The 57,671-nt window shown below is 51.6% G+C and carries 55 protein-coding genes and 1 CRISPR repeat array (1 of these 56 running past the window's edge); of the genes, 9 read left to right on the top strand and 46 right to left on the bottom strand.

Annotated elements, in window-relative coordinates:
• Together B5D58_RS00250 and B5D58_RS00245 are read left to right on the top strand one after the other, a co-directional pair.
• Positions 1-85 carry the end of a glycine zipper family protein gene (locus B5D58_RS00250; protein WP_011110735.1) on the top strand. Its footprint begins 461 nt before the window's first position, so only the last 85 of its 546 coding nucleotides appear in the window; the start codon falls outside the window, past its left edge; it ends in the stop codon at positions 83-85.
• Positions 86-251: 166 nt separating this feature from the next.
• Positions 252-488, top strand: coding sequence for a thioredoxin family protein (locus B5D58_RS00245; protein ID WP_011110736.1), 237 nt, complete (start codon positions 252-254; stop codon positions 486-488).
• 100 nt (positions 489-588) lie between these two features.
• Here B5D58_RS00245 and B5D58_RS00240 read toward each other — a convergent pair whose 3' ends face one another.
• Genes B5D58_RS00240 through purM form a run of 4 tightly spaced genes read right to left on the bottom strand, consistent with a single transcriptional unit; the run spans position 589 to position 4,286 of the window.
• Positions 589-1,848: an RsmB/NOP family class I SAM-dependent RNA methyltransferase gene (locus B5D58_RS00240; protein WP_011110737.1), complete on the bottom strand. Its 1,260-nt coding sequence runs from the start codon at positions 1,846-1,848 to the stop codon at positions 589-591.
• A gap of 13 nt (positions 1,849-1,861) precedes the next feature.
• Entirely contained in the window at positions 1,862-2,587 is a 726-nt protein-coding gene (locus B5D58_RS00235; RefSeq protein WP_011110738.1) for a DUF3108 domain-containing protein, read from the bottom strand.
• Positions 2,584-3,216: a phosphoribosylglycinamide formyltransferase gene (gene purN / locus B5D58_RS00230; protein WP_011110739.1), complete on the bottom strand. Its 633-nt coding sequence runs from the start codon at positions 3,214-3,216 to the stop codon at positions 2,584-2,586. Before purN ends, B5D58_RS00235 begins: the two co-directional genes overlap by 4 nt.
• Positions 3,217-3,227: 11 nt before the next feature.
• Positions 3,228-4,286, bottom strand: a complete 1,059-nt coding sequence (purM, locus tag B5D58_RS00225) for a phosphoribosylformylglycinamidine cyclo-ligase (protein WP_011110740.1) — start codon at positions 4,284-4,286, stop codon at positions 3,228-3,230.
• Between the two features lie 59 nt (positions 4,287-4,345).
• Here purM and B5D58_RS00220 point away from each other — a divergent pair, with 59 nt between their 5' ends.
• Positions 4,346-5,404: an AI-2E family transporter gene (locus B5D58_RS00220; RefSeq protein WP_011110741.1), complete on the top strand. Its 1,059-nt coding sequence runs from the start codon at positions 4,346-4,348 to the stop codon at positions 5,402-5,404.
• 132 nt (positions 5,405-5,536) lie between these two features.
• Here B5D58_RS00220 and B5D58_RS00215 read toward each other — a convergent pair whose 3' ends face one another.
• The 3 genes from B5D58_RS00215 to B5D58_RS00205 all read right to left on the bottom strand — a co-directional run bounded on the left by B5D58_RS00215 (position 5,537) and on the right by B5D58_RS00205 (position 12,329).
• Positions 5,537-8,932, bottom strand: coding sequence for an ATP-binding protein (locus tag B5D58_RS00215; RefSeq protein ID WP_011110742.1), 3,396 nt, complete (start codon positions 8,930-8,932; stop codon positions 5,537-5,539).
• Positions 8,933-9,224: 292 nt separating this feature from the next.
• Positions 9,225-11,309 (bottom strand): AarF/UbiB family protein, encoded by a 2,085-nt coding sequence (locus B5D58_RS00210; protein WP_011110743.1) that lies wholly within the window; start codon positions 11,307-11,309, stop codon positions 9,225-9,227.
• A gap of 204 nt (positions 11,310-11,513) precedes the next feature.
• Positions 11,514-12,329, bottom strand: a complete 816-nt coding sequence (locus tag B5D58_RS00205; protein WP_074671108.1) for a DUF262 domain-containing protein — start codon at positions 12,327-12,329, stop codon at positions 11,514-11,516.
• Between B5D58_RS00205 and B5D58_RS13810 the strand changes: the two genes are divergently transcribed.
• The gene (locus tag B5D58_RS13810) at positions 12,310-12,468 is read left to right on the top strand and encodes a hypothetical protein (RefSeq protein ID WP_158297449.1); all 159 of its coding nucleotides are present in this window, start codon (positions 12,310-12,312) and stop codon (positions 12,466-12,468) included. The genes B5D58_RS00205 and B5D58_RS13810 overlap by 20 nt on opposite strands.
• Positions 12,469-12,708: 240 nt before the next feature.
• On the opposite strand, the gene B5D58_RS00200 is transcribed toward B5D58_RS13810, so the two are convergent.
• From B5D58_RS00200 to ilvD, 13 genes are all read right to left on the bottom strand, one after another.
• On the bottom strand, positions 12,709-17,214 hold the full coding sequence (locus B5D58_RS00200) for a RecQ family ATP-dependent DNA helicase (protein ID WP_200809266.1): 4,506 nt from the start codon (positions 17,212-17,214) through the stop codon (positions 12,709-12,711).
• A 1,116-nt stretch (positions 17,215-18,330) separates the two neighbouring features.
• Positions 18,331-18,483, bottom strand: a complete 153-nt coding sequence (locus B5D58_RS13805; RefSeq protein ID WP_159445004.1) for a hypothetical protein — start codon at positions 18,481-18,483, stop codon at positions 18,331-18,333.
• 47 nt (positions 18,484-18,530) lie between these two features.
• Positions 18,531-20,090, bottom strand: coding sequence for a glutamine-hydrolyzing GMP synthase (gene guaA, locus B5D58_RS00195; protein WP_011110746.1), 1,560 nt, complete (start codon positions 20,088-20,090; stop codon positions 18,531-18,533).
• An 11-nt stretch (positions 20,091-20,101) separates the two neighbouring features.
• On the bottom strand, positions 20,102-21,565 hold the full coding sequence (guaB, locus tag B5D58_RS00190; RefSeq protein WP_011110747.1) for an IMP dehydrogenase: 1,464 nt from the start codon (positions 21,563-21,565) through the stop codon (positions 20,102-20,104).
• Positions 21,566-21,678: 113 nt separating this feature from the next.
• Entirely contained in the window at positions 21,679-22,041 is a 363-nt protein-coding gene (locus tag B5D58_RS00185) for an exosortase system-associated protein, TIGR04073 family (protein WP_011110748.1), read from the bottom strand.
• A gap of 45 nt (positions 22,042-22,086) precedes the next feature.
• The gene (locus tag B5D58_RS00180) at positions 22,087-22,752 is read right to left on the bottom strand and encodes a histidinol-phosphatase (RefSeq protein WP_011110749.1); all 666 of its coding nucleotides are present in this window, start codon (positions 22,750-22,752) and stop codon (positions 22,087-22,089) included.
• A 133-nt stretch (positions 22,753-22,885) separates the two neighbouring features.
• Positions 22,886-23,548, bottom strand: a complete 663-nt coding sequence (hda, locus tag B5D58_RS00175; RefSeq protein ID WP_011110750.1) for a DnaA regulatory inactivator Hda — start codon at positions 23,546-23,548, stop codon at positions 22,886-22,888.
• A 138-nt stretch (positions 23,549-23,686) separates the two neighbouring features.
• Positions 23,687-24,760, bottom strand: coding sequence for a GNAT family N-acetyltransferase (locus B5D58_RS00170; RefSeq protein ID WP_041356278.1), 1,074 nt, complete (start codon positions 24,758-24,760; stop codon positions 23,687-23,689).
• A gap of 133 nt (positions 24,761-24,893) precedes the next feature.
• Positions 24,894-26,168: an MFS transporter gene (locus B5D58_RS00165; protein WP_011110752.1), complete on the bottom strand. Its 1,275-nt coding sequence runs from the start codon at positions 26,166-26,168 to the stop codon at positions 24,894-24,896.
• A gap of 166 nt (positions 26,169-26,334) precedes the next feature.
• Entirely contained in the window at positions 26,335-27,303 is a 969-nt protein-coding gene (locus tag B5D58_RS00160) for a 2-hydroxyacid dehydrogenase (RefSeq protein ID WP_011110753.1), read from the bottom strand.
• Positions 27,304-27,518: 215 nt separating this feature from the next.
• Positions 27,519-27,830 (bottom strand): c-type cytochrome, encoded by a 312-nt coding sequence (locus B5D58_RS00155; RefSeq protein WP_041356284.1) that lies wholly within the window; start codon positions 27,828-27,830, stop codon positions 27,519-27,521.
• 23 nt (positions 27,831-27,853) lie between these two features.
• Complete coding sequence (locus B5D58_RS00150; RefSeq protein WP_011110755.1) at positions 27,854-29,923, bottom strand: thioredoxin domain-containing protein; 2,070 nt, start codon at positions 29,921-29,923, stop codon at positions 27,854-27,856.
• A 21-nt stretch (positions 29,924-29,944) separates the two neighbouring features.
• On the bottom strand, positions 29,945-31,618 hold the full coding sequence (ilvD, locus tag B5D58_RS00145) for a dihydroxy-acid dehydratase (protein ID WP_011110756.1): 1,674 nt from the start codon (positions 31,616-31,618) through the stop codon (positions 29,945-29,947).
• Between the two features lie 126 nt (positions 31,619-31,744).
• Here ilvD and lgt point away from each other — a divergent pair, with 126 nt between their 5' ends.
• From lgt to dapE, 4 genes are read left to right on the top strand one after another with little or no spacing between them, the layout of a single operon-like run.
• A complete protein-coding gene (lgt, locus tag B5D58_RS00140; protein WP_011110757.1) occupies positions 31,745-32,581 on the top strand; it encodes a prolipoprotein diacylglyceryl transferase in 837 nt (278 codons plus the stop codon).
• Positions 32,582-32,600: 19 nt separating this feature from the next.
• Positions 32,601-33,761, top strand: coding sequence for an MlaE family ABC transporter permease (locus tag B5D58_RS00135; RefSeq protein WP_011110758.1), 1,161 nt, complete (start codon positions 32,601-32,603; stop codon positions 33,759-33,761).
• A complete protein-coding gene (locus B5D58_RS00130) occupies positions 33,761-34,540 on the top strand; it encodes an ABC transporter ATP-binding protein (protein ID WP_011110759.1) in 780 nt (259 codons plus the stop codon). The genes B5D58_RS00135 and B5D58_RS00130 overlap by 1 nt, the downstream gene beginning before the upstream one ends.
• Positions 34,541-34,590: 50 nt before the next feature.
• Entirely contained in the window at positions 34,591-35,721 is a 1,131-nt protein-coding gene (dapE, locus tag B5D58_RS00125) for a succinyl-diaminopimelate desuccinylase (RefSeq protein WP_011110760.1), read from the top strand.
• Positions 35,722-35,759: 38 nt separating this feature from the next.
• Here dapE and B5D58_RS00120 read toward each other — a convergent pair whose 3' ends face one another.
• The 25 genes from B5D58_RS00120 to B5D58_RS14280 all read right to left on the bottom strand — a co-directional run bounded on the left by B5D58_RS00120 (position 35,760) and on the right by B5D58_RS14280 (position 56,242).
• Entirely contained in the window at positions 35,760-36,203 is a 444-nt protein-coding gene (locus B5D58_RS00120) for a hypothetical protein (protein WP_011110761.1), read from the bottom strand.
• A 229-nt stretch (positions 36,204-36,432) separates the two neighbouring features.
• Positions 36,433-36,893: direct repeats of the CRISPR family, unit length 36 nt; unit sequence GTCTCAATCCCTTTGAAATCAGGGCATCGGTGTTTC.
• Positions 36,894-37,011: 118 nt separating this feature from the next.
• Positions 37,012-37,296, bottom strand: a complete 285-nt coding sequence (gene cas2, locus B5D58_RS00115) for a CRISPR-associated endonuclease Cas2 (protein WP_041356917.1) — start codon at positions 37,294-37,296, stop codon at positions 37,012-37,014.
• Positions 37,297-37,362: 66 nt separating this feature from the next.
• A complete protein-coding gene (gene cas1, locus B5D58_RS00110) occupies positions 37,363-38,346 on the bottom strand; it encodes a CRISPR-associated endonuclease Cas1 (RefSeq protein WP_011110763.1) in 984 nt (327 codons plus the stop codon).
• A 21-nt stretch (positions 38,347-38,367) separates the two neighbouring features.
• A complete protein-coding gene (gene cas2 / locus B5D58_RS00105; protein ID WP_041356287.1) occupies positions 38,368-38,646 on the bottom strand; it encodes a CRISPR-associated endonuclease Cas2 in 279 nt (92 codons plus the stop codon).
• A 97-nt stretch (positions 38,647-38,743) separates the two neighbouring features.
• Positions 38,744-39,868: a CRISPR-associated ring nuclease Csm6 gene (gene csm6, locus B5D58_RS00100; protein ID WP_011110765.1), complete on the bottom strand. Its 1,125-nt coding sequence runs from the start codon at positions 39,866-39,868 to the stop codon at positions 38,744-38,746.
• A 182-nt stretch (positions 39,869-40,050) separates the two neighbouring features.
• Positions 40,051-40,209: a hypothetical protein gene (locus B5D58_RS13800; protein WP_158297450.1), complete on the bottom strand. Its 159-nt coding sequence runs from the start codon at positions 40,207-40,209 to the stop codon at positions 40,051-40,053.
• 156 nt (positions 40,210-40,365) lie between these two features.
• Positions 40,366-41,532, bottom strand: coding sequence for a TIGR02221 family CRISPR-associated protein (gene csx2 / locus B5D58_RS00095; protein ID WP_011110767.1), 1,167 nt, complete (start codon positions 41,530-41,532; stop codon positions 40,366-40,368).
• The gene (csx16, locus tag B5D58_RS00090) at positions 41,529-41,825 is read right to left on the bottom strand and encodes a CRISPR-associated protein Csx16 (protein WP_011110768.1); all 297 of its coding nucleotides are present in this window, start codon (positions 41,823-41,825) and stop codon (positions 41,529-41,531) included. The genes csx2 and csx16 overlap by 4 nt, the downstream gene beginning before the upstream one ends.
• Positions 41,822-42,778, bottom strand: coding sequence for a CRISPR system precrRNA processing endoribonuclease RAMP protein Cas6 (gene cas6, locus B5D58_RS00085; protein WP_011110769.1), 957 nt, complete (start codon positions 42,776-42,778; stop codon positions 41,822-41,824). The genes csx16 and cas6 overlap by 4 nt, the downstream gene beginning before the upstream one ends.
• Positions 42,756-43,019, bottom strand: coding sequence for an AbrB/MazE/SpoVT family DNA-binding domain-containing protein (locus B5D58_RS00080; RefSeq protein WP_011110770.1), 264 nt, complete (start codon positions 43,017-43,019; stop codon positions 42,756-42,758). Before B5D58_RS00080 ends, cas6 begins: the two co-directional genes overlap by 23 nt.
• 27 nt (positions 43,020-43,046) lie before the next feature.
• Positions 43,047-44,789, bottom strand: coding sequence for a type III-A CRISPR-associated RAMP protein Csm5 (gene csm5 / locus B5D58_RS00075; protein ID WP_011110771.1), 1,743 nt, complete (start codon positions 44,787-44,789; stop codon positions 43,047-43,049).
• Positions 44,789-45,739, bottom strand: a complete 951-nt coding sequence (gene csm4 / locus B5D58_RS00070) for a type III-A CRISPR-associated RAMP protein Csm4 (RefSeq protein ID WP_011110772.1) — start codon at positions 45,737-45,739, stop codon at positions 44,789-44,791. The genes csm5 and csm4 overlap by 1 nt, the downstream gene beginning before the upstream one ends.
• Positions 45,740-45,743: 4 nt before the next feature.
• Entirely contained in the window at positions 45,744-46,460 is a 717-nt protein-coding gene (csm3, locus tag B5D58_RS00065) for a type III-A CRISPR-associated RAMP protein Csm3 (RefSeq protein ID WP_011110773.1), read from the bottom strand.
• Positions 46,461-46,523: 63 nt separating this feature from the next.
• A complete protein-coding gene (gene csm2, locus B5D58_RS00060; RefSeq protein WP_011110774.1) occupies positions 46,524-46,910 on the bottom strand; it encodes a type III-A CRISPR-associated protein Csm2 in 387 nt (128 codons plus the stop codon).
• Positions 46,911-46,992: 82 nt separating this feature from the next.
• Positions 46,993-49,545, bottom strand: coding sequence for a type III-A CRISPR-associated protein Cas10/Csm1 (gene cas10, locus B5D58_RS00055; protein WP_011110775.1), 2,553 nt, complete (start codon positions 49,543-49,545; stop codon positions 46,993-46,995).
• Positions 49,546-49,962: 417 nt separating this feature from the next.
• Positions 49,963-50,751: a TonB-dependent receptor gene (locus B5D58_RS00050; RefSeq protein WP_158297451.1), complete on the bottom strand. Its 789-nt coding sequence runs from the start codon at positions 50,749-50,751 to the stop codon at positions 49,963-49,965.
• Positions 50,738-51,877, bottom strand: a complete 1,140-nt coding sequence (locus B5D58_RS00045; RefSeq protein WP_050731218.1) for a TonB-dependent receptor — start codon at positions 51,875-51,877, stop codon at positions 50,738-50,740. The genes B5D58_RS00050 and B5D58_RS00045 overlap by 14 nt, the downstream gene beginning before the upstream one ends.
• Before the next feature lie 14 nt (positions 51,878-51,891).
• Positions 51,892-52,425 (bottom strand): STN domain-containing protein, encoded by a 534-nt coding sequence (locus tag B5D58_RS00040; protein ID WP_050731219.1) that lies wholly within the window; start codon positions 52,423-52,425, stop codon positions 51,892-51,894.
• 130 nt (positions 52,426-52,555) lie between these two features.
• Positions 52,556-53,605 (bottom strand): FecR domain-containing protein, encoded by a 1,050-nt coding sequence (locus B5D58_RS00035; RefSeq protein WP_011110776.1) that lies wholly within the window; start codon positions 53,603-53,605, stop codon positions 52,556-52,558.
• A complete protein-coding gene (locus B5D58_RS00030) occupies positions 53,606-54,115 on the bottom strand; it encodes a sigma-70 family RNA polymerase sigma factor (RefSeq protein WP_041356291.1) in 510 nt (169 codons plus the stop codon).
• A gap of 549 nt (positions 54,116-54,664) precedes the next feature.
• Positions 54,665-54,985: a BON domain-containing protein gene (locus tag B5D58_RS00025; protein ID WP_011110778.1), complete on the bottom strand. Its 321-nt coding sequence runs from the start codon at positions 54,983-54,985 to the stop codon at positions 54,665-54,667.
• Between the two features lie 114 nt (positions 54,986-55,099).
• The gene (locus B5D58_RS00020) at positions 55,100-55,273 is read right to left on the bottom strand and encodes a DUF1328 family protein (protein ID WP_041356921.1); all 174 of its coding nucleotides are present in this window, start codon (positions 55,271-55,273) and stop codon (positions 55,100-55,102) included.
• 250 nt (positions 55,274-55,523) lie between these two features.
• Complete coding sequence (locus B5D58_RS14535) at positions 55,524-55,643, bottom strand: CsbD family protein (protein ID WP_459543571.1); 120 nt, start codon at positions 55,641-55,643, stop codon at positions 55,524-55,526.
• A gap of 51 nt (positions 55,644-55,694) precedes the next feature.
• Entirely contained in the window at positions 55,695-56,051 is a 357-nt protein-coding gene (locus B5D58_RS00015; protein ID WP_011110781.1) for a BON domain-containing protein, read from the bottom strand.
• A 68-nt stretch (positions 56,052-56,119) separates the two neighbouring features.
• A complete protein-coding gene (locus B5D58_RS14280) occupies positions 56,120-56,242 on the bottom strand; it encodes a hypothetical protein (protein ID WP_256335796.1) in 123 nt (40 codons plus the stop codon).
• A gap of 147 nt (positions 56,243-56,389) precedes the next feature.
• On the opposite strand from B5D58_RS14280, the gene B5D58_RS00010 reads away from it, so the two are divergent.
• Positions 56,390-57,364: a PAS domain-containing protein gene (locus B5D58_RS00010; protein ID WP_050731220.1), complete on the top strand. Its 975-nt coding sequence runs from the start codon at positions 56,390-56,392 to the stop codon at positions 57,362-57,364.
• Here B5D58_RS00010 and B5D58_RS00005 read toward each other — a convergent pair.
• The coding region (locus B5D58_RS00005; RefSeq protein WP_143779538.1) for an IS1595 family transposase at positions 57,343-57,671 on the bottom strand (329 nt) is incomplete at its 5' end. The genes B5D58_RS00010 and B5D58_RS00005 overlap by 22 nt on opposite strands.

The raw sequence follows: 57,671 nt of genomic DNA, 5'->3' as shown, positions 1-57,671 counted from the left end.
GGGGGTGACTTCCAATCCATCTTCTTCGGGCAGATATATCCCACCTCCACCCCCGGGCCATCCTCCTCCGCCCCCTCCTTACTGAGGCATGACATCTGCAAACCCTTGAATATAATTACGTTGATTTAATGTGTTAAAATCAGGCTGCGGGTTTCCTGGAAAAGGTCGGAGTCTACTGGGCTTCGAATGGCGACAGGAAGCTTTCGCTTCAGAGAATGTCGTTTTAATTATTTTTAGTCAAGGAGAAAAACGTGGCATCAAAAGCTATTTTTTATCACGCGGGTTGTCCTGTATGTGTATCTGCTGAACAGGCCGTCGCCAACGCTATTGATCCTTCAAAATATACGGTCGAAATTGTTCATCTGGGCACGGATAAAGCACGTATTGCTGAAGCTGAGAAAGCAGGTGTGAAATCGGTTCCGGCACTCGTCATCGACGGTGCGGCATTCCATATCAATTTCGGTGCCGGTATCGATGATCTGAAATAACAAGAAAATAATTTACTTTGCAAGCGGCTGCGTTACGTTATCGCTTGCGTCTAGAAGGGGCCTTAAAAAGAAAAGGCCCCTTTTTGGTTTTTAGGCCTGGTTATACCGAGCGTTCCAATACGGCGGCAAAAAAGCTGTCGGTATTGTGGTAAAGCGGTGAAAGTTGTAAAAACTTTCCGGTATCAGGCAGGTGGATTTTCTGTTGTGCAAGCAGCTCATCGCAGTGGAGAATGGAGAATTGCGGATGATTTGCCAGAAAATGCTCGACAATTTGTTGATTTTCTTCCGGTAACAGGCTGCAGGTGGCGTAAACCAGACGGCCTCCCGGTTTGAGCAGGTTGGCTGCTGCCGTGAGAATGGCCATTTGCTTCTTTTGCAACTCATCGATACTTTCCGGGCTTTGTCGCCATTTCAAATCAGGGTTACGGCGCAAAGTACCAAGCCCGCTGCATGGTGCATCGACCATTACCCGGTCAATTTTTCCTGCCAGCCGTTTCAGTTTGGCATCTCGTTCACTGTCAATGCGCTGCGGATGGATATTGGATAATCCTGAGCGTTTGAGACGTGGTTTGAGATTGTTGAGTCGTTTTTCAGAAACATCAAAAGCATACAAGCGGCCACGAGAATGCATCAGCGCACCAAGCAGCAATGTCTTGCCGCCTGCACCTGCACAAAAATCCACTACCATTTCACCTCGTTTGGGCGCGAGCAGAAAACCCAGAAGCTGGCTGCCTTCGTCCTGTACTTCAATTTTTCCGGAGAGGAACAGCGCATTCCGGTTGATTGCCGGCTTCCCGGTAATACGAATCCCGACGGGAGAAAAAGGGGTAGGTTGTGCTTCAATTTCCTGCTGTTCCAGTGCAGCCAGTACTTCTTCACGTTTGGCAAGCAGGCTGTTGACACGGATATCCAGCGGTGCGGGCTGCTGCAGCGTCTGGCCAAGGCGCAAAATTTCTTCATCCGAGTGGTATTTCTGCAGTTTTTCCACCAGCCATTCCGGGAACTCTGCCCGGATGGAGAGTGGTTGTTCTTCCAGTTTGACTGCCTTGATTTGCTGGATCCATTTGATTTCGGTTTCCCGAATGAGCGGGGCCAGTTCCCGCAGATTCATGCCCTGAAATCTGGTCAGATAAGCCAATACCAGTTCACGGGCAGTTGCTTTCCCTGCCAGTTTTTCCAGAAAAAAACGGCGCCGTAGTATCCCGAATACGGCTTCCGCAATTGTGCCCCGGTCATTTTGTCCCAGTTTGTGATGATCCTGAAAGAATTGCCGCAGCAGTACATCTGCCGGGGCTTGCAGAGGCAGTATCTTGCGCACGGCAGCAATCAGCAGATCCAGTCGTTCGGGTGTCAGTCGCATAAGTTTGGAGGGGTCACCGGGCAGAATTTACCAGCGGTGAGTAGTTGATTTTTGTGACGATCTGATCGACTTCCAGTCCGTGTTTTTCGGTAGAAATAATGCGTACCGGCAGCAGGTGATGATCCGTTGCGAGCCAGATTTTCTTTTTGAACGGATCATTCTGTTCTCGTTGCTTTGTAAGTACGATCGTGGCAAGTTTGCCTATCGGTGTATCCAGCATTTCCCGGGTAACGGTGTAACGGGTTGTTTGCAGAGTGTGGTAATCGGTCTCATGCACAACCAGTGTTTGCCTGGGAGGGGCAGTGAACATGAAGTGATAGGCCAGGCTTAATTCATCGAGTGTTCCACTCGGCAGATTTTCCGTCATCTCCTGGCCTTTGCGGCGATAAATGATGCGCTGCTCGCTCCAGTCGAATTCGACTTCACGTGCCGGTTTTTCACCACGCTGATCTGTAAACCGAAACGGTTTCATTCCCGTGTGCGGAATGATTGTACCCTCGCTGTGGCGATGAATACTGCCACGTTTGATCAATTTTAGAATGCCGCTGGCTGAAGCTTCGCTATCGATGGTGTAATGCTGGACACCATTTTCCTGCCGTACGCGCAGTATTTCGTGTGCTTTCCCCTGCCCGATACTGCCATTGAGGACATATTCGATATCAATGCGTTCAGGTAAATTTTCTGCGTGGGCGACCATGCCCACCCAGAAAAACAGAGCGATGGATAACAGCAGTTTCATGGCTCGATCCCGGGTGAATATAAAACCTCCTGACTGTCACTGGTTGTTTTGATTTCGACACGGTTTTCCACCAGAGTCAATTGCCCTTGCAGAAACCAGCGCACGGCCTGCGGGTAAATACGATGTTCCTGAGCGAGTACTCTCGTGGCAAGCATTGTCGGGGTGTCATCAGTCAACACCGGTATGGCAGCCTGGGCGATGATGGGGCCGTGATCCAGTTGCGATGTAACGAAATGAACCGTGCAGCCGTGGATTTTGACTCCTTCCTGCAATGCGCGTGTATGCGTATCAAGCCCGGGAAATGCCGGCAACAGGGAAGGGTGGATATTGACCAGCCTGCCCTGGTAATGATCTACGAATGCTTCCGATAGAATACGCATGAAACCGGCCAGGACGACCAGATCAGGCTGATAGGTATCGATGGTTTCTGCCAGCGCAGCATCAAACGCTTTCCGGTCTGGAAACGTACGATGATCGATTACCTGAGTCGGGATACCACGGGTCTGAGCAAACATCAATCCTTCTGCCGCTGGATTGTTGCTGATCACCGCGGCGACCGGCAATCCGGCTTCCAGTATTGCCTGCATGTTGCTGCCGCGACCGGAAATAAGGATGACTACTGATTTCATGGCGCCTTCTTTCAGGCAATGACGATGGGGAGTGTTTCGGATTGACGAGGTCTGATTTCGCCGATCTGCCACACAGTTTCACCCGCGTTGTGCAAAATTTCGATGGCAGTTTGAGCGTGTTCCGGAGCAATGACCACAACCATACCGATGCCGCAATTGAAAACACGCAGCATTTCTTCCCTGGCCACATTGCCATGTTGTTGCAACCAGTCGAACAGGGAAGGGCGTACCCAGGTGCTGCTGTCGATATGGGCCATGACGCCGTCGGGCAGAACACGCGGAATGTTCTCCAGTAATCCGCCACCGGTAATATGTGCCAATCCCTTGACGGGCAATTCTGCCATCAACGTCAACAGGGATTTCACATAAATACGGGTCGGTGTCAGAAGCGCATCGATAAGACTGGTTTCACCAAGACGAGTGTCAGATTGCACTGTATTCAGATCAAGAATTTTACGGATTAGTGAGAATCCATTGGAATGCGGACCGCTCGAGGCGATTCCCAGTACGATATCGTTCTCTCTGATGCCGGAACCATCGATGATCCGATCTTTTTCCACCACGCCGACAGCAAAGCCTGCAAGATCATATTCTCCTTCGGGATACATACCAGGCATCTCTGCCGTTTCACCTCCAATCAGCGCACAACCGGCATCTTCACAGCCGTGTGCAATTCCCTGAACCACCTGGGTGGCAATTTCCACATCCAATTTTCCACAGGCGAAATAGTCCAGAAAAAACAGTGGCTCAGCACCCTGTACCAGAATATCGTTCACGCTCATCGCAACCAGATCGATACCAATGGTTGCATGTCGCGCATACTGGAAAGCCAGCTTGAGTTTGGTGCCTACGCCATCCGTGCCTGATACCAGCACCGGCTGCCGGTATTTTCCAGGTACTTCGAATAATGCCCCGAATCCGCCGATACCCCCCAGTGCCTCCGGGCGCATAGTGCGCCGTGCAAATGGTTTGATCCTTTCCACCAGACGATTTCCGGCATCGATATCAACACCGGATGAACGGTAGGAAATCGGGTTTTTATCAGGGTTTGCAGGGTTGGACGCAGTCAAGTTGAGTTCTCACAGTGTTAAGGCTAGAGTGCAGCTTTTGAGGCATGATTTTACCGTAAATGAACGACAAATATTCCCCGGATTCCCGTCTCTTCTGGTACTTGACAGTCATTGGTGTGGTCAGTGCGCTGATCTATCTGCTCAGTCCCATTCTGACTCCTTTTTTATTGGCGGCCGTCATTGCCTATATCTGTAATCCGTTGGTTACCTGGCTCGAAGCCAGAAAAATTCCCAGAACCCTGAGCACGATCTTCGTGATGCTCATGACCATGGGAATATTCATCGCCATGGCGCTGATTCTGTTTCCATTGTTCGAAAAAGAAGTTTCACGATTGGTTGAGCGAATCCCGTCTTTTCTCGATCTGGTGAAGAGCCAGTTTATTCCCTGGCTGGAAGATAATTTTAATGTCGAGCTTCAGATCGATATTGCCTCGCTCAAACAGATGCTGACAGAGCACTGGAAAAGTGCCGGGGGCGTGGCTGCGCAAATGCTGCCTTCGCTGAAAAGCGGTGGCCTGATCCTCCTCACGTTCCTGATGAATCTGGTGCTGGTGCCGGTTGTATTGTTTTACTTGTTGCGCGACTGGAATAACCTGATCAGGCAAGTGGGAGAACTGATTCCACCTGTCTGGCAAAAACAGATTTTTACGTTGGCAAGGGAAACCGATGACGTACTGGCCGAATTCATGCGCGGGGAAACAGCGGTCATCACCATCATGAGCATCTACTATGTGACAGGGCTATGGCTGGTCAAACTGGAATTTGCCTTGCCGATCGGATTGATATCCGGGATTCTGGTATTTGTACCTTACTTAGGAACTATCACCGGGCTTGCACTGGCAACCTTTGCTGCCATTACGCAATTTCAGGAATGGAGTGGCGTAATCGCAGTCTGGGTGGTGGTGGGATCAGGACAACTGCTGGAAAGCATGCTGATTACCCCCCGTCTGGTGGGGGAGCGTATCGGCCTGCATCCGGTAGCGGTAATTTTTGCATTACTCGCTTTCGGCCAGCTGTTTGGCTTTATCGGAATTTTGCTGGCACTGCCGGTCAGCGCAGTTTTGCTCGTTTTGCTCCGGCATCTGCACACACAATATATGGAAACGATGAGGGAATGAATGATAGATGTGTATAGAGCCTGTTGTTGTGGTTTTTTAGGCATGTTTTATTTTATTATTAACTGATTTTCAGTTTTGTTGCAGACCAACCGGGTAGGAATTTTTCTTGGTGCTCCAGCTCCAGCAGCGATTTCATACACCAAGTTGTTCAAGAACTGTTTTCGCTTCAATCAAGTCGAGGTTGTCGGTGCATTCGCTGAATCTGAAGTACACATCATTTAAGATGTATTTGGCATTATCTATTTTATTGAGTTTTCTCCAAAGTTTAGCCAGGCTCGTGGCAGCTCGAAGTTCAAGCATTGTTGCATGCTGATCCTGCGCAATCTTTAAGGCTTCACACAAACACTCTTCTGCTTCCTGGACTGATTCGCCGGACTGTTCCTGCAGCAGTTCGCCTTTCAGTCGAAACAATTCCGCTTGCCAGAATAATGCTCCCCCAGTGACAGCAAGCTTCTGCGCTTCCTCAATGGCAGCCAGGCCTTCGTCAATTCTATTTCTACGCAAATAAACTTCCGCCAGCAACGCCAAGGTACAAGAGTCGTGGATACGCGCTCCTGTGGCCCGGGTGGCGGAAAGCCCGTCAATTAACTTGGCGATACCTTCCTCTTGCCCGGTGTCGGCCAACGCCCAGCCTTGCGAGGCGGTCGCCCACGCCAACCCCAATTCAAATGAGTATTGTGTTGAAATTGCGATCGCTTCATTGGTGATTTCCAGCGTTTTCTCCGCATTGTGGGCACCGGAATAGATCCAGGCAAGGAAAATGAGAGTAAAAACACGAGTGAATGGGTGCTCCAACTCTCTCGCCATGCCCATCGTCTCCAACGCCAGCGTCTCAGCTTGATCGACTTCACCCAATATCCATAATGTCCTGGCCAGCAGAATCCGCGCGGTTATTCCGGAATCCTGGCCGTAGAAGAAAACCTGTGAGTCATGTTGATTCGAGTCATCGAGAGATTTTGCGGCGAACAAATGGGTTCTGGCTTCGTCAAACTGGCCAAGGTAGAAGCAGGTCGCGCCCAAAGCATGGTGAGCTTCAATCAGTAGCTCCGGGCTTTGCTCGCGGCGAGCCAGCGCGAGGAGATCTTCGGCCAGGCCGCGCGCATTGGCGAGTTGCCCTCTGACCAGATGAAAGACCCATAATCCCCGAATGGCTCGGAACTGATGTACGAAACTGCTGTGCTCCTGTAACAAATCCTTCGCTCTTCGATAATTATGTTCCATTTCGTCAGATGCATACCCTTTGACGGACAGCAACGGGACTCCGCGTGCAATCAGGAGCTCCAGCTCCAGGGTATCTCGCTCCGGGCCTTGCGGCAGTTCCTTTAGCAACTCGAGCGCCCGATTAAAATGATTGAGTGCTTCGATACTGGCTGATCGTTCCACATCGCAACGAGCCGCACGATGGTAATATTCAACGGCCGGACCGGCTAATCCTGCCTGCTCATAGTGATAAGCCAGGAGTTCCGGTTCCATGCTTACCCGTTCGGAGAACCGGCTCTCCAGGGCCTTGGCAATGCGGGCATGAAGTGCTCGCCGGAGTTTCCTGGGCAGCATGCTGTAGGCAGCTTCCTGGACCAGTGCATGCTTAAAGTAGTATGTCGCAAGAGGGATCTCGCCCTCTTGCAGAACGAGTCCGGAAGCAACAAACAGATCAAGTGCATCCTTCAACTCGCTGTCCGGCACTTCAACAGTGGCCTGCAGCAGCTCGTAGGTGAATTCACGCCCTATTGCTGCACCGGCCTGGACAATTTCCCTGGCTGATCCTAACCGATCCACCCGTTCCATGAGCAAGGCTTGCAGACTGTCCGGAATGGGCAATTTCTTTACTGGACCCTGCAAGGTAAATGAATCGTTTCCCTCAGTCAGCAGCCCTGATCCAAGCACATTTTCCGTCAACGTTTCGATATAAAGAGGTATGCCATCAGCCTTGGCCAGAATTGCCTGCTGTACTTCGGGTGGAAGCACTTTTCCTCCTGCCATCGTCGTAATGAGCTCAGCACTATGTCGGCGTGGAAGCCGACTGAGCGTCAGGGATGTCACATAACTATATTCCGCCCATACCGGTTTGAAGCCGGGTCGAGATGTGATTAGCAGCAACATGCGCATCTGCCGGATATGGCCAATGATTCGTGTTATGAGTTCCAGCGTGGTCGGATCAAGCCAATGGGCATCTTCCACAATGAACAACAGGGGGCAATGACCAGCCAGCTTTTGCAGATGCTGCACGAGCGCTTCCAGCGTCATGTCCTTGCGTTTTTCGGATGACACATTGAGCGGCGGGTAGCGATGATCTCCCCGGATCAAGAGCAGATCGGCCAGCAATGAAACCGTCTTCGGATCATCAATCCCGCTTTTGGCGGCCATGGCATCGAGCTTGTTCAGTTGTGTCTCGGCACTGTCCTGATTTGCGAATCCTGCTGCCTGTCGCAAAAAATTGATCACCGGATAGAGCGCTGTATTAATGTGGTACGGTGAACATTGAAATTGAATTACCTGGTGTCGTTCATCTGCAAGGTGGTCACGCAAGCTACAGGCGATTCTCGATTTTCCGATACCGGCTTCACCGCTTAGGAGCACGACCTGTCCTTCACCGCTGACGGCCTCATGCCAACGGCCCAACAGGAGTGAAATCTCCTGTTCTCTGCCTACGAATTTGGTTAACTGGCCGGATCGATAGGATTCAAATCGGCTGGCTGATGGCTTGATACTCAGAACTTGCCAGGCGTGGACAGGTGTATCGAATCCTTTCAGCGAGGAAGCACCAAGATCCGAGAACTCGAATTCATTTCCGACAAGCCGTTTTGTCGCCAGATCGATGATCAATTGACCGGGTTTAGCCAGTGCCTGGAGGCGGGCGGCAAGATTCGGCGTTTCACCGAACACTGACCGTTCCGTGGCAGTGTCCTGCCCCATTAGTTCACCGACTACGACTTGACCGGTAGCGATCCCGATTCGAGCAGCAATACTAAGCTGTGGATGGGGATTGTTCAGATTAAATACCTTCACTGTATCCAGAATAGCGAGGCCGGCATGTACGGCTCGTTCCGCATCATTTTCGTGAGCATGAGGGTACCCAAAATAAGCCAGTATTCCATCTCCCATATATTTTGCGACATAGCCATTGAGTCGGCCAATCGCCTGGCTGCAGGCAACTAAAAATTGCCGGATCACATCCTGGAGGTCTTCAGGGTCCAGCCGGCAGGATAGTGCCGTCGAATCCACAAGATCGCAAAACATTACCGTTAACTGGCGACGTTCTGCCTGATTTCGTTCGAGAGGGAATGATTGTTCTTCCGGAATAACGCCAGCGAGTATAGATCCCGGGCCTGGACTTGCAGTGTTCTGTGACAATTGCGCGATTGCACGCAAGAGTATTTTCCGATGCCCCAGTAAGACACCCAGCGCCTCCAGATCGTCTTCATTCAGCTCGGGCAGGACATCCCAAGTGATCGCATTGTGCTCAAACGACTCGTGATATACAGTGAGACCAAGGCTATCCAGCCATGCTGATACACGATCATTCATCATGGCAACGCTGATGGTGAGTATCCGGCCGGCCTGTTATGCATAGCGTTAAGCGCAGAGAGTTACTCATTGCGGATCGTAATTCTTCAATTGATAATAGATTTATGATGAATAATGTTTCCATGAGAACGATTTCTAAAGGGTCTTTGACTCGAAAAATGGAACGCTGGCTATTAGGTATGGTAATGATGATCATCGCCTATCTGATCGAGAGGGTTGTATTACGTTCGATCAAGCGCAGTGGCACAAAATTTTCGGCGCGGAACAACTCTGCATCGTAAAACTGTTTTTATCTTTAACGTCCTCGCAGCAGATCGATAACCAGGCCAAGAGTCAGCAGACCTGCAACAGCCCCGAATGTTACTGGTACCCACTCGGCAACAGCCGTAGACATGGTCGTGAGTCCGCTGGTCAGAATACTTGCCGCAGCGGTCAGGCCGAGCGCCAGCCGTCGTCCTGTGTGACGCACGATATTCTCCAGCGAATTAGCCTTGAAGTTCACTACAAGTTTTGGACCGCCAGGGCGGACACCGACGAGGTTTTCGAGTGCTTCGATCACGCGCAGAGTCCGTACTTTCAACTTCTGCGACTGATACACGAATGTTTTTGGATTGAGCGCGGCGCCGATGCGTTTGACCATCAAACGCATCAGATACTTGCCTGCCACGTCGTAAGGATCGAGCGTCGGATCAAGCTCAGCAGTCGCCAGCTGTACCTGCGCAAGTGCTTTGGTGGCAAGCGTGAGCGAAGCCGGCAGCGGCACCCCGTGTCGTAACGAGACGGTGCTCATTTCTTGCAGAAGCGGCCCGATCTGCATCTCAGCAAGCGAGGCGGCCCGATATTTTGCCATCACCTCCCCGATCTCGCTCTGGAATTGAGCCACATCGAAATCGTTGCTATTGACAGCGTTCGTCATCATCAATGTGACATCGGTGAGAAACCCGGCATCTTCCTGCCACAGAGCCATCAGCATTAACAAAAGATGCTCGCGAAGATCGGCTCCTACCGCGCCAACCATTCCGAAATCGAGAAAATAAATGCAGTCCTTCCACCACATCAGGTTGCCTGGGTGAGGGTCGGCATGGAAGAAACCATCGACGATGATCTGTTTGTAGTAGCTCTCCAACAGTTGGCGAGCGGCCTGGATACGCTCTGGACCGGCTGGCGCCTGCTTGATCGGAATGCCCTGGATTTCTTCCATCACCAGTAATCGGGATGTGGACAGATCCCAGTGTATGCTGGGGACGGCAAGACGATCATAGTCTGCGAGCACTGTCCGCATCCGCTCAATATTGTTGGCCTCCTGGCGAAAGTCGAGTTCACGATGGAGCGAGGTGGAAAGGTGCTTGAACACATCCTCCATATTGATCACCTGATTGAGCGCAGGACGCTTCCCGACTTTCTCCGCAAACATCTCGAACAGAGCGAGATCCTGTTCGATATCAGCACGAGCAGTGGGTCGCTGAACTTTGACAACGACCCGGTCACCGGTTTCGAGCGTCGCACGATGGACCTGCGCGATTGTGCCGGCGGCGAGAGGGTTCGGGTCAAATGACTTGAATACATCCTCCCACGGGACACCCAGTTCCTGTTCAGAGACCCGGACGACCTCGCTCTCAGTCATTGGCGGCACGCGAGACTGCAACAGTACAAGTTCTTCGATGTATTCGATTGGAAGGAGATCCGGACGGGTTGATAACACTTGCCCGAGTTTCGAGAATATCGGGCCCAGCTCTTCCAGGGCGCCACGTAAGCGCCTGGCCTGCTGGCGGCGGATGGATATATCTGGGTCGGATTGGCTGAACAGCTCTGTGAGCCCATGTTTTGCCATCACGGCTGCGATATGCGTAGCGCGTGCTACCAGTCGAGGCTTAAAAGACGGGATTTCATCATTAGACAGGGAAGCTCGCACCGAGTGCGGTGCACGCTCATCGGCAGAGTGCGCAGCATTTACAATAATTACAGTACAGTGAGCATTGTGACTGATGCGGTTCGGTATGTTACCGAGCAAAAATTCTTTTCGACCTGCCATGCCAAGATTGCCAACCACCAGGACATCGATTGCTTCCTGCTCAGCGGCATGGACGATCGCCAATGCCGGATCAGCATTAATGACGACCAGGGCATGGCCACGTTCTCCGGCAATCTGCCGCGCAAAGTGTGCCAGGTCGTTGTTGGCAGCCACAGCACTTGTTTGTTCGGATTCACCGAATTCTGTGGCGGATGGATATTTCGGTACTATTACCTGTACTATGAATAGCTCTGCGTCGTAGCGGTCCGCTAGTCCGGCAGCCCACTGAACAGTCTGGTCGGCAGTTTCGGAGCGATCGGTGCCTACCATCACGCGCCGTATGACACTACCCTCCAGAGGATTTTTCATAAACGTAATGAACCGTTAGTAAGGTGGTACCGTTATCAAGATCAATTATTGTAGCTGTATAAGACTGTCGTGGTCTAATTTCTTCTGGATCCACTCGGTCATCAATAATCAGTAAAAATCCTTTTGAATCAGTCTATTGATCATAGACCGACCGCTCGAACCACGAAAAATACCATATAGAGCCAAGATTGCCCTTTCCATAGATCAGGAGTCAATACCTTGCCATTGGTTGTGGCACCTACATTCGGCAGCGTCAGCGATCGCGCGCAGTTCATTGGCCCATTGGGAAAAGCTGCGCTCCATATCTCTGGTCGGCGTCTTGGTGAAGATGTAGTAGAAGAGAAAGTTCTCCAACTGCATCACGAAATGGTCGAACAGCGGCTTTTCCTTCCCTTTCTCCAATGGCCTGGTGATTTTTTTCCATTCATCCTTGAGCTGGGTGAATTGCGCTTGCCCCACCTGCGTGAACAGCAGGTTCTTCAGCAAATCCATCGGGTTGAGGCCGACGCCGCGCTCGTTGATCGTCTCGAAGATTTTTAGGGCGCTGCTCACGTCCGTGGAAATCTGGATGAATACTACGTCGTTCGCCAGGTAGCCCCAATATTTCTTCAGCTTGGCCGGGCTGTCGTAGTTGTCCTTCAGGTATCGGTACAGCGTGCCGTAGGCATTGACCAGGTTTTCCAGCGACCCGAAGCTGGCGATGCTCGATGACTGAATGCCTACGCGCACAACCTGCGGGTCGGCGTCGAGTTCCACCAGCTTGGTGATGACTTCGCCCGCGTTCTCGTAGCGCGGCTCCAGCTTCAGGCTGATCCGCGTTTCCCCATCGTTGTCCGTGTAGCTGGTCGAGATCAAGCCACTGACGGCTTGCTGCTGCGGCTCACCCTGAAACAGATGCTTGAGAGCGCACAGCAACAGGAAGAACGTAGTCAGGCGCTGCTGGCCATCTATGACTTCATAATGGTTTTTCTGATCAGTCGGCGACACCAGCACGGTACCGATGAAGTATTCTCGCGTCATTCCCGCATTGATCTGCTCGTCGATGTCTTCGAGTTTGTCTCGTTATGCGTGGGGCGCAGCCTCAGTCGAGGTGCTGGTTGAAAATCGCGTATTGCGTGAGATCAAACGCCGGATCAAGCTCCATCGCTCTGGCATGTAGTAGCTGATGATCGCCACGGGCGCGCCAGCGCTCCCATGTCTGATCGTTGTCTTGAATCCTCTTGATGTGGTTTCATTAAACCACGTCAATCCGGCAGATAAATTGGGCTTACCTCTACTTCTGCGCTTCCTTGCCATTTTCAATCCACTCTCCATTCAGTGCAGGTCGATTGCCGTATGAAAGATTTTGCCTTATAGCCAACTCCCAAAAAATCCGCATGCGATCTATCCAGCGTTGCTCCTACCCTCTCCCTCGCGGCACAACCACCTCCCAGCGCTCACACTTATTCAAATCCCTATATTGCTCCTCACTATCCTCGGCAAAACGCACTATGACTACCGCAACTTCACAGTGAGCGAAGCCAATCTGTGGCTGGAACGACTTGGCGGTTCGCCCTACTACGTTGCCTTGCCTGTCGAGCAGTTGATAGCGGCCAGCCTCTTCCTTCAACGTCAGCGGATCTCCCTCGCGAAGCGCCTCAATCGCCTTGTGTATCCGGGCATGCGGTAATTGACGACCGGCAAAACTAATGTCGATCTCCTTCAGCGTAAGCTGCTGAAAACGCAGCTCCAGCTCAGGAAGAGGTTGTCCCTGGAACGCGTGTTGCTGAACCCCCTTCATCAGGCTGCGGCTAAATGGGTTGCCGTCAGCAAACTCGCACAACGCCAGAGTCTGTTCGGCTCGTGTCATACCTACGTAGTACAAACGTCGCTCATCGGCCAGGGTATCGACCTGCGTGCTCCAGCCACCATCCAGCAGAACGACATGGCGGAACTCCAGCCCTTTGGCCGAATGCACGGTGCCAAGATAGAGACCTTCCTTCGGCTGTTGGCGCAATTCACGGGCGTAGTCGTACAGCCAGTCGATCAAGGCACCACTGCCAAGTTGGCAGTCGCCCAACTCTCCTCGCATTTGCTCAAAGGCCGTCTGGAAAAAACTCTTCCACTCGGCTTCCACCAGTTGATTGCTACCCGACAAACGCAGCCATGCGTCAGCCGCGCACAAAGCGCTTTCGATTTCTCGCAGAGAGTCGATTGCAGCCACAAAACTGCGCTGCCGAGTAATGGGTAACGCCGTTTCCTTGTCTGCTGCCAGGAAATAAGGAATATCGTGCTGCTCACACCAGGCCTGGATTGGCCACAGATAGCGGTGCGTCCGAGCCAGAACCGCACAGCCGTTCCAACTCCCTTGCTCGAGCACCAGCAACCGCTCCAACTCCAGCATGGCCGCCTGAGCCTGCAGATTGCCGCGCTCACGGTCGCTCGGGTCGATCAGCAATCTCAGTACCCGGCCTTTCCGCTGTTTATCCTGCTCTTCCCATAGCCCACCGGCAGGCAGCTCTTGCCGTGCTCTGTCGATCCGGATGGGATTGGCCTCTTTCAGACGAGCCGAATTCTGGCCAATGAGTTGGTTGGCCGCTTCAATGATACGCAGGGAAGAACGGTAGTTATCGACCAGGAAGCTGATCGACGCCTCATAGTCCTCGCGGAAACGCTCAATATAACGGTTGTTGGTATCGCGCCAGGCATAGATGTTCTGGTCATCGTCACCTACTGCCATGATGCACAACCGGCCATCCTCTTCCGCGTGCCGTCCGGCCAGAGCACTGACCAGGCGGTATTGCAGATCGTCGATGTCCTGGTATTCGTCAACCAGGATGTAACGGTATCCGCGCAGTAACTGCTCGCGTAGGTTGTCCTCGCCCTCAACATTGCGCTTGCCTTCCAGCAACTCGACAGCATCGCTCAGTACCCGCTTGAGGGCTCGTTCGTCAACCGTATCACCTCGCTCAAAGCGGGTGCCGGTCAAACGCATGGCCATGCTGTGATAGGTCAGAACGCTGACACCGTAAGCATCGGCCCCGACCAGGGCCAACAGCCGTTTACGGATCTCGTTCGCTGCATGGCGGTTGAAGGTCAGCGCCACGATGCTAGTCGCCGGCACTCGCCGCACCCGCAGCAGGTAAGCAATGCGGTGCACGATCACACGTGTCTTGCCGGAGCCCGGCCCGGCCAGCACCAGCCGGTTGATGTCATCATCGTCGGCGACGATCAGTTTCTGAGTAGTGCTCAGCGACTCGATGATCGACTTCCATGACGCCTCGCTGGTCGCCAGCTTGAGCACATCTTCCCTCCCGGCAAAATGGCGCTTGATGAATGCCTGCTTGGAGTCAGTGAAGTAATCCAGTACCAAGCGCAACGCTTCGGCCATCTCCTTCAGCGCCACTTCGGCATACTCATGTATCACATGAACCTGGATACGCTTCTCACGGTAGTGCTCGTCGAGTCGCAGGTAATCCTCCTTGAGGAAGGTCTTGCGCTTGTCTTCCTTTTTGACCTCGATGGTCATGGCTCGACGCATGACCGTCATGCCGTGGTTGAGGGTCAAAATGTCCTGCCGATGCAGATAGAGCAGCACATGCTCAACTGCTTTGCGGCGCTGATCCGGAGCGATGAGATGGGGCAGCTCAAGATCAGACTCCAATGCCTTGACCAACTCGCCAAAACTCGTCTCAACCAGCAGATCCTTGTTGCGCGAGCCGGGGGGCAGCTTACCGATCAGGAACTCCATCAATACGCCAGCCAGAGCGCGGCGCTTTTCACCGAAACGTTCGATCTGCCGCCAGGAATGTCCGCCTTTGATACGCAACTTGAGGTAATCACGGTTGAGCTGCCGTAACTCGAAGCTGCTGCGCTGCTGGCTATTGGCATCATGATCGTCGGCCAGGCTGCGCAACAAGCGCAGCACCTGGAGCGGCAGGAGATCTCCCTGCCTGGTGTCCGCCTTGAGCTCAGCGGCCAGTGCCGGCAGATTCAGATCTTGCCACTCCCCCTGCCCGGCGTCAGACGCCAGCTCTGGCAAGCGCTGCAGCAAAGCCCTTTCCAACTCCAGGGAGCTTTGCAGGCGTTGACTGGAAGCCCCGGTCACACCGTGGCGCACATACAGCGTGATCTGCGAGTCGTTGACCAGCAGCCCCATTTCCTCCAATTGTTTGAGTGCGCTGGCAACCTCCTCCGACTCCAGACTGGTCAACTGCATCAACTGGTCGGTGTTCACCCGCTCATCAGCATCGGCGCCGTAGAGAAAGCGCAAAATAGCCCTGAACTCCTCCAATCGACGCTGCGGCAGCTTGGCTTTCAGCAAGCGCTTCTCGGCCTCTTTCTCACTCATATCCAGTCGTGCTGGGAAAATCTGTGTATGGTTTTCCTCACGTTTGAGGTAATCGCCACGCTCCAGCCAGGCAACCGCCGTAACGACCTTGGTTTCTGCATCGCGCTCGTCCGCGGAAAAACTGGTATCGACATCATCATCCAACAGGATTTCACCCGCTGTGATGACCAACTTGCCCCCCTTTCGCCGATTGCTCTCGTTACGCAACTTGCGCAAGATCTGCTGAATGTCGCGAATACTGAGCTTCGAGCGCTCGCTTATGCCGAACTGGGTTTCGATGTCCTGCGGGTCGTACAACAGCACGCAGCGCGCATCGCCCTGATCACGTCCAGCTCTGCCCGCCTCCTGCAGGTAATTCTCCAGCGATCCCGGTATGTCGGCATGTATGACGAGACGGATATCAGCCTTGTCCACGCCCATTCCGAAGGCGTTGGTGGCAACGATGATTCTCAGTTGTCCTGCTTTGAAGTCGTCCTGGATATCCGTTTTGGTGTTGGGCTCCAGACCGGCATGGAAGTGCTTGCAAGGCCAGCCTTGACCTATCAGGAAGTCTGACAGCTCCTCAGCACTCTTACGGCTGGAAACGAAGACGACTGCACCGCCCTCCTGGCTGTCAAGATGCTCGTGCAGCAAGCGATCGGTACGCGACCACTTCTCTGCCTTGGTGCAGGGCAGCACGTCAAAATGCAGATTGGTTCGCTCGTGCCCTCCGGGGAACACCTTGAATTCAATGCCCAGGCTTTCCCTGAAGTGGCTCTGAATATCCGCGAGCACATCGGGCTTGGCCGTCGCGGTAAAACAGCCGATCTGCGCCAGCGGTTGGTCACCGGTGTACTCCCGGATGAAGCGGGACACATAAAGGTAGTCTGGCCGAAAGTCGCTGCCCCATTTCGACAGGCAGTGCGCCTCATCGAAAATCCAGGCACCAACCTGACGCTGACGGATCGCTCGCCGGAAAGCCTTGTTGCGGAACTGCTCGGGCGACACAAGCAAAATGCCGACATCGCCCATCTGGATCTTCTCCAGTACCTCGGCGCGCTCCGGCATGGTAAGCAGGCCATTCAGCGCTGCGGCGCACTGGACGTTGCGCTCCAGCAGTCCGTCGACCTGATCCTTCATCAGTGACTGCAACGGCGAAACGATGACGGTAAGACTGCCGTTACGATGGAACCGGTTCAACGCCGGCAATTGATAACATAGCGACTTGCCCCCGCCGGTCGCCAGGATGGCCAGTACATGCTGGCCACGCATGCCGGCCAGCACGATATCGTGCTGAAGACTTTCCCCTGGCTGCTCGTAGCGAAAATCAGGGAAGCCGAAGTAACGCTTTAGCTCGTGGCGTGGGTCATGCGTCGTCTGACAATACTGGCAATCCTCTCGCTCACACGGTGCATCACGCAGTTCGGAAATTAGTCGGCCAACCTCCGGAAACTGATGCCGCACCCAGGGTGCCAACACCGAGTTGCCACCAGATACCCGGAGCCAGGCTAACGCATAGGCCAACGGCCAGTGTAGATCCTCCTGTTGCAGATCTTCTTCGAGTAATTGCTCCAATCGTGCTCGACATACCTTCAAATCCCGCGGTTGCGACGGATCCGTCTCTTGCAGCAATTGCGGAACCAGCGTTCTGAGCTCGGGTACAGATACCGGAGACTGCCCAGTTAAGGACGCGAAGAAGGCGCCTAGATTCCCCTTCATACTCGGCGCCAGCAACGTCTGGTAGCAGAGAAGCTCCGCCTGGTTGCTCTCGTTCAACTGTGTGAAAGCCTGGCGTTGATCCTGAAAAAGAACCAGAGTCGAGCGGCAGTCGGACAGGGGTGAGTTGAGGCTGTCGCGGATGAGTTTGTAATCCTTGACCAGCCGGTGATACGGATTCTGCGGAAACGCCAACGGAGATAAACGCAACGTATCTATGACTGGCAGAGTATGCAGGGCCATATTGGGAGAATGTTCGCGCAAGATGGGTAAGTCATGTGCGATGACATTGTGCCCAAGCACGAAACTCGCCCCCTCAGACAGCGCATCCAGTTGCTGCAGAGCCGAGGACGGGTCTCCAGTCACCTTCAACTCCAGCTCAGCACTGGAATCTGGCCGCAAGGCACCCACCATCACAATACAGGCAGGCTGTTTGCCCTTGGGCGGCACCACCTCCAGGTCGAATACTAAGCCCTTGGGTTGGGAAAGAGACGACATCACACGGGTATTCTTTGCTTGACTATTGCAGCAATCATGATTCCCGATGACGGTGACATGACCGGCCCCCGGGATTAGAGCATTCTGTACTTAGATAGAGTCGATGTAGGATACTCAAGTCTGAATGTAGAAATTACTTCCTCAATTCCGGATATGCACGGGCACGGACTTAAATGCAGAATGCTCTAGTACGGCGCTGACACGGAGTCCATGGGTTAAAAATGGGTTTTTCTGATGTTGCTGAGCGAACCGCTCTGACGTCAGATCAGGTCAACGACCTCTTGCCCCAAGTCTGAAACCAAAACTGTTGACGTGTCAGTGCCTGCCGCGGCTGTTCCACGGTTTGTTCCAGTTCTCCAGTCCTTTCTGAGCCAAGCGGTCTTCGTTCAGGCTGTAACTTGGCATAGCTCCCTATACTCAGGAAATTACCAAACCCTACCAGAGAACGAAAAGCAGAACAGGCATGGGTTATCCTCTATCTAAAAACGGATTTGCTGTTTACGCCGCACACCGGACTCCAAGTGCTGTAACCTCGGCATCGGGCTCAAGATCATGCGGAATGGAGAACTTGATCATGATATCGGAGACTCTTGCCATAGCACGCTCTCCACCTACCATAACAAGCACCATTGATGATGTAATAAATATCATTTATTGATTGCTAATTTTACATAAATCAATAATTTAAAAGAACAATCCTACTCCCACTCGATCGTTGCCGGGGGTTTGCCTGATATATCGTAGACCACACGGTTGATACCGCGGATTTCATTGATGATGCGATTTGAGATTCTGGAGAGGAGGGTGTAGGGCAGTTCTGCCCAGTGTGCGGTCATGAAATCTTCGGTCTGAACAGCGCGTAAGGCGACTACATATTCATAACTGCGATTGTCTCCCATGACGCCAACTGATTTTATCGGCAGGAAAACGGCAAATGCCTGAGAGGTTTTTTCGTACCAGCCGGCATTTCTCAGTTCTTCGATGAAAATGGCATCAGCCTGACGCAGTAACTCGGTGTATTCGTATTTGACTTCTCCCAGAATACGGACACCCAGTCCCGGGCCGGGGAATGGATGGCGGAACACCAGATCATGCGGCAATCCCAGTGCCAGGCCAAGTTCACGTACTTCATCCTTGAACAGTTCGCGCAGTGGCTCCAGCAGTTTGAGATGAAGTGTTTCCGGTAAACCGCCCACGTTATGGTGGGATTTGATAACGCCTGCTTTCTTGGTGTGGCTGCCAGCGGATTCAATGACATCAGGATAGATGGTGCCCTGTGCCAGCCATTTTGCATTTTCGATCTTTTCAGCTTCCTGCTGGAAGATTTCCACGAACTCACGGCCGATGGTGCGACGTTTCTGTTCAGGGTCGGTGATTCCTTTCAGTTGTTCCAGAAACTGCCTGCCGGCATCGATGTAAATGACATTGACCGCAAGGTTCCGGCTGAAGGTTTCCATGATCTGCTTGGCTTCGTTCAGGCGAAGCAGGCCGTTGTCCACGAATACGCATACCAGTTGATCGCCAATGGCACGATGAATGAGTGCAGCGGCTACGGATGAATCCACCCCTCCAGATAGCCCCAGGACGACTTTATCATTCCCGACACGGGCACGAATCCGGCCAATGGCTTCTTCCACGTAATCAGGCATGTTCCAGTCATAGCCTGCACTGCAGATATCGTGCACGAAGTGATCGAGAATTGCCTTGCCCTGTCGTGTGTGGGTGACTTCAGGGTGAAACTGTACTCCGTAAAAGTTGCGCGTTTCATCCGCCATGGCAGCGAAGGGAGTCGCTGCATTGGAGGCAATGGCAGTGAAACCCGGTGGCAGTTTGTTGACACGGTCGCCATGGCTCATCCAGACGTCAAGAGCCGGTTTGCCATCGGAGTTAATGCGGTCCTGTATGCCATGGAACAGCTTGCACGGCGCAGTCAGCAGTTCTGCGTAACCGAATTCACGCGTCTGTGCATCTTCCACTTCTCCACCGAGCTGAGCTGCCATGGCTTGCATTCCATAACAAATACCGAGGACGGGAACCCCCAGCTCGAACACGATTTGCGGCACACGTGGCGCATCCTCAGTGAAAGTCGAAGCTGGCCCGCCGGAGAGAATAATACCGATAGGTGCAAATTCCCGGATGAATTGCGGGCTGACATCAAAGGGATGGAGTTCACAGTAAACATTGGTCTCGCGAATGCGCCGGGCAATCAGCCGGGTGTATTGCGAGCCAAAATCCAGGATGAGAATGGCTGAATGCATATCAGAAAAACTTATTCGACGTGATAGTTTGGAGCTTCTTTGGTGATCTGGACATCATGCACATGAGATTCACGGATTCCAGAGGATGTGATTTCGATGAATTCAGCTTTGGTATGCATGTCGCTGATGGTGCGGCATCCCAGATAACCCATGCTGGATCGGACACCTCCAGTCAGCTGGTGAATGACATTGGCGAGATAGCCTTTATAAGGGACGCGTCCTTCCACACCTTCCGGTACCAGTTTATCTGCCTCATGGCGTTCGGCTTCCTGGAAATAGCGGTCGCTCGATCCTTGTTGCATGGCAGATAAAGAGCCCATGCCCCGATAGCTTTTATAGGATCTTCCCTTGAGCAGCTCGATTTCACCCGGAGATTCTTCGGTTCCGGCCAGCAAGCCTCCCAGCATGACTGAACTTGCGCCTGCAGCCAGTGCCTTGGCAATATCACCAGAATAGCGGATACCCCCATCGGCGATGAGGGGTACACCTGTGCCCAGCAGCGCAGTAGCGACATTATCGATGGCTGAAATTTGTGGCACACCGACACCCGCGACGACGCGAGTGGTACAGATCGAGCCGGGGCCGATCCCGACTTTTACGGCATCAGCGCCATGATCTACCAATGCCTTTGCTGCCGTAGCAGTGGCTACATTGCCAGCGATTACCTGAATTTCAGGGAATTTTTTCTTGACCCAGCGCACACGATCCAGCACACCCTGTGAATGTCCATGTGCCGTATCCACGACGATTACATCTGCGCCGGCTTCCACCAGGGCAGCAGCGCGTTCATCGCTGCCTTCTCCCACGCCAATGGCAGCACCTACGTACAAACGTTCCTGATTATCCTTACTGGCATAGGGATGTTCGGTGGTTCGGGTGATATCCTTGACAGTGATCATTCCGCGCAATTCGAAGTTTTCACTGACGATCAGCGCTTTTTCAAGCCTATGTTTGTGCAGCAGGGCCAGTGCATCTTCTTTTGAAACGCCTTCCCGAACAGTAACCAGGTGTTTCTTCGGCGTCATGATATTTTTGACCGGTTGATCGAGGTTGGTTTCAAAACGCAGATCACGGTTGGTAACGATGCCGACAACCTTTTTGCTTTTTACTACGGGCAGTCCGGATATGTTGTGCTGCCTGATCAGTTCCAGAACCTTGCGAACGGTCATGTCCGGAGAGACGATGATCGGATCGGTGACAACACCGCTTTCAAAGCGTTTTACCTGGGCAACTTGTGCGGCCTGAGCCTTGATAGGCATGTTTTTGTGGATGATGCCGATCCCGCCTTCCTGTGCAATGGCAATGGCAAGCCGCGCTTCGGTAACGGTATCCATTGCCGCGGAAACGATCGGTATCTTTATGCGGAGCGTGCGGGTCAGTTGTGTAGCCAGATCGACATCTTTGGGTAAGACCTCGGAATAAGCGGGAACCAGGAGAATATCGTCGAAGGTGAGTGCTTTTTGTATTAATCTCATGCGATCAATCCCTTACAAAACCCTATTATACCGAACCTTTTTGTATTTTCTGATTTGGCTTGGCACGTTTTGATGAAGCGCGTGGATAAAGACAGCTGCCAGATTCTGGATTATTAACGCATACGCCAGGTGGTGTAGGTTGTTTCCCGATCAAAATCATCCCAGATATAGGTTGGTTTGATGATAGGCGTGGTGGGTACTACAAAGGTAACGATATCAACTGCACCACTCAGTGTCCGGCCGACTGTATGGACGAGCCCGACGAAGAAACCTGCTGTCACGCCATAGATGGTTCCTTTTTTATGGCTGGTAATCATCATGTTCTTGGGAATTTCGGCAACGCCGGTAATGACATTGGCTACACCGGTAGCCAGTTTTTCTCCCGCTTTCTCGGGGTAGGTATCAGCCTGAGCATTGAAGGAAAGTGAGAGGCACAGAATTGCTGGTGCCAGAAGTGAGATGGAAGTACGTTTCATTGTGTTTTTCCTCGCTAGAAATTGTAAATCGCTTGGTTGAAAGGATTACTGGCGCAGACTGATAATGGGCCATCCACTTTTTTTCGCATGTTCATGGAGTGTGGCATCAGGATCGACTGCAACAGGATGAGTTACTCTTTTGAGTAGCGGTAGATCATTGAGTGAATCACTATAAAACCAGCTCTGCAGGAAAGAAAGCCAAGTGAGATTGTGCGCATCCAGCCATTGCTCCAGCCGGGTTATTTTACCTGCCTGGAACGAGGGTATGCCGGTTACGCGGCCGGTAAATTCACCATTTTTCTGTTCCGGTTCAGTGGCGATCAGGTGATCGATACCCAGCATGCGGGCAATGGGTGCGGTTACAAAACTGTTGGTGGCAGTAATGATGATGCACAAATCTTTTTCGGCCTGATGTCTTGCAATCAACTCACGTGCGCCTGGAGCGATCAAGGGTGCGATTTTTCGTTCGATGAAATCGCTGCGCCATGTGTTTAACTGTTCACGAGGATGGCGGGATAGAGGTTTGAGCTGAAAATCCAGGAATTCGTGGATATCGAGTGTGCCCGCTTTATATTGTTCATAAAATTCGATGTTGCGGGCTTCATAGACTTCCCGATCCAGAACTTGTTGTTCAATGAGAAATTGGGCCCATTGAAAATCGCTGTCACCAGCCAGAAGCGTGTTATCCAGGTCAAATAATGCCAGTTTCATGATACTGAACTTTGATATTGGAAAATATGGATGCGGTAAAGCCGGGTAAATTCAGACAAAAAGTACGTTTTAGGGTCGTTTCATGCCATTGTGATCTGCTGAAGTCGATAATCACCCGCAAGTTGGTACGTGATTATAGCAGCTCGCGCAACAAGGGAAGGGTGATGGGGCGTTGCCTGGTCAGCGAAAGCTGATCCAGTGCGTGAACAAGCCTGATGAGGGAAGATAAATTCCGCTGTTCATATTTCAGTAAATAATGGCAAATTTCCAGCGGCAGCTCAAACCCGCAACGGATTGCGTAATCTTGCATGACCTCGATTTTTTTTTCATCCGTCAATTCATGCACCTGGTATACCAGCCCCCAACCCAGGCGGGTAGTCAGATCCTGGCGTAAATCCAGTTGGGCAGGTGGTTTGGTACCACTGGCCAGAAATATGCCATGTTTGTTGTCACGCAAGTGGTTGTAAAGATTGAACAACCTGATCTGGGCCGCATCATCCAATCGTTCGACATTATCAATCACTATACAGTCTGTACCGGGATTGAAGTTTGGCTCATCCTGATTGCAGTCGATGTAGCGTGAGTTGCATTGCTGTTCTGAAAAAGCATCCGCCACTGCCTGCAACAAATGGCTTTTACCACTACCCGTTTTCCCCCACAGATAATAAAAACGATCCTGCTGATTGCCCGCAACCAGATTTCTCAATGTATAAAGTACCTCTTCATTCCCTGAGGAAATAAAGTTATCCAGTGATGGCGGGCCAATTTCAGTGATATCGAGAAGCTGTTGTCTCATCAATGGACTCTGGAGTTTTTCTCTACAGGGGCGTTAAAAAGACTAATGTGTAGATGATTGAGTAAAAAGGTTTCTGTGTTTATGGTATGTACTTATGAAGATAGACAAATAAAAAGAATACTTAGTAGTTAGAAGGAGTTATTTCAAAGATTTTAAGATTTTTTTTCTGATTTTTCCCGCAATATGCTTAGATATACCAATTAACCCCCAAAAAGATCTGAGGTTATAGGCAACTAATCCAAGACGCTCACGCCGGTGGCTCATCCAATCTTTCTTGTAAGCATCATCTCCGGTGAGATAGTCAACTTCATGTACCTTGTCCACGTCAATTGCATGTTGCATCAGGTGTGCAGTCAGAATTGTCCCCGGTGACAAATGAGCAAATTTTTCGTCATACGCCAATTTATAAATTGCTGCTCGACCTTGATTTACTATCCAGAGCTGCGCCGCAATTGGTTCTTCGTCATAGTATGCGATTCCCAGTCTTAGCCAGCCTTTGGCTGCACAGAGACTGATTAAAGAAGGCATGAATTCGGGGTAGGGTTCCGGTATTTTCCAACTTGCGTTGTAAATTTTTTCCCAAGCCTGGATTGCGATTGGAAGCTTATCGTGAGTTGTCAAAATTTCCAGTTTTCCGTGTCCTCCAGCCAGAAATTTTTTCTTGCGCCGCTCCAGTGTGTTTCTTACTCGGGAGGAAAGATTCTGTAAATAAACGGAGAATGGTTGATTATTTACAGGTAAATACCAATTTCCCCAGCAGAAAAATCGATCGGTTTTAAAACCGATTTTCTTTAAGGCTTGCTCATGAAGATTAAAACTTGACTGAGATGGATCCATGATATCAAAGCGCAGTACATCAGTCCGGGTATCCGATAAAATCCATCTCAAGCAGTCAGCCAATTTGTCAACTGTCAGGCTGGAAGAAATTAAAGGCTGATAAAGTGAAGAATAAAAACAGGTAAAACTGCTGATTTGCCTCAGACTGAGCTTTCCTTTTTTTTGTAATAGTGTTGGCCAGATACCTTGTGTGACACCCTCTATTTCCAGAGTGAAAATACAGATTTCTTTTGTTTGGCGAATAACTGTAGTCTCCAATAGAAGAAACCAGTCTCTGGATAAGTCAAAACTGTCTTTTTCGCCTGAATCGAAAAGTTTCTTGCAGTCGGCAGGCAAGTCGTTGAAGCTTTCGTATTTCCTGATTTGTTGTTCCATAAGTTTATTTATAGCCAGCACATATATGTTTCGTTTTGTAGTTGCACACGATCCATATAGTATAAAAATGAAAAAGACTGGCAGTTGTTGAATTCGTGCACACATGTGCGTTATTTTAGTGGTGAAGTTCTTGTCATTCTGTTTTGTCCGGCATCAACTTTCCTACCAGCTTCAGCCCCGCCAGACTGAATATCCCTGCCATTGTCAGGTACAGGCCAACGAGTGATGTACCACCGGCATCAGTCAGTGCTTGTGCGATGATCGGAGCGAGTGCTCCGCCCAGAATGCCTCCTGCATTAAACGCAACGGATACACCTGTGTAGCGTATTCGTGGGGGGAAAAGCGATGGCAGCCATACACCAAGAGGGCCGTATACAAAACCCATGATGAACAGCGCAAGCGAGAGCATTCCCCAGACCAGCCATAGCGATCCTGCTCCCAGAGCTGGGCCAAATGTCAGCCCCAGACCAATCGTTGCAGCGCAGCCCCAGCTCAGTACCTGATTGGCACTGGCCTTGTCGGCACGTATTCCTGCAATGATGATCCCGGCAGCGAGAAATGCTATGGCAGCGAGCTGGGTGATGAGAAACTGTTCGCGATCGTATCCCAGTGTGGTGGTGCCATGGGCGAGTGCAAACGCGGTTGAAAGGTAAAAAATGGCGAAGCAGGCTACCACCGTAAAAGTTCCGGCAAATGTGATGAGTGCGTGCTTGCGTATCAATTCCCAGAAGGGGATCGAAACAGGAGGATTTTGTGCCAGTGCCTGGGTAAATTCCGGTGTTTCATTGATTTTCAGGCGTACCCACAGGCCAAGTACAATCAGGATACTGCTGGCGAGGAAGGGGATTCTCCATCCCCATGCTGCAAAATCTGCGTCACTCAACTGCAGGCCGATCAGCAGAAACAGCCCGTTTGCTGCAAGGAATCCAATCGGAGCGCCCAACTGAGGCACCATTCCGAACCGGCCACGCCATCCCGGAGGAGCATTTTCAACAGCCAGCAACGCTGCGCCTCCCCATTCGCCGCCCAGACCCAGTCCCTGGCCAAAACGCAGAATGCACAATAACAGCGGGGCTATCCAGCCAGCTGTCGAATAGGTGGGCAGGAACGCAATTAGCAGGGTCGATATCCCCATCAGCAATAATGAGGCAACCAACGTTGATTTTCTGCCGATTCGGTCTCCGAAGTGACCAAACAAAACTGCACCGAAAGGACGCGCAATGAAGGCGAGGCTGAAGCTCAGGAATGACAGCATCAATTGTGCAGATGGAGATTCTGCAGGAAAGAACAACGGCCCGAATACCAGTGCTGCCGCGGTGGCGTAGATATAAAAATCATAAAATTCGATGGTGGTTCCAACCAGACTGGCCACAAGGATACGGCGGTGCTGGCGAAAAGGGCTGACCATAATCAGTTTTCCTTCAAGGCTTTCGGATGACCAGGCTGATCCTGGACTTACGGAACGCGAAAGTAATGAGGATCAGGTGGTTTGTCAAATTGAATACAGAAACAGCCTGGAACAGAAAGGAGTTCCAGAGCCCGGCAGATTCTCTTTCTGGAGAAATAACGGGTTATCAGGCCAACGCATCTTTGATCTGGTTGAAAGGCTTGTTGTGCAGGAAATTGCGTATGTTATCTGCCAGCAGATTGAGCATGCGTTGTCGGGATTCCACACTGGCCCAGGCAGAGTGGGGTGTGATGATGAGATTCGGATGAGGGTAATCCAGCAGTGGATTACCACTGACTGGCGGTTCTTCTTTCAGGACATCGATGGCTGCACCGGCAATATGTTTTGAGTAAAGGCTTTTCAGCAGATCGGTTTCATCGATCAGGCCACTGCGGGCGGTATTGATCAGGTATGCCGAAGGCTTCATCAGGTTCAGCTCCCGGTTGCTGATCAGGTGGCGGGTATCTTCCGACAAAGGGCAGTGCAGGGTAATGAAATCCGTCTGACGGATGACCTCATCGAATGCTGTTCGTCCAGGCCGGATGGTTGAAGCAGATTTGTGTTCGGCGATCAGCAATTTCATCCCGAATGCTTTGGCAATGTTTGCCACCGCATTGCCCAGTTCTCCGTATCCGACAATACCGAGTGTTTTTCCGGCCAGTTCTGTGATTCCGAAATCAAGCGGACAGAAATAGGAACTCGCCTGCCAGCCACCTCGTTTTATCAGTTGCTGATATTCCACGAAACGGCAGGCAAAGTTCAGCATGAACATGAAAACATGCTGAGCGACGGAGCCGGTGGCATAGTTGCGCACATTGCATACCGGAATGTTGCGCTCGGCAGCCGCGATCAGATCGACGTTGTTATAACCGGTTGCCGCCACACATATCAGTTTCAGCTTGTTTGCAGCATCCAGGGCTGAACGGTCCAGCAGCGTTTTATTGCTGACGACGATTTCTGCTTCCCTGATTCGTTCTGCTACCTGCTCCCGGGAAGTGTTGTCATGATAAACCCAGGGGGATACGACTTGCTCCAGCACCGTTCTATCGATATCACCGCGGGTAACAGAACCGAAATCGAGAAAAACCGTAAGCATGATTGTCTGATAGATGGAATTGGAAAGGGTATTCCAAAAGAATGTAGTGAAAGCGCAAGGTATTGTCAAACGGGCCGACTGGCACGGCTTGGAATGTATTTCGTGAGTATCTGCAAACGGACAGGCATCACAGAGGTATCACAGAAGGATGTTGCAGAAACAAAAAAGCCGATACAGTTTCCGGTATCGGCCCGCATTCAAACTTAAACGTCAGGTCATTTGAGCGTCAGGATCCAGTCTGCCAGTGCTTTGGCATCTGCATCGCTCACGTTGACGTTTGGCGGCATTGGAATCTGTCCCCATACACCGCTGCTGCCGCCTTTGATTTTACCTGCCAGATATGTGGCTGCATCGTCTTTATCAGCATATTTGGCTGCGATGTCTTTAAGTGCAGGGCCAACGACTTTTGTTTCGACCTGATGGCAGGCGATACAGTTGTTCTTTTTGGCTAAATCGGCATCTGCCTGAGCATAACCGGCTACTAATAATGCTGAAGCAGCAAATGTACCTAACCAAGCTGTTTTCATCATATTTTTCCTTTTATGAATGATTAAGGGAGTGCCATTCTACCGTGAAGCTTACACATTTGCAGTAGTTCATTCAGCGAGTGGATCTCCGGAAGACAACGCCTGCCCTCACACACCCGGGCACTGATTTTTCCATCCGGGGTAGAGCGCATTTTAAGACTGTCGGGTAATTCGGAAAGTTCCAGAGGCAAGGCGATCACTATTTTGTCAAGCGAATAAGGAAGCAGTGCTTTCAGCCAAATTTGCAGTTCTGGCCGGTTACCATGAAGAATTACTGTTTTTGTCGGCTCGAGGAATTCCTCCAGCGTGATCAGCAGACTGCAATGCGAGCTGGCATGCAGTGACAATCCGCTGGAAAAAACATTCAGCGTGCGTTCGGCTGCTTCAAGATAACGCTGTTCATTCAACAGATGGCCCAGTCGTTGCAAAGTAGTGGCGGCAATGCCGTTTCCGGCTGGAATTGCGCCATCATGGCCCGTTTTGGGTCGATGGATGAGTGTTTCGTGGTCATGGCTGGTAAAAAAGAATCCGCCGGATGTTTTGTCCTCAAACCGGGTAAGCAGTACATCGGCCAGGGTAATGGCAAAATCGAGATCCGTCTGCCGGAAATCGGCCTGCAGCAGTGTCAGCAGGCTGTCCAGCAGGAATGCATGATCGTCGAGATAAGCATTCAGATGTGCTTTATCGTCTTTGAAAGTTGCCAGCAGGCGGTCATTCTGCCACAGTCTGCTGCGGATGAAATCCAGCGCCCGCACGGCTGAACTAATCCATTCCTCGCGCTCGAAAATCTGTCCTGCGCGTGTCATGCCCTTGATCATCAGCGCATTCCAGCTCGTCAGGATTTTTTCGTCACGCCCCGGGCGAATACGCTGTTCGCGTTCGTTCAGCAATTTTCTGCGGGCACTGTCGATGAGTTGCTGTACAGCTTCCTGGCTGATTTGATGGCGTGCTGCGACTGTCTCGATCGATTCCGTGACTGCAAGATGCCAGTGGTGATTCTCGAAGTTGGGTGAGCGGTCGAGACCATAATAAGCCGCTGTCACCCGATATTCTTCCGGTGTCAGAATTGCCGAAACCGCCTGACGATCCCAGACGTAGAATTTTCCTTCTTCATGCTCAGAGTCAGCATCGAGCGAGGAAAAATAGCCACCTTCCCCGTCTATCCCGGATTGCATTTCCCGTATGACCCAGGCAGCCGTTTCCTCGACTACCTGTTTGAACAGTGGATTGCCGGTCACAAGCCAGGTTTCCGCGTAGAGGGGCAGCATCAGTGCATTGTCGTACAGCATTTTCTCGAAATGCGGAATCTGCCAGGAATGATCGGTGCTGTAACGGCAGAATCCTCCCCCCAGTTGGTCGTACAAGCCGCCTTGTGCCATTTTTTCCAGCGTGTGGGTTACGACATGCAGTGCCCGCGTGTCATTGTCGGTGACATAACGCCGCAGGCAAAACTGTAACTCTGCCGGATGGAGAAATTTGGGTGCATCTCCGAAACCGCCGTCGGTTTCATCGAACAGGCGATTCAATTGCTCCCAGGCACGGTCGATTGGTTGCCGGGAAAGTGCGGAAGCACGGGTATCCGGTGCCGGGAGCGATTGAGCCAGCAATTTCAGCAATACCGCATTCTGCTTCTCGATATCGGTTTTACGCGTGCGATAGAGCTCGGCTACTTTTGGCAGCAGTTCCAGAAACCCTGGCATGCTGTAGCGTGCCTCTTTCGGAAAGTAAGTCCCGCCAAAAAAAGGTTTTTGCTCGGGCGTCAGGAACATGGTCAGCGGCCATCCTCCTGAACGATGGTTCAATGTGTAATGCGCGCTCTGATAAATCTGGTCGATATCAGGGCGTTCTTCACGGTCGACCTTGATGTTGACGAAATGCTCATTCATGGCCGTGGCGACCTGAGCATCCTCGAACGATTCATGCGCCATCACATGGCACCAGTGACATGCGGAATAACCAATGGAGAGCAGTATCGGCTTATCCAGCATCCGTGCGATTTCCAATGCCTCTTCTCCCCACGGGTACCAGTCCACGGGGTTTTCCGCATGTTGCAGCAGGTAAGGGCTGGTTTCTCCGGCAAGATGGTTAGGCATTGGATTTTTGCTGAAAATAGATTAATCGGTGACTGCACCACGGCTGGCAGTGGATACCAGCTTGGCGTATTTCGCCAGTACGCCGCGTGTGTAGCGTGGTGCAGGTGGATGCCAGGCTGCCCGGCGGCGTTCCAGCTCGGCTTCAGGAACATTCAGTTGCAGCAGGCGACGGTGTGCATCGATCGTAATCGAATCTCCCTCTTGTACCAGGGCGATCGTTCCGCCGGCGAATGCTTCCGGTGCCACATGGCCCACCACCATTCCGTAGGTACCACCGGAGAAACGCCCATCGGTAATCAACCCGACCGAATCACCCAGCCCTTCACCGATCAGTGCTGAAGTGGGAGAAAGCATTTCGCGCATGCCGGGTCCGCCCTGTGGGCCTTCGTAGCGGATGACCACCACATCACCTGGCTGGATTTTGCGTTCAAGAATGGCAGCCATGCAGGTTTCTTCAGAATCGAACACTCTGGCGGGACCGGTAATACTGGGATTTTTGATGCCGGAAATCTTGGCAACCGCACCTTCTGATGAAAGATTACCTTTCAGGATCGCCAGGTGCCCCTGTTCATATACCGGATTGTCCCAGGGTTGAATCACATCCTGATCGGCACGCGGCTGTTCGGGAATGTCTTTCAGCACTTCCGCGATGGTTTGTCCGCTGATGGTCAGACAGTCGCCGTGCAGCAGGTCGTGTACCAGCAACATTTTCATCACTTGCGGAATACCGCCCGCTTTGTGCAGATCCGTGGCTACATAGCGTCCGGAAGGTTTCAGATCGCACAATACCGGTACGCGTGCACGAATGGCTTCGAAATCATCGATGCTGAATTCCACTTCGGCTGCATGGGCGATGGCCAGCAGGTGCAGCACGGCATTGGTCGAACCTCCCACCGCCATGACGACAGATACCGCATTTTCGATGGATTTGCGGGTGATCAGGCTGCGCGGCAGAATCTGCTTTTTGACCGCGTCCACCAGTACTTCGGCGGAGCGTATGGCGCTGATCCGTTTTTCCTCATCTTCTGCTGCCATGGTGGAAGAGTAAGGCAGGCTCATTCCCATTGCCTCGATGGCAGATGACATGGTGTTGGCTGTGTACATACCACCGCACGAACCGGCGCCGGGACAGGCATGGCGTTCGACTTCCAGCAGTTCATGATCGTCTATCTTGTGCGCGGTATGCTGTCCGACAGCTTCGAAAGCGCTTACGATGGTCAGATCACGGCCCTGGTAATGGCCAGGTTTGATGGTACCGCCATAGACGAAGATGGACGGTACGTTCAGTCTGGCCAGCGCGATCATGGCGCCAGGCATGTTTTTATCGCAACCACCGATGGCGATGACGCCATCCATACTTTCCGCCTGTACGCAGGTTTCGATCGAATCGGCGATCACTTCGCGCGAAACCAGAGAATACTTCATGCCTTCGGTACCCATGGAGATCCCGTCGGATACGGTGATGGTGCCAAACATCTGCGGCATGGCACCGGCGGTTTTCAGCGCATGTTCGGCGCATTTGGCAAGGGTATCCAGCCCCATGTTGCAGGGTGTGATGGTGGAAAAACCGTTGGCAACCCCGACGATAGGTTTATCGAAGTCTCCGTCACCGAAACCGACTGCGCGTAACATGGCGCGGTTGGGGGTGCGTTGTGCACCTTGGGTAATGGTTTGGCTGCGTCGATTATCTGGCATATTGTTTCCTCATGGACAGGTGAATGAATTACGGGCCCGATAAGGGGATGATCGCGGGTGATGTCTGCTGCGATCAGTGGGCATTGCCGTATAATGAATATTTTACCGTAAGTCAGGCTGCTGCCCATGCTCGTTCACCCACAATTCGATCCGGTTGCAATTTCCATCGGTCCGCTTGCTGTTCGCTGGTACGGGTTGATGTACCTGCTCGGATTTTCACTGTTCATTCTGCTGGGGCGTTATCGCATCCGACAACAGCCCAATGGCGTGTTTACCCGGGAAATGCTGGATGATGCATTGTTCTACGGAGTGCTGGGTGTGATTCTGGGTGGGCGTCTGGGTCATGTCCTGTTTTATGAACCGGGTTACTATCTGCAGCATCCGCTGGAGATATTGGCCATCTGGCAAGGTGGCATGTCCTTCCACGGCGGGTTTCTCGGTGTTGCCATCGCCATGCTGTGTCTGGCGCGTAAGTACCAGCTTTCATGGCTGGCCGTCACGGATTTCATCGCACCGTTGGTGCCGCTTGGATTGGGAGCAGGGCGTATCGGTAATTTCATCAATGGTGAATTGTGGGGGCGCCCCACCGATGTGCCGTGGGGGATGATTTTTCCGTATGCGGATAATTTGCCGCGCCATCCCTCACAACTTTACGAGTTCGCATTGGAAGGACTGGTGCTTTTCGCGCTGATCTGGCTTTATTCTGCCAAGCCAAGGCCGCTGGGTGCCGTTACCGGAATGTTCATGATCGGTTATGGTGCATTCCGCTCGTTCTGTGAGTTTTTCCGTGAGCCGGATGACGGTTTTCTCGGCATCATGACGCTGGGTATCAGTATGGGGCAGTGGTTGTCCCTGCCGATGATTGCAGCCGGTATCGCGCTTTTATACTGGGCATACCGATATGACGGCAAACCGGAAAAAGCGGCCCGGAAACTGCCGCGCGAGCGTAAAAATCGGGATTGACCGGCGGAATCGATCGGATATGGCTATGCCCTCTGATTTGGCGGCCGGGAATAATTCCCGGTATCGGCTTGTTACCACGGCAGCAGGTGATACCCTTCTACAGCTTACTGGCAGCTTTACGCTCACCTCACTTGATCGATCATTTCCCACAGTAACAAAAGAACTGGCAAAACTGGCCAGCCAATCTGACGCCAGTAGCCTGCACTGGGATCTGACTGATGTCAGCCAACTGGATTATGCGGGAGCAGTCATGTTGTGGCGGATATGGGGTGAACAACGGCCTGCACATCTGCTGTTGCGACCCGAGCAGGAGAGAATGTTTTTGCGGCTGGAAAAGTCGGTATCGTTACCCGAGCAGCCACGACGCATATTGTTTTTGCCCATCTCTATGTTGGGAAAACAGTTGCTCCGCTTTCTCGACCATTTGACCGGCATGATCACCCTGTCCGGGCAGATCGTGCTGGATCTTTTTTTTCTGATGACCCATCCAGGCAGAATTCCGGCGCGGGAAATTTCTGCAAACCTGTATCGTACCGGTGCGCAGGCCCTTGGTATTACTGCTGTCGTGGGATTTCTGATCGGTATCGTCCTAAGCTATCTTACTTCAGAGCAGTTACATATGTTCGGGGCGGATATCTACATCGTCAATATTCTCGGGATGAGCATCATCCGGGAACTGGGCCCGATGCTCGCCGCCATACTGGTTGCCGGCCGTTCCGGTTCTGCCATGACAGCACAATTGGGTGTCATGCGTGTTACTGAGGAACTGGATGCGCTGACGGTGATGGGCATTCCCCACAGCATGAGGCTGGTGCTGCCCAAAATCATCGGACTGGGCATTGCCTTGCCCCTGATCGTACTCTGGACCAGTGCAATCGCGTTGCTGGGCGGGCTGGTGGCGGCAGAACTACAGATCGGGTTGAGTATTCACTATGCGCTGACTGCTTTGCCTGATACCGTGCCGATTGCCAATTTATGGCTCGGTCTGGGTAAAGGGATGGTTTGTGGTATGACGATTGCCCTGATCGCCTGTCATTTCGGGTTACGTATCAAACCCAATACCGAAAGCCTGGGAGAAGGTACTACCAATTCCGTGGTGACTTCGATAACTGCCGTCATCCTGATCGATGCCATCTTTGCCGTGGCGTTCTCTAATATCGGCATCAGGATAGCGAGCTGATGGCAATCATCGATCCGGTTATCGAGATCACCGGGCTGACTACCCGCTTTGGCAGCCACATCATCCATGAAAATATCGATCTGACGGTATACAAAGGAGAAATTCTGGCGCTGGTCGGCGGCTCCGGCAGCGGCAAAACCACTTTGTTGCGTCAGATGCTCGGGTTGGTCACGCCTGCACAGGGCAGTGTCAGGATATTAGGGGCGAGACGATATGATTGCGGCCGTGAGGAACAGAGAAAACTGCGTACTCGTTCCGGTGTGCTGTTTCAGCAGGGTGCACTGTTCAGCGCGTTGACGGTTTTCGAAAACGTGGCGTTGCCATTGCGGGAAATGCGTACGTTGTGTGAGGGCACGATACGCGAACTGGTCATGCTGAAACTCGGTATGGTCGGTGTCGAGGCACAACATGCCCGGAAAATGCCGGCGGAGCTATCGGGCGGGATGGTCAAGCGGGTTGCGCTGGCACGTGCCCTGGCGCTGGATCCGGAGCTGCTGTTTCTGGATGAACCCACCGCCGGACTCGATCCTGCACTGAGCGAGGGTTTTGTCGACCTGGTACGCTCATTGCGTGAGGAGCTGGCGCTGACGGTCATCATGGTTACGCATGATCTGGATACCCTGGTTGCGATTTCCGATCGCGTGGCTGTACTGGCCGACCGGCGTATCGTTGCACTGGGGCCGATACCGGAAATCATCACCATCGATCATCCGTTCATCACGGCCTTTTTTGGAGGGATGCGCGGCCGTAATGCATTGCGTGCTCTGCAGCAACACTGATTTATTTGTTGCCCTGTTATTTCATTCGAATTTCAAACCAAGGAAACACAATGTCCAACAGTACCCTGACACTTGCCCAGATGTTGATTGCACGTCGTTCGCTGACACCTGACGATGATGGTTGCCAGAAAATGATCATGCATCGTCTGGCAGGGCTTGGGTTCAAAAGCGACTCCATGACCTTCGGCGAAGTGGAAAACCTGTGGACGAGAAAAGGTTCCGACGCACCACTGGTATGTTTTGCCGGGCATACCGATGTCGTGCCGACCGGGCCGGTTACACAATGGGATAGCGATCCTTTTACGCCGGTGGTTCGGGATGGCTTTCTCTACGGGCGCGGTGCGGCGGATATGAAAACCTCCTTGGCTGCCTTCGTTACTGCGATCGAGGAGTTTATTGAGCTGCATCCCGATCACAAAGGCTCGATTGCGCTGCTGATCACCTCGGATGAAGAAGGGCCGGCAGTGGATGGTACGGTAAAAGTCGTGGAAGCACTGCAGACGCGCGGGGAAATGATCGATTATTGCATCGTGGGCGAGCCCACCTGCACCAACCAGTTGGGCGATACCATCAAAAACGGCCGACGTGGCAGTTTGTCAGGTAATCTGACTGTCAGAGGCATCCAGGGGCATATTGCGTATCCCCATCTGGCCAGAAATCCTATCCATACGGCCGCACCGGCCATTGCCGAGCTTGCGCAAACCGTGTGGGACAATGGTAACGAGTATTTCCCCGCCACCACCTGGCACATTTCCAACATTCATGGCGGTACCGGCGCAACCAACGTCATTCCCGGCGAAATCAACCTGCTGTTCAATTTCCGTTTCTCCACCGCCAGCACGGTCGATTCACTCAAAGCACGGGTACATGAAATTCTCGATCGGCACGGACTGGATTATGAACTGATCTGGGAACTCTCCGGTAAACCTTACCTTACCCCGAGAGGAACCCTGGCCGACGCAGTCAGTGCGGCCATTCGCGAGGTAACGGGTATCGAGCCGGAACTTTCTACCACCGGTGGCACTTCCGATGGCCGTTTCATCGCTGATATATGTCAGCAGGTGGTGGAATTCGGGCCGCGCAACGCAACCATCCACAAAATCAATGAATCTGTGGAAGTTGCAGATGTCGAACGCCTGGCCCGAATTTATCGCTTGACGCTGGAAAACCTGCTGCTTTGATAAGAGATGTGTTGATTGCCTGAAATGAAGACAGAAAATCAGGATTTATTTGTATTTTTTCCACGCAGCAGCTCAACCAGTTTTTCGCTCAGTTGAAATCTGGCGGTATTCTTCCCGGTTTCGCCGGTCTGGCTGATCAATCCGTAAGAAGTCAGCGAATCCAGCAACGGCAGCAGATCACTGTGATCCTCCAGGAAATAGGCGATACAGGGACCTCTGCGATGAAATCCCCAGCGCTCCCACCCCCAGCCTTTTTTCAGCACATAAAATTCCCGGTGAAATTTGAAATCGGGATTTTCTACATCCTGCTTCATTTCGTTGAGCAAGCGCTCATGTGTCTGCCACAACTGATCGAACAAATTGATAGTGCCTGCATCGACCGTTTTTTGTGTCTTGTTTTCACTCGGCTTCATGAAATAACTGGCGAGATAAATCGTAAGCGCACCCGCCAGAAATCCTGCCACCAAACTCAAAATATCCATTTCTCCTCCATCAATGTAATTTTGATCAGTTATTTTCAGGCTGAGCAGTATAACAAGTAAAGCGGGTGTATCTGGAGCTGTTGCGGGTTTACGTTGCCAACGTTGAATTATTCTTGGATATATATGGCCGGGGAAAACAGCAGACAAAACGCATTTACGCACTAATCCGGCGGTAATTCAGGGTATCGGTGTTTCGGTATCCTGCTGTTGAAAAAGATAGGTGGGCGTTGTCTCAATCCCTTTGAAATCAGGGCATCGGTGTTTCATCTCTTAGTCAAGAAAGAAGACAAAAATTACTTTGTCTCAATCCCTTTGAAATCAGGGCATCGGTGTTTCAAACCAGAATCAAGAAAGAAGACAAAAATTACTACGTCTCAATCCCTTTGAAATCAGGGCATCGGTGTTTCCCTTGGCTAACGCGATCAGTTATGGTGATCCTAAGTCTCAATCCCTTTGAAATCAGGGCATCGGTGTTTCGATTCCATGCCGAAATCTTTCCCAACGAGACCTATGTCTCAATCCCTTTGAAATCAGGGCATCGGTGTTTCTCGGCGTAGATTCGGAGAATACTGCTCGGGCAGTGGTCTCAATCCCTTTGAAATCAGGGCATCGGTGTTTCAGAATATTAATGTCGGCAATGTTCAGGCAAACGGAGTCTCAATCCCTTTGAAATCAGGGCATCGGTGTTTCTGACCACCGTGTTTTTCTTCCGCCAGATCAATAAATTGCAAAGGGCGATAAGGAAAACTGATGGGATGTTGCAAGTTACCTCTTTTTAAACGACTGTTTCTTCCAGATACATTATATTTTACCATTTGGCCGGCAGGCCACTCCATTGTATGCCTTCCGGCAGTGTAGGGCGGCCGATACGCGCTTTCAGGCCGCGGCCCGGTAGTGGATAAACCCGCAAATCGTCCTGTTTTTCGTCAATCAGCTCGATGGCATCCTGTATACAGCGTTCAAGCTGACGATCGTCACCCCTGAACAGGAATACCGAATACTGCAATGGTACTGCCCGTTTGATCAGATAACGATACAAGCGTCCTAATCTGCGTGGGTCAGTGATGTCGTAGCAGATGATAAAGTCACTCATTGCCTGTCTTTTCAAAAAATGATCCGCTGGCATGGGACCCGGGTAGTGGTGCACTTATTCTCATATTTATTCCCAATCTCCGGAATCGTGATCCGGTGTATTTCCTGATTCGGGAGTCAGAGCGCTGCCAACTTGTTCGGCCAGTTGTTCAATTTCCTGATTGATTCCTTTGCGCAAGATCTCACTATGTTCCTCATACGCTGCGTAGTAACGCACGCGACCAGCCTTGCCAAGCAGGCACCCTGATTCAGTTGTGGTGAAATGATCCTTGTCGAGCACTCGCCGATGTACCAGTGCAAAGGCAAAACGATCCGCCAGTGGTCGCAGTGGCTCCAGTAGGTCGGAGGCGAGCGATTCGCGACCAAAATCCAGGCGGTGATAAAAACCAATGTAGGGATCGAATCCAGCACCATGCAATGCAATCGTAATTTCACTGTGCAGCAGGGTGTAAGTAAGCGAAAGCAGGGCATTGAACGGGTCACGCGGCGGACGACGGTTGCGGCCATGAAAATGCAGTGAGCCCGGGATGACAGCCTGCAGGCCGGTGAAGTAGCGTGCAGCAGCGGAGCCCTCGATACCACGCAGACTGGCTGCGTTATTGATGTTACCGAGACGGGCCCGATGCTCTTCTAATCCGCGCAAGGCGCGGCTGAGTTCGTAACGTGCCTGGATATCGTTTTCACGCAGCTCGGTAAACCATTCGATTTGTCGCGTCAGCTTGCGTTCGATGAGTTCTCTGGCAATTATTAGACTGGCTGGTTCATCGAGGCTCAAGCGTACTTGGGCGACACGCCGGGCTGCATCGTTGTGCGGTCTGGCCAGAAGCAGACTTGGTCGGCTGGTGCGACCGCTGAGAATGACTACGCCAACACCGCGTTCACCAAGCTTGCCGAGTAGTGCCGCTGGTAGATTGACATCGCCACGTAGAAATACGCGTGTCAACGGGGCAATGGGCACTGTACCAATGCGTTCACCATTTTCCCGGAAAACGATAGCACCAGATTCAAGCCCAAGTTCTACACCGCGGCGATCAACGAACAGGCTGGTCATGATGTTTTTTCCTCCTCACTTTCAGACAATACAAAAGTGTTGCACTGTGAATGTGCTGGCATTGCCGTAACAGCGTGGCTTCATACGCGGATCAAGGCTGAGGATGTGGAGGCGATCTGCCTGTGTGTCCATCAGCTTGTCGAGCTCAGTGCGAATGGTGTGCAACTCTGTCGGGGTTACCCATATTTCAAATACGGATTTTTGCCCGCTGACTTTATAGCCGGTGAGATAGCGACAAACCTGGCGCAGACGGCGCGGATTGCAGATATCGTAGGCGACCAGGTACAAGTTCCGATTCATGTGAAGTATCGTAGCCTTTGCCTTGTATTTGTTGCGGGATGGTAAGTTTGCCGTGCCAAGCACCGGAAACAGATTTTCTCACTCGACGCCGATAGTTTCATTTACTGCCTGTGCCAACGATACGAATACGCTCGGGAGGCAGTGTGAGACCACGCCGTGTATGCGGGCGTTTGCCCGTAGTCGTTAGCAGATAGGGGGCAGCTGCCGGTCCAAGTGTGTCTTTCAGCACACGTTCCAGTTTCGCGTTTTTGGTCTGAAAAAACTCCTTCTCCATGCCGTTGCCGAGCAGCTCGGCGGTTTTCTCATAATCAATGGCATCAATACCAACCACTGTCCGGTAAATATCGAGAAATAATCTGGCATCGGCTTCACGCCAGGTTGTTTCAGGCCGCCCCTGTCGGGCTAGCGTAGCCCACCACGCCAGCCATGCAAGCAGTTGCGGTTTCATGGCAACTGCAGTAGTGCCACAGACGACGTTTCGCTGCTCCAGATCAATCAGCAGGCATGGTGGTGCAAAACTTTGCTGCAAGGTAACTACCGTTTCACTGAACCCGGCGCGGCCGGCAATCAGAGTAGCCGGCAGCCCGTGCCGCAACCGTACCACAGGAATTTCTGCCAGTGTAACAATGGCCTCGGCAGTATCAATATGATGCCCGTCTCGTGTTACCAGGCGGCGTGGCTGACGTGGCGGGTAAAAAAAATCCGGATGACCTTCAAAGGGTGATGAAACCAGAACATGGGAGAGATTATCCTGCGGCCGGGCAAACAGTGAAAAGGCATACCCCAGATAAAAACCCATGGTCTTGCGCCCGCCGGCAATCGAAACATGCAGCGCCGCGTCAGCATCCTCAGTAAGTTGGGCAACAAGTGCCGTGATTGTGTCAGCCGCTGCGGCATTTTCGGCCGGTGTGCGAATGTCGGCGAGTTTTTCCTGGTGATGGCTGATGATATGGATGCAATCTTCATCAAAACGGGGGAGGCCGATCTGTGGCTGGTCATTCAACAGCGCATGAAAATGTCCACCATCGGGGTGCAGCAATGCTGCCCGCGCCAACCGTGCTCCATCGGTAGTGGTCAGCAGATGTATCTCTGTCGGAATAAAGGGCGTGGCCCGTGCCACAGCCAGAGCGTACAGCGTTTCAGTGACAATCTGCGGTGACAGCCCCGTAACACATAACAGTATGCGGTGCGGATATTCATGGGGTTGGAGCGGCTCTGGCATAGTGGAACAATTTTCCTGGCAGGTATTCAGTAAGCAAATTTATAGCAGTAAAGACACTGTCTTCTAATGCTTGAACAATTATTGCGAGGTAGATACACCGAAGCAATCCAGTCAGACAATACAAAGATACCGAATTGCCACGGGCGGCTTCGCAATGATGGCGAAAATGAGAGACTGGAAAATTACCAATCAGAGGAAATCTTCTCTGAATCGGAATTTTTGAAGATTGCAGCGATGCCAATCGTGGTCACTGCGATGATGGCAAGGTTCTCTGTTGGAATATCCTTGGCTTCTTTCAACACATCTTCCAGAGCCCCAAGAATCGAGTCTAATATTGACATTTTGTTTTCCTTGGTTTGAAAAATAAATTATTTCCAATGTAGGCAGATAACTCAGTCATCCGTTGAATGGATTCATGGCACGACACGAGAAAATCTGACAGATGCAAAGTTTATCGTTTCGCATTGCCATGATGGTATATGGCAAGCTTGCCGTTATCAGTTGAACAGGCTGCGACGAAATTTTTTGAGCTGGTCATCAAGACAGTTTTCATCATTGACCATCCTGATGATTTCCTTGTCATCGGATTTAATGCCATGTGCCAAAGCGTTACGCAGGTATTCAAGTTTTCTGACCTGTTTGTTATCTTGCCTGGCATCTTTCCAGGCTTCATCACGCTCCGAGAAATCATTCGGATTGAGTTTATGCTCCAGCACGGCGCGTGTAACAAAGGATTCATAGAGGTAAATCACAGCGCGTACGTAATCGCGGCGTTCAAGGTAGGCATCGGCAAGCGCCAGTTCCCATGCTGCACGATCCGGCTCTTTAAACCAGTTAATGCGTTCTGTCAGTGCGTCACGGAACAACACGCCCATCGGTCCGTTATGTGTTTTGATGGCAGAGAAGACGCTGCCCAAGGTTTCACGTGCTTTGACCGGATTACTGCTACGCTCGAAGTAGGCTGCACGGGTAAGTTGTTTGGCTTTGCCTTCAGGCAATCCATCCTGCTGCAACAGGGAGGCAAAAACGCCATAGTCACCATCCTTGTTGTAGGTGGCCAGAGATTCAACCCAATCAAGCATTTGCAACATGCCATCCAGTTGCAATACAGGTGTTTCACCATTCGTGGAAGTCATTTCTAGCGCGCCGTAATAAAGCCCGCGAACCTTTACATCTTTAACATGAGCAAGATAACGTGCGGCGACCAGCGCCAGCATAGGCAGATGGCGAAAGCCATGGGTGACATCGAGGAAAACCTCTTCACTGCGATGCACCAGTTTAGCCAGGGTCAGCAAGACTTCTGTCTGCTCTGCAGCATCTCGGGCATAGGGAATCAATCGGCAAATGACCGGCAAGCCGAGCCTTTTCGTCAACCTTTTCTCCTGGGCGGAAAGCATATCGGCATCGACGCGAGACTCACGCACTGCATCAATCAGAGCCAGTACATCGTCATCGGAGGCATCTTGTTGTTCGAAGAACACATCCCACATACTGCCTGCCGTACCGACAAGAATGAGACGCTCTGGTCTCAGATAGCCAGCCAGTGCCAAGCCGAAGTAGGGAGTAGTATGCTTACTGTCATCATCGAAACGGTAGGTTGCAGTGCGATAACCGGTGGTTTTGTCGGCAATTCCTTTGCCGAGGAAGCTGATGAGAGTAGTCATGAATTTACCTTTTTTACAATATATTCTTCTAACCTTGCTTCGCACGCTGTCAGAGTTGCAGCATCCAGCTCCCGACCGCGCAGATGAGCCGGCAGATTAAGCGAGAGATTGAAGTAACGTGCGCCGCGATTACAGATTTCTGCGGCAAGATTGATCGGCAGCGAGCCAATGACGGTATCGCCCGCAGTAATTTCACATGGATCAAGATGGGCTGCATGTTTATCCCATTGGATACCTTGACGTGCCACCCATTCGATTGCGCCGGGATGACGGGTAACGAGCCAGATGGTCATGCGGCAATAATCCGGTAGCGGCCCAGGCCAAAGCTGGCATTCTTGCCGGCATGGAGCCATTGTCCAAACCACAGCGCCGGCCAGAAAGCAGCAAGCTCACCGTGCAAATCCCAGCGGCCGGTCAGTCCACCTAGCGCCATTTTCTGTTTTTGCCGACTGGAATAACGTTGCCAGTCGCGCCAGCTGAGTTGCCGCTTGCCGGTTACGCTACTGGTCAGTTCACCTAAGTGGCGAAAATCCGGCTGCCAGGCAGCTTCGCCATGGAATTCGCTGATCAGCGCAAACCGCCGTACCAGCGCCATGAGCAGGGCGCGCTCAGTGACAGTCTGTGCCTTGAGCGGCACGCCATTGTTCTGCAGGCGCAGTGGGGTGGTGATATGCAGCCGTATAGTGGCAGCAGGCGGTGGCGGGCAGGCAAGCCGGGTTTCGTGCGGTTCGATCTGACCGTTTTCCGGCGTATAAACCGGGATGGAACTATCCGGCTGTTCCAGCACGATACTGGTCAGTTCGGCTGTGCCGTCATCGGGGCCAATGCCGCGCGCCAGCGCACGCCGCCAGGCCAGAATGGCAATGGGCAGTTCCTGCAGTGCACAGCCGATCAGTGTGAAGTGGAATGACAGCGTATCGCCGGGATGCAGTACACGCGTTCCCCATTCTGGCGGTTCAATGATGTAAGGTACCGGAATCCTACTGAAATCCTGCAACGGATGATGTTCAGGTGGAACCGGTTCAAACAGTATGGTGTAGGGACAGTCGCGCCGCAGCGGACAAGTTGTACAATCCTTCTCCCGGGTAATGCAGCCGATGCTGCGCAAGGCATGTCCAAACGCGCCGCGCAACATGGAACCGGCATAATCCGGCAACCGGATTGAACGTGTCACCTGCCAGTCAAGGCGATAACGCCCCAGAGACAGGGTGGGAGAAGAAAATTCAGCCATGTGATGTGTGCTCATAAATTGCTCCAGCTCGCCGCTCCGCGATCAACTCATCTGCCAGAGAATCACCGGCATAATCAGCCATCATTTGCCCAAAAAAACGTTCGGCACGCTCAAGTTCCTGCCGACGTGAGGTGAGAATGATTTGTTCGTCCTCTTCCTTCCAGATAACCTCATCCCCCTCTTTAATCTCCAGTTTGTTACGGAATTTTTTGGGGATTACCACGCGACCATCTTGTGACAAAATTGCTGAATTCATACTGTTTTTACATTTAATGACAGATTTTCAGGTGCGCAAGGCTGATAGTTTCAGCTTTTTACGTTCATCTTTGAGCTCCACCTTGACCAGTTTGGGCAACCATTCTTCGATCGCATCAGCAACAGCGCATTTCTCGTCGATTGTCCAGTCCGCACCTTCCAGCGCAGCTTTTACCAATTCTCGTGCAGCTGTGTGAATGGCAGCATTGGGATTCTCCTTGCCACCCCGGAGCTGTTCTGCGCGCCGGGCGCACATGGATACAAATGCTTCGATACGACGCTGATTCTCCGTCATGGCTGCCAACGCAGCTTCGCGGGCAGCCTGTGCTGCAGCTTTGGCCTGTTCGGCGGCGGCAGCTTCAGCCTGGCGGCGGGCACTCTCGGCAATCGCCTGTTGTCTGGCGCAACGTCGCTCAAAACCGGGTAGATCAGCATGCCAAATCTGATCCGGGTTACTCAGGACGATCCAGCCGTGTGGCAAAAGATCAGATGGCTTGTCCAGATCGTCACCGCAATACCAGATGGTTCGGGATTCGTCATCGAACGTATAAAGACGTATCTTTTCTTCTTTGCCATTGGCCTCGCGCTTATCCTCATTGAGCATGATCTTGATTTGGCGGCCACTAACAGTATTGCTGTTTGCGCCACCATGTTTGCCGATTCGCAGCAAAAGGCAATTGCCGGTTTTAATTTGGTCACGCAAACCAGCATCAAGGATGCTTTGAGTCTGTTTTCTCCATTCTGATGTCGGATAGAGCTTCCCAAGCATAGCGAGGTCATCGTCCAACCGATTTAGATAGTAGCTGTTACATGCCTTGACGATACCTGTCCATAACAACAATTTATCGGCTGAAGGGCTTATGAGTTCATTGCGATGGTTGCGCCTCCCCGCGATCTCATGAAGATTTTGCAATGTCAGAGATAAACTGAAGGCGGCGGGTTGGTGTTCAAGAATGTATTCCAGGCGAGTATAGAGATTCTTTACCTGCGCCTGACTGCGACGGCCGGATCGGCTGCGATTAAGACAAAAGCGAATCTCGCGCTCAATTTCAATATCAAGTGGGGCAGCGTCACTCACTTTGAGGGCGCGCAGCGGATCGGTTTCAAATTTACCGCCGAGCAAATCAGTACCAAGAGCAGATGAAACATCTGCAATGGCTTTCTCAATGTTTTTACGTGCCCGATCGTAATCCCACTTCGTGTGTTGGAGCTTCAGCCGTAACAGCAATTTGCCATTACCAGGGTCGTACTCCTCGATCATGGTGTTGAAATCTTGAATCTGCCTCATGAGCACCGTCGAACACGGGTTATTACCTGCGATGTGCTCGTTGAGAATAGCTGTCCGGATAGCACCCTTGATGCTGCTACCCGGAAGATAAGGCAACTGATTGAACGGTTGATACGAAGTTCGCTCGACACCATTCCGGTTGAAATCATTTTTTTTATCCTGCGTACTTTTATAGTGCGCATGCACACCAGTACACATCGAAACGTGGACGCTGGCTAGTGGAATGATTTTGTCGCGATACTTACTGAGCACTTTATGTACTGCACGCAATTGTTCCGTGTGCGCTTCGTCATTAGATAATATGGTGAGAATATCGCTGGAAATACCCGCATCACTTAAATCAGGCAGTATGCCTGCATTGAATCGATGTAGTACGCCAGATGTATCAACCACATATTCGGTAGGCTCATAGTCTTCGCCGCAACCAATGTGCACTGGTGACAAAGTACTCACAACCAGTTCTTGCGTATCCAGAAACTTCATCAGATAGCCTCCATACAAATTCCCAGTACCGGTGCATAACCCTGGTGGACTGCTGCCGTTTGCATCAGCGATACCTTTGCCAGACCGCTGCCAATGAAATGGATTTGCGCCATGTTGTTTGTCGGTGCAAAAATGGCGCCTGTTGCCGCCAGCAGCAGCGGTTGCTTGAATGGATTGGCGCCCAGTGCCAGCGTGCCGCCATGCCGGCCAAAACGGGTCAGTACCTGCCAGTAACTGCGTGAGGTTTTAAAACCTTGTCCTTGCGGTGAGCAAGGTGCCAGCGTCCAGTAAGCATTGGCATTCGGGTGTGTTTGTTTGAATAATGCCGCTTCCTCTATCTGCTCCACAGCAAATTTTCCCAGGCCGATGCTGGCATCACGGCCATAGCCAACACTGCCAATATATTCAAGCAACTGGTGCAATGTTTCACGCGGTAGGCGATCTTCATCGAGTACACACCACAAATCCATGCGCTGATCGCGCTGGTAGAAAATTTGTGACTGGGTGTAAGGTGCAAATTCACCTGTACCTGTCGTGCCGGTCAGCCGGTTGAGTGTGTTATGAAACGCGGCAGCCTGGATCGGCCTGCTCTGTTTACCGTAAACCTCTTCATCAGAAACGGCGCTACTGAGTAACTGGCGCAGTGGTTGTGCAATCTGGCTGTGTGGAATCCAGCGTTTGCCCTTGGCTTCCTTGCGTTTTTTCGGATCTTCCTCGCTGTTTGCCTGTAATGCTGCTGCAACGGTGGGACGCGGCAGGTAACCACTCGGGAACCCATCGGAAACCACCAGCCAGGGGCTGCCGGCGGTGTAACCATCGAGCAGTGCTTCGAGTTTTTCTTCCCCCAGCATTTCGCGGACAGCATGGCAAAGCTGACCAAACAAGGTATCACCCGCCAGCGGGGTACCCAGTGGCGAACGCAGCCGAAGAATTGCACGCAGTGGAGTCATTATTTCAGGCCGTTTGGTTGAATGGGGTGATAGCGTGGAACTGTTCCATTAAGTCCGTGCCGTCGAGCTTCAGCTCCGCAAATTTGATCTTGCCGTAACCGCGCGAACCGGAACCGCCGAGGCTATCCAGCTCCAGCAGTCGCAGACCAAGCAGCACGGTGTTGAGCAGATCATCTCCTTCCAATACTTTGAGCGTGAGGGTGAAATCAAAGCGCGCTCCAGCGATTACTCGCTCGATAAAGCGAGGGTGCTCAGCTGTACCCGCGATACGGTTGATGGAGTTCTCCGATTTGACTTCGGTCGTCAGCAGGTGACGGGAATCGGCTGCTTCCTTTTTCCAGTCACCATTCAACGGACAATCCCAGAAAGCAAGGCGAGTGGGACCAATATTTTTGACGAGCTGATCTTCTGCCTTGTCCGGCGCACCACCAAACAGTTTGATGACATCGCGCCCGGCTGAATTATTTTCATCCTGGGCGAGATGTTTGAACGAATAGGGTGCGCCTCCCGTTGCTACTACCAGCCCATGCCGCCATTCCAGCAGACTGCGAATTTTGCCTTTCAGCGATGAACCGGGGATATAAGGCTGATCGGTGAGCGGATCCTTGACCACAGGGCTGTCGGTACCGCCGATACGCATTTCGCTGTCGCCCGCGCCGATATGCAGTCCGGATTTGAGGATGAGGGTGCCGGTGATTTTATGGATGGTATCAAGTTGCATGGTGAGTTCCTTTCAGGCTGCAAATAATCGAAAAAACGGAAATGTCATGGTTGGCAGCGTTATCTAGCCGCGAATTGCCTTGAGAAACCCGATCATGGCTTCAAAGTGCAGCCGGAAATGATTCAAAGTGCGTGGCCCGTCAATCTGCTTGATGCAGTCGCGTAACCATTGAACGAATTCTCTGGTTACAAGATTGCGGCCTTGCGCATAGGCAGCCTTGGCATTGAGCATGTGGATAAAGGCTGCGTAATCCCTGAATTTTTGCTCATCTGTACCAATGCGCTCCTGCCAACCAACCAGTTCATCGTAGAAACGCCGGATTTGAGTCGATTTATTTTTGCCTGAATCGCGCCCGTTTTTAGCGCTTTCATCAAGGTACTTTGCGATAGCTTCCGCATCTTCGGAAAAAAGCGTGGCTGGGGGCGGGCTGGTTTTCAGGTCAGGTGTCATTTTGTGATCTCCGGATGTTGTCGATAGTAGGTGTTGATAATAAATGGCTGCCCGGTTTGATTGCCGGACGGCAAGCTTGCCGTCATTGTCGCTGACGGTACAGCAGCACCGAAACCGGGAGACGGTAAGCACCACGGTATTGTTTCAAGGCTTCGCCACATTCGCGGGCGAGTGCTTTACCAACCATTTGCTGATTTTTTGGCAGCCGGGCACAGCGATACGCCAGGCGTGAACGCCACAAAGCATCTTCCGGGCGACGATCATCTCTTTTGGGATCATCACGTTCCGCCTGGTCGGATAACAGCAGCAGGTTGTAAATAAAACCGGTGGATAACCCCCCCGCTTCACTGATCAACCGTTCCAGTGCATCACGACGCTCCTTCATGAGTGTTCGCCATTCTGCCCAGCCAACGGTAACACCCCACAAGCTGACGGCATTCTTTCCATAGTGCTGTTTGGCGGCATTCAGACCGGATTCAGCCGCAACGGCAAGCTGGCGTGCTGGTATTTTTGGTTGGGTCATAACAGCACCCAGCGAAAAGGTGATGTCATCACGCACCACATAACGTGCGAATGCCTTGCGCATGGCACCCGCCAGTTCAAGTGTGGATTCCCAAGGGCCGATCAGAAAAAAATCGTCACCACCGGCAAATACCGTGTAAGTGTTGCGAAAGCGTCTGTTCTCGCCATGGGCGCAGTACCACGGCAGCCACAGCGCAAAAAAGGCGTTGACCTGACGCGAGAGTGAAGCCCAGCGCGCAAAAGTCGGTTCTGCAAGGCCGCTCTGAAATAGCGCCCCGAGGTTGTCGATATCGCCCTTGAGCGTGACCAGCGCGATTTCGTTATTACTGCCGGCAGCAATAGAGTGAAGAGTTTTGAGTTTTCCTGGCGAAGTATCGCCTAGATCTTCCTGACTGAGACGCTTATAAGCTGGATCATCTTTCTTCTCATTTTCGTCCCAAATCGGCACATAACTGTTAACAAAACGTCGGGCATAACCGTGAAAGCAGGTACCATTCTTATCAGGCAGATCAAAATCCCAGGCGCGTACCAGTTCCCCCTGTTCGGCCAGTTTGCCGTAATGGCCGGAAGCATCCGCTTCATTGACAAATATCAGGCGATAACCGAAGTAATCCAGATCGAGTGGCTTTTTGAAGCTGTCAGCTGTGTTTAATACCAGCAGTCGTGCATGTTTGGTGAGCGCTTCGCCGATGACGATCTGGTCACGTGACAGCGCACAGGAGGCCGATTTGTCCCCCTCTGCTGCACAATCGGCCGGATACCGCCCGTGATAGTCACAAGGTCCGTCGGCAAAAGAAACATCACGCACCGCAGCGGTGTTGCCACACAGATCAAAACGCCGGTGCTTGGCAACATCCAGCGCCCCGAACAGCTTTTGTGTAAGCGTTCTAAATCTATCACTTCGCAGATCGTTGCAACTGGCGGAGGTAGAAGCAATCCCCACACTGATCTCGCCATAGGTGTGCTGCAAACACCATTGATCGAAACTGCGCCGACAGGTTTCTACTGCCTCGCGCGCTGAAGGCGTATTAGGTGCGACGATAAGAAATTTACCGGCAGCATTGATAATCTGACTGGTTGACGGTAATTGCAGGGTTTCCAGCAGCTTGAGTGCCGCCATTTCCGCCAGCAGTGCCACTTGAAAAGAGCGACCGCGCAACAGCTTGTGGGCGTGTTTTTGTGTTTGTGCGCCCTGCGCAAAAATGAAGTTCTGAATACCGAAAAAATCACCCTGGATCAGCAGCAATTTTTGTTCATCCCAGTCAGGGCGTTCCGAATCGCTCAGTTTTGCCAGGGCATCGGCACCGGTGTTACCGGTTTCCTCGTGCCAGCGCCACAGGGCAGCAGCCAGCGCAGCCACTGCCTTGCTATGGTCATAGAGGGAAACATCCGGCACCACGCCCCGATTGGTCGCTGAAGGAATCGCCTGGGTAAAGGTTAGCCAGGCGGAATCGAAATGATCCAGCCATAACGGCCAGTTGCTGCGGTGTGACTTTGGGATAGATTCCAGTGCTTGCAAAAATTGTTCCCACAGCGCGGCATACTCGGCTTGTGCTGTTTTATTTTCATTCGGCTCAATGACAGCGCGTTTGTCAGGAAAAATAGCTTCTGGCCCAAGTGCCCGCAAGGGGTAGGCATGCTTGAACTGGCCGACAGGAGCTTGTGCGTTGATTTTGATCTGCTCGAACAAACTGATCATCCGCGCCTGAAAGCGGTTTTTATGCTGTGGTGTTTCTCCTTCTGCATCAGCGTTGTATTCATCAAACTTTGTGCGTTCGAAACCGGAAGCAGCCCGGTCAGCCGTGGCAATGATCCACTGCAACAGTGTTCCCGGTTTATGGTGCGCTGCTGCGGCATTGGCCATGCTATCGGTAATATCGGCACCGCTGGTACGGCCGGAAAAAGGAGCAACATCTCCTCGCAGAAGATCAGGCGCGTATTTTTCCACGACATCCCACATGCCGCCGGTGTGGGCAGCATGTGAATATCTGTAGAGCGTGGTCAGCGCAGCGAGATCACCGTTAACCGGCTGGCCAGTTCGTTCGTGAAATTTTCCCAGATCGTGTAGCAGCGCTGCGAATGCAACGCGGCAGGATGATTGAAGCAGCGACATATAAAATTATTCCGGAAGATTTAATGATGCTGATTGTGTATCAGTCATCTGGTAACAGATACAACGGCAAGCTTGCCGAACGAATTGAATGTACCTGTCAATGACGGTACGTTTCCAGGATCATCAAATTATATGCCCATGGGCAGGCGGGCTTATGAAACAGATATTTGCGGGTTGATATCTTCTCGGCGTGAGACACGTTTGCAGGAAACTGGTAATACCATATTTCCTATGTTTGAACACTCGTCTGGAATAGACGTATTTTAGTCAAGAGGGAGGAGGGGTAGAGATCAGGTCCGTCTTGGCTATTGAGGCTGTTCGTGATGTAGGTCACCTTTTTCCAGCCTGACCATGAAGCCGGACAGTTCATTGCGAGTTTGATGGTTCCCACGCGAAGCGTGGGAACCATCAATTGTGTTAAAAATCAACGGTTGCTGAAACCAAGAAGACTCGGGGATCACTCAAGGTAAGTTGACCGAAAGCATTCGCATCCCAGTAGTTTTTACCGAGTACATTATTAATATTTGCACGCAGGGTGATGAGTTTGCCATTGGATCGTTCAAACATATATCGGGCGCCCATATCCAATCGTGTCCAGTCAGGGATTTTTTGAGTGTTGCCCGCATTGAGATACATGGGGCCATTGTGAGTGACTCGACCGAACAAGGTAAATCCTGTGAAGAAAGGTGTATCCCATTCCGCACCGAGCACTAGCCGCCATTTGGGAACGGCAGGTCCTCGATTGCCATCGTTGATGCCATTCTGTGTTCTAGTCAATTCAGAATCGATATAGGCCGCACCCCCTAGCAGGCGTACACCTCTGATTACTTCACCAAAGACGTTGAAATCCACCCCGCGGTGACGTTGTTTACCATGGACGCCAAAGACATTAGTGGCAGGGTCGATAATGCCGCTAGGCTGGGCAACCTGATAAAGTGCCAAAGTAGTGGCAATGTGACCGAAGTCTATCTTGGTACCAACTTCGTATTGCTGGGTTACGAAGGGTGCGAAAACTTCCCCGGCATTGGCCGCTGTCAACGGTGCGGTAGGACCCTGTTGCAAGCCTTGTATATAGTTCGCGTATAGTGACACCTGCTGCCAGGGTTTGACCACCAGACCAACCATTGGCGTTATCTTGTCTTCTTTATAACTGGAAGTGATAGCACCGGTATTCCTGTTAAAGCCAGTGGAGTCAATTTTCTGCAAGCGTGCAATCAGCCAGCGCTATACTGGATAGCGTCAAATCCTGCATTTTCCGCGCATCGCCCGGACCCGGCTGTAAAGATGGATCTGGTTTGGGCCCGAATGTTGGATGGTAGATGTTCGACGCCGGGTAAGCTAAGGGCGCGGGCACACTAATTCGTCTCCATTCTCTGTCGAGAGTCGTATAAACTAGAATCGTTTGATGTTGCACCACACCCGTCGTAAAGCGCCCTTGCAACCCAGTTTCCAGCGTCCATGCGTACATCTTATCAGCCGATAGGCCGACACCACTAGAACCAGCCATCAGATTACCGTGTGCATCGATAATGGTTCGATTGGTCAAGATATAGCGCGTGCTGCGCTCGCTGCCGCCCACAGCAACAAATCCAGTTAAATAGCTGGTCAAATCATATTCTCCACGAAACGTACCATATAGAACTTCTGGATTGCTGAAATCATAAGGGCCATCGTAATTGTTACGAGTACCAGGTGCTTTGGGAATTGGCACGCCCGCAGCAACTGTCGTGTAGTCGCGGATGCCTTGCAAATTCTGATACTGATAGCCAAAGTCTGTAGATAAACGCAGGCGCTTACCCCGATAATCAAGACCAATTGCTGCTAAGGCAGATTCCCGTGATTGATAATTGATAGGAGTATTACCATTTCGATATACGCCATTGAGGCGCACACCGAATTGTTTGTCTGAGCCATAGCGTCGGCCGATATCGACATGCCCGCCGAACTGGGAATCGGAAATATAGCTAGCAGTGAACTGGGTTAGCGGCTGGTTGCCCGCCCGCTTGGGGATCATATTGATTACGCCGCCCACGCTACCATTCGGAGTGACACCATTAAGCAGAGCATTCGGACCCTTAAGTATTTCGACACGTTCGATGGATTCAGCCATCATGGAATTGAAAAAGGAGGGAGTGACACCTGCCATGCCATTGAACAGTAGATCCGTATTCCCGACATAAAAGCCGCGGATGCTGAAATCATCCGCCCCTGTGGACGTGGATCCATTTGCATGAGCGGTTGGATCATTATTCAGGATATCAGCGACATGATGCACCTGCTGATTCTGTATTAATTCCGCCGTGTAGCTCGTTTGATTGAATGGTGTGTCCATGATGTCTCGATTGCCTAAAATTCCGAGTCGCCCCCTCTTGCCACCTGTCCCCCCACATAGGGTTGGGGCAGACCTCCCGTCTGTCCGCTATCGGCAGCCACCGTGATCTCCGGTAGTATTGTTGCGTTTCCTTCTGCTGCACTTGCTTTCGACAGTTTATGCAAGCTGTATTTTCCATTGGTATCTCGTACTGCATACAGGTTACTTCCGGCCAGTAATCGATCCAGCCCTTCCTGGAGTGTATAGCTGCCCTGTAATCCCGTACTTTGCAGGCCAGCAGTCGTATCCGGCGAGAAGGTAAGCAGGATGCCCGCTTCACGGCCAAAATGGTTAAGCACTGTTTCCAGCGAACCGGCAGCGATGTGATAGGTTTTGCGGGAAGGGGTAACAGCGGGAACGTTCCGGGCGGGTGTTTCGGCAGCCTGAACGCTATCAGGCGGCAGAAGGATCGTAAGGGTGGTCAATGTATGGCAGATAATACTTGCCCATACAATGCCTGGTAAATGCCTTTCACAGAAAACATAGAAATGATTATGCGGATGATTCATGTTCCGATTCCTGTCGGGTTAAATGAAGCGAGTTAAAAAAGAGGTACTCGTTTCCTATGTCCCGCGAGAATCGAAAAAAGACCACTTAACAGGAAAATTTTTTCAGGCAGATGGAGGTATCTGAGGTAACTTACGATGCAGGCCTTACTGTTACCCAATAGCGCGTGAAGTACTGGATCTTTACAGGCAAGGTGGTTTGCAGCGCATCCAGAATATCCTCCGGGTCGGTGAGGGGATAGGTGCCGGAAACGCGCAGATCGGCTACGGCCGGATCGCAGTTGAGTTTGCCGGGACGATGGCGATCCAGTTCAGCCAGAAAATCAGCCAGCCGCATACTGCTGGCGATGATCATGCCATTACTCCACGCGGTGCTCGTGTCATCAGCCGGGTGTATTTCATGAATACCCTGATTGCTGAAATCGACTTGCTCTCCGGCCTGCACGATATGCCGGTAGTTGATATCCTGGCGCAGCCGGATTTCGACCGCTCCCTCGAATACGCTCAGGCGATTCGACGTTGTCTGCTGATGAATGGTGAAGCGAGTGCCAAGCGGACGCAGTTCGCTTTGAGCGATTTCAACGATGAAAGGACGCACAATCGATGCGCTATCCTGATTTGTGGTAACCAGAATTTCACCACGTACCAATTGCAGTCGGCGTTCATTTGCCGTGAACCGGATATTGATGGCGGTATCGGTATTGAGAACGACGCGGCTGCCATCAGCAAGTGTGATGTTGCGCCGTTGACCGATATGAGTGCGTTCATCGGCTGTCCATGCCCGCCAGGGAATTTTTTCATCAGCCCACCAGCCGGTACTACCAGCGAACAATATGACGACCAGTGTCTTGATGATCTGGCGACGCTTAAGGGAACGACGTGGCGTCAAAACAGCTTTGGCAACAGCTGAACCAAGCGGTGAAGTCAGCCCGTTGAAGCGGGTATTGACTGTCTCGATATGTTGCCAGGCAAGTTTGTGATCGGGATGTGCCGCCAGCCATCGCTGAAATGCTTCATGGGTGGCTTCGTCGTGATCAGCCGCTTGTAGTTCGACTAACCATTCCACTGCGCACTGGGCAATCTGCGGTGAAATATCAGCTACATTCCGAGTGACGGCTGGCTGAATACCGGGAGCCTCTGCCTTGTTTTCAGAATGGTGATCAGCCTCGTTATCGAGATGCATTCAATCGATTACCAGTGCAAAGTAGCATTGTGCACCGGCTTTGATCAGATAGCGTTTAACGGTCGTAATCGAAATATTCAATTCAGCCGCAATCTCGGCATGACTCATGCCATCCAACTGAGCATATAAAAAAGCACGTTTGACCGGTAGTGGTAAACGATTCAGCAGATGATCGATTTCCAGGAGTGTTTCCAGCAGAATGGCGCATTCTTCGGCTGAAAGAACTGAAGCCTCGGGATGCTGTACAAGCATCTCAAAATAGGCTTGCTCGATCTGCTTACGTCGCCAGTGATTCGCCAGAACCCGTTGTGCGACCGTAGTCAGAAAAGCGCGTGGTTCCTGAATGAGAATTGGCTCTTCCCGTGTGAGCAGGCGCATAAAGGTATCGTGCGCGAGATCAGCCGCCTGATGAGAACACCCGAGTTTTTTGCGTAACCAACCATGGAGCCAGCCGTGATGGTCCTGATACAGCTCGGTAATCGAGTCAGAATGGATGGGATTAACGCTCAAAGCAGGCTCCAGCAAGTATTTCATTGATCATCAAAGTAAACCCATCGATATGACGAAAGGCTATACTCCAAGCATCACGGGTATCCAGAATATCCATCAGAGAATCTGTACAAAACTTCGATAATGATTCTCATTATATATGGTCGGATAGTAGTTTCAATGTAATCTTGCTGGTTTGGGAAACCCGTACTTGTCTACAACATAGCAGTCATCCCGGTTCTGTTCGTAGCCCTAAGGAACCTCTGAAAAACTACCTGCGTTGCCATTTCTGCGTTAAAAATCGGCTTAAAATGCTCATTTATTACGTATAAACTCCGCTTTTTCGCAGATTTTTGCCTTGAACTGACTATCTCGTCGACGTTTTTCAGAGATTCCCTAAAGACCAAAATATTGGGCAAGAAGCCAAGATCATCATAAGCGCTGCAAGCGAAAAATCCATGAACCGGCCCTTTACTAGCAGTAATGCTGCGAGCACGCTATACAGCAAAACAGCAATGATCATGTTGTGCGGAGCTACTACTCCGCGATTTTGTCAAGCGCTGGCGCTCGTCAAGGCTTCACTACCAGGTTGTTATGTACTCTGGTGACACCCTTGACAGTACGCGCCAGCTCGCCTGCACGGTTTTTTTCCGCTTGTGATTTGGTAAATCCGGACAGTTGCACTTCACCACCTTCTATGGTTTTGACGTTGATATTGGCTGCTGAAGTGCCGGGATCATTTGCCAACTTGGCTTTAACCTCTGTCGTGATAATCGAGCCATCTACATATTCACCCACGGACTCCTGGTGCCGTGCGACTGAACAGCTGGAAACCATTACCATGGAAGCGCTGGCGATGACCACGATTGCAATTGCACGAGATATCATCATGATATTTCTCCTTTATAAAAGTGTATGGTTTGAGTCAGGTAGTTTATGCAACATACATTTAGAAAAATATCGCACTTTTCAATGATAGTCACCTGGCATTTTATATTTTCTGTGTCAAGCTACCACCCCAATGCCGAGAAGCCCGAGAACAAGCAACACAAGCGTAATAAGCGCGAACAGGAAAAATAGAAATTTTGCGATTGATGCCGTGCCGGCACTGGTGCTTCTGAAACCAAATACACCCGAAATGAATGAAATGATCGCGAAGATGATGGCCCATTTGAGCATTTGTTTGCTCCTGGTCTTGATTGAGAATTCGGTCTGATTCATTGCCAGACTGAGAGCTTCAAATAAAACCGAAAAATTCTGGATATGCGTGGTGATCAAAAATGATGGCGTAATGCAGCATTATGTTTCTCTGGTTTCCATCACGATTACAACATTACCTGGGTTATGGTTTGTGCCAGGTACACAAAACAGCATGTTGCACGAAATACACCGGTATTGATGTATTTCGTGCTTGCCAACAGCATTAGCCTTACAGCGAGTCGTGAAACTTTTTGACCTGTTTCCTGGCTTCATCATGAGCAATGCCGTAGCGCTCCTTGATTTTTCCTGCCAATTGCTTCCACTGACCCTTGATTCTGTCTTCGTTCATTTTTGACTCCTTTTTATTCAGGTTAAAAATAAACAACTGCTGCCAGTCTGATTAATCGGCTGTGGTGGTATTCACTGTCAGGCCGGAGATATCTACCTGCTTGACATCTTTGACGCTCTTGGCAACTTCCTCGGCTTTCTTGATCAGCATTTCGTTTGGTTGTGTACCAGTGAGTATAACTACGCCATTAACTGTCTCGACTGATATATCACCACTTTTGATCCCTTCGGCGATGGCCAGCTCTGCTTTGACCTTGGTAGTAATCATCGTATCATTCAACGGCTGATTGCTTTCCGGAGATCCGCTGTCAATAGTAGGCACCCCCGTAGATTGTGCGGTTGCTACTTCAGTACCAAGTATCAACAAGGCCATTGCAGTAATGATTGAAAGTAAAGTTTTGATTTTCATGATAGTTCTCCTTGTCCTGTTCTATCAAAAATTAGAGCTGGCCAGCAGTTTTTCAGCTTATGCACAAGTCAGCTATGTTTATCGATCAGACATACCTGCTTATCGTACTTTTGCTGTATGTGACTACTGAACACCTGCATGGGATAGCCAGGCGTGCGGTAGTACGCTACTACTTCATTGACTGGCCGCATTCATTAGATCATGGCACTATGCAGACAAGTAAGATTCAAATTTACTGAATAATGTAGTATTTCTATACCATTATCATTTCTCTTATCATTTTGTGATTGAGTATGGAAACCTCGGGTTCTGGTAGAGATTTGCCTTGCAGGGGGCGTATGGATACAAAACAGAACAAGCCGGATACCGGTCGGGAACAGCTTCAGCAACTCATCTCACATCTGGTTGAGGGAGTTCTCCTGATTGATCCGAGTGGCAAGATTACCTGGGCTAACAAGGCTGCACTTGCCATGCATGGTTGTGAGCAGCTTGCAGAACTTGGAGTAACTGCTGCCCAGTACCATAAGCGCTTTGTGCTGATGTACCTGAATCACCATAAACTTGCTGCCAGACAATATCCGGTGGCGCGTGCCGTCTCAGGCGAGGAATTCGATGATGTCAGGGTGGAACTGACGCTACGCCGGAAAAACTCCGATTTCCGTCGTGTGCTTGTCATGCGCAGTGTGCTGTTCACAGGAGCGCATGATGAAGTCGAGGCTGTGGCCATCGTGATCAGGGATGAGACCGAACAAGTCAATGCTGAAGGGCGTTTTGAACGCGCTTTTGCGGTCAATCCTGCACCTGCGGTGGTTTGCCGGTTGTCGGATACCCGATACATCAAAGTGAACCGTGGTTTCCTGAGAATGACGGGTTACAGCAGTGATCAGGTCATTGATAAATCGTTGTACGAATTGGATGTTTTGCGTGAAGCTGAATATCGCGAACAGGCGATCCAATCACTTCAGCAGGGTGAACCCATTGCGCAACAGGAGGCGATATTGCGTGTGCAAGGGGGAATCGACAAATTCGTGATTGTGGCTGGTCAACCGATCGAAGTCGCCAATGAAGCATGCATGATGTTTACCTTTATCGATCTGGATGCATGTAAGCAGGCCGAGGAGTCTCTGAAACGCAGCGAAGAGGGTTTTTCCAAGGCATTCGACCTGGCTCCGATCCCGATGATGGTTTGCGTCGAGCCAGTATGGCGCGTGATAGCGGTCAATGCTGCTTTTGAATCGGTTACGGGGTACAGGAACGAGGAAATTCAGGGTAAGACCGTGGTTGAAATTGGCTATGTATTCGTTAACAGTTGAAACTGATTTTCCCGGCCGAGAGCGGCTTGCAGTGGGACAATAGGTGAACTGAGATTTTCCTGTTGATCGAGCCACCTGAACCATCCGAGGTAATTTTCCAGATACCGGGTAGCAACGCCATGGAATCGTTTCATCCATTGTTTGAGCCGGCTGTGGTAAGCGTTAACGTTCTGAATATGATAGACACCAGCGATGACTCGAACCCCGGCAGCAAGATTGACGGGACGATGGGTGATTCCAAGACTGCGGGCCACGGATCGATAAACAGCCGCACCATCGCTGCAGAAAATGACATCTTTTTCCAGAA

The organism is Nitrosomonas europaea (assembly GCF_900167395.1).
In the GTDB taxonomy this organism is placed as follows: Bacteria; Pseudomonadota; Gammaproteobacteria; order Burkholderiales; family Nitrosomonadaceae; genus Nitrosomonas; species Nitrosomonas europaea.
This window is presented reverse-complemented; position numbering and strand designations above follow the sequence as displayed.

Excerpts from the sequence above, each read along its gene's own strand:
- B5D58_RS00240 (WP_011110737.1), bottom strand. The coding sequence starts at position 1,848 with ATGCGACTGACACCCGAACGACTGGATCTGCTGATTGCTGCCGTGCGC.
- B5D58_RS00235 (WP_011110738.1), bottom strand. The coding sequence starts at position 2,587 with ATGAAACTGCTGTTATCCATCGCTCTGTTTTTCTGGGTGGGCATGGTC.
- purN (WP_011110739.1), bottom strand. The coding sequence starts at position 3,216 with ATGAAATCAGTAGTCATCCTTATTTCCGGTCGCGGCAGCAACATGCAG.
- B5D58_RS00220 (WP_011110741.1), top strand. The coding sequence starts at position 4,346 with ATGAACGACAAATATTCCCCGGATTCCCGTCTCTTCTGGTACTTGACA.
- B5D58_RS00215 (WP_011110742.1), bottom strand. The coding sequence starts at position 8,932 with ATGATGAATGATCGTGTATCAGCATGGCTGGATAGCCTTGGTCTCACT.
- B5D58_RS00210 (WP_011110743.1), bottom strand. The coding sequence starts at position 11,309 with ATGAAAAATCCTCTGGAGGGTAGTGTCATACGGCGCGTGATGGTAGGC.
- B5D58_RS13810 (WP_158297449.1), top strand. The coding sequence starts at position 12,310 with ATGAAGTATTCTCGCGTCATTCCCGCATTGATCTGCTCGTCGATGTCT.
- B5D58_RS00205 (WP_074671108.1), bottom strand. The coding sequence starts at position 12,329 with ATGACGCGAGAATACTTCATCGGTACCGTGCTGGTGTCGCCGACTGAT.
- B5D58_RS13805 (WP_159445004.1), bottom strand. The coding sequence starts at position 18,483 with ATGATATTTATTACATCATCAATGGTGCTTGTTATGGTAGGTGGAGAG.
- guaA (WP_011110746.1), bottom strand. The coding sequence starts at position 20,090 with ATGCATTCAGCCATTCTCATCCTGGATTTTGGCTCGCAATACACCCGG.
- guaB (WP_011110747.1), bottom strand. The coding sequence starts at position 21,565 with ATGAGATTAATACAAAAAGCACTCACCTTCGACGATATTCTCCTGGTT.
- B5D58_RS00185 (WP_011110748.1), bottom strand. The coding sequence starts at position 22,041 with ATGAAACGTACTTCCATCTCACTTCTGGCACCAGCAATTCTGTGCCTC.
- B5D58_RS00180 (WP_011110749.1), bottom strand. The coding sequence starts at position 22,752 with ATGAAACTGGCATTATTTGACCTGGATAACACGCTTCTGGCTGGTGAC.
- hda (WP_011110750.1), bottom strand. The coding sequence starts at position 23,548 with ATGAGACAACAGCTTCTCGATATCACTGAAATTGGCCCGCCATCACTG.
- B5D58_RS00170 (WP_041356278.1), bottom strand. The coding sequence starts at position 24,760 with ATGGAACAACAAATCAGGAAATACGAAAGCTTCAACGACTTGCCTGCC.
- B5D58_RS00165 (WP_011110752.1), bottom strand. The coding sequence starts at position 26,168 with ATGGTCAGCCCTTTTCGCCAGCACCGCCGTATCCTTGTGGCCAGTCTG.
- B5D58_RS00160 (WP_011110753.1), bottom strand. The coding sequence starts at position 27,303 with ATGCTTACGGTTTTTCTCGATTTCGGTTCTGTTACCCGCGGTGATATC.
- B5D58_RS00155 (WP_041356284.1), bottom strand. The coding sequence starts at position 27,830 with ATGAAAACAGCTTGGTTAGGTACATTTGCTGCTTCAGCATTATTAGTA.
- B5D58_RS00150 (WP_011110755.1), bottom strand. The coding sequence starts at position 29,923 with ATGCCTAACCATCTTGCCGGAGAAACCAGCCCTTACCTGCTGCAACAT.
- ilvD (WP_011110756.1), bottom strand. The coding sequence starts at position 31,618 with ATGCCAGATAATCGACGCAGCCAAACCATTACCCAAGGTGCACAACGC.
- lgt (WP_011110757.1), top strand. The coding sequence starts at position 31,745 with ATGCTCGTTCACCCACAATTCGATCCGGTTGCAATTTCCATCGGTCCG.
- B5D58_RS00135 (WP_011110758.1), top strand. The coding sequence starts at position 32,601 with ATGGCTATGCCCTCTGATTTGGCGGCCGGGAATAATTCCCGGTATCGG.
- B5D58_RS00130 (WP_011110759.1), top strand. The coding sequence starts at position 33,761 with ATGGCAATCATCGATCCGGTTATCGAGATCACCGGGCTGACTACCCGC.
- dapE (WP_011110760.1), top strand. The coding sequence starts at position 34,591 with ATGTCCAACAGTACCCTGACACTTGCCCAGATGTTGATTGCACGTCGT.
- B5D58_RS00120 (WP_011110761.1), bottom strand. The coding sequence starts at position 36,203 with ATGGATATTTTGAGTTTGGTGGCAGGATTTCTGGCGGGTGCGCTTACG.
- cas2 (WP_041356917.1), bottom strand. The coding sequence starts at position 37,296 with ATGAGTGACTTTATCATCTGCTACGACATCACTGACCCACGCAGATTA.
- cas1 (WP_011110763.1), bottom strand. The coding sequence starts at position 38,346 with ATGACCAGCCTGTTCGTTGATCGCCGCGGTGTAGAACTTGGGCTTGAA.
- cas2 (WP_041356287.1), bottom strand. The coding sequence starts at position 38,646 with ATGAATCGGAACTTGTACCTGGTCGCCTACGATATCTGCAATCCGCGC.
- csm6 (WP_011110765.1), bottom strand. The coding sequence starts at position 39,868 with ATGCCAGAGCCGCTCCAACCCCATGAATATCCGCACCGCATACTGTTA.
- B5D58_RS13800 (WP_158297450.1), bottom strand. The coding sequence starts at position 40,209 with ATGTCAATATTAGACTCGATTCTTGGGGCTCTGGAAGATGTGTTGAAA.
- csx2 (WP_011110767.1), bottom strand. The coding sequence starts at position 41,532 with ATGACTACTCTCATCAGCTTCCTCGGCAAAGGAATTGCCGACAAAACC.
- csx16 (WP_011110768.1), bottom strand. The coding sequence starts at position 41,825 with ATGACCATCTGGCTCGTTACCCGTCATCCCGGCGCAATCGAATGGGTG.
- cas6 (WP_011110769.1), bottom strand. The coding sequence starts at position 42,778 with ATGAGCACACATCACATGGCTGAATTTTCTTCTCCCACCCTGTCTCTG.
- B5D58_RS00080 (WP_011110770.1), bottom strand. The coding sequence starts at position 43,019 with ATGAATTCAGCAATTTTGTCACAAGATGGTCGCGTGGTAATCCCCAAA.
- csm5 (WP_011110771.1), bottom strand. The coding sequence starts at position 44,789 with ATGAAGTTTCTGGATACGCAAGAACTGGTTGTGAGTACTTTGTCACCA.
- csm4 (WP_011110772.1), bottom strand. The coding sequence starts at position 45,739 with ATGACTCCACTGCGTGCAATTCTTCGGCTGCGTTCGCCACTGGGTACC.
- csm3 (WP_011110773.1), bottom strand. The coding sequence starts at position 46,460 with ATGCAACTTGATACCATCCATAAAATCACCGGCACCCTCATCCTCAAA.
- csm2 (WP_011110774.1), bottom strand. The coding sequence starts at position 46,910 with ATGACACCTGACCTGAAAACCAGCCCGCCCCCAGCCACGCTTTTTTCC.
- cas10 (WP_011110775.1), bottom strand. The coding sequence starts at position 49,545 with ATGTCGCTGCTTCAATCATCCTGCCGCGTTGCATTCGCAGCGCTGCTA.
- B5D58_RS00045 (WP_050731218.1), bottom strand. The coding sequence starts at position 51,877 with ATGGACACACCATTCAATCAAACGAGCTACACGGCGGAATTAATACAG.
- B5D58_RS00040 (WP_050731219.1), bottom strand. The coding sequence starts at position 52,425 with ATGAATCATCCGCATAATCATTTCTATGTTTTCTGTGAAAGGCATTTA.
- B5D58_RS00035 (WP_011110776.1), bottom strand. The coding sequence starts at position 53,605 with ATGCATCTCGATAACGAGGCTGATCACCATTCTGAAAACAAGGCAGAG.
- B5D58_RS00025 (WP_011110778.1), bottom strand. The coding sequence starts at position 54,985 with ATGATGATATCTCGTGCAATTGCAATCGTGGTCATCGCCAGCGCTTCC.
- B5D58_RS00020 (WP_041356921.1), bottom strand. The coding sequence starts at position 55,273 with ATGCTCAAATGGGCCATCATCTTCGCGATCATTTCATTCATTTCGGGT.
- B5D58_RS14535 (WP_459543571.1), bottom strand. The coding sequence starts at position 55,643 with ATGAACGAAGACAGAATCAAGGGTCAGTGGAAGCAATTGGCAGGAAAA.
- B5D58_RS00015 (WP_011110781.1), bottom strand. The coding sequence starts at position 56,051 with ATGAAAATCAAAACTTTACTTTCAATCATTACTGCAATGGCCTTGTTG.
- B5D58_RS14280 (WP_256335796.1), bottom strand. The coding sequence starts at position 56,242 with ATGCGGCCAGTCAATGAAGTAGTAGCGTACTACCGCACGCCTGGCTAT.
- B5D58_RS00010 (WP_050731220.1), top strand. The coding sequence starts at position 56,390 with ATGGATACAAAACAGAACAAGCCGGATACCGGTCGGGAACAGCTTCAG.